This window comes from Nocardioides sp. R-C-SC26 (genome assembly GCF_021246465.1).
In the GTDB taxonomy this organism is placed as follows: domain Bacteria; phylum Actinomycetota; class Actinomycetes; order Propionibacteriales; family Nocardioidaceae; genus Nocardioides.
Genome location: NZ_JAHRHK010000004.1, coordinates 164,907 through 217,000, shown reverse-complemented (window position 1 = coordinate 217,000; position 52,094 = coordinate 164,907). Strand labels below are relative to the sequence as shown.

Below are 52,094 nucleotides of genomic sequence, written 5' to 3'. Positions count from 1 at the left end.
GCGTGGCCTGACGATCTACTCGCAGCCCCAACCGTCGCCGTCGGCGTCGAGGCGGTACGGGTCGCTGCCGGTGACGCGCACCGGGTGGTAGACGTACTTCGGCCCGTTGCCCGAGCCGCCGGCGCAGTCGTAGTCGGAGGCGGGCGGCAGGCAGGGGGAGTAGCCGGGGGTGCAGCTCTGCTGCGGTGCCGGCGCGGGCTGAGGCTTGGGCTTCGGCTTGACCAGCTTGGCGATCGTGAGGTCGATGCGCTTCCCCGGCTCGACGCGCGAGCGACCACGCGGCGACTGCTGGAGCACGACGCCGTCGCGTCCGCTGCGCACGACCTTGGTCCAGATCCGGACGGTGTAGCCGGCGCGGTCCAGAGCCCGGACGGCGGCGGCCTTCGTCATGCCGACGACGGAGGGTATCCGCGGGAACGGCTTGGCGATGGCGAGGGCGACCTTGGATCCGGGCTCCACGCGGACGCCGGGGCGAGGCGCCTGCTGGATGACGCTCCCCTTGGGGCGGTTCGATCCGACCTTGACGATCATCCCGACGACGAGTCCGGCGCGCTCGATGGCCCGCTTTGCTGACGCGAGACTGTCGCCGCGCAGCGAGGGGACCTTGACGGGGACGGGCGGTGCCACGGTCGGCGTCGGCGTGGTGGGCGTCGTCGGGGTGGTGGTCGGTGTCGCGGTGGGGGTGGACGACGGTGTCGCGGTCGTCGTCTGGGTCGGGCTCTCCGACGCCGACTCCGTGGCGATGGCGGCGCCCGCGGCGTCGGCCCGTCCGGCGGACTGCCCGACGACGGCGACCAGCAACGCCACGACGATCGCGATCGCCGCCGTCGCCGCGACGGCGCGCAGGGCGATCGTCGCCGGGCTGGGGAGCGCTCGGGCGCCCGTCGTCTGATCTTGCGGATTCGGTCCGAACCTGAGTGCACCCATGGGTGGTCCATCCTTCGTTGCGTCAACGTGGGGGAGTGGCACCCGAGTGCTGGGCTCGTTCCTAACAGGAACGCCTTCTCGATGTGACCGTTTGCACAGAATCGGCGTCCGGCTGACACCTCTCCCTTCGGCGCAATCGAGCTCATCCGCCGTGGGTAGCGTCGAAGCCATGGCGATCCGCACAGGCACCGAGGTCACGTGGTCATGGGGCAACGGCGCGGCGACCGGCAAGGTCACCGAGGTCCACCGCAGCAAGGTCACCCGCACCACCAAGGGCGAACAGATCACCCGCGACGGCTCCGACGACAACCCGGCCTACGTCATCGAGCAGGAGGACGGGACGGTCGTGCTGAAGCTGCGGAGTGAGGTTGACCGGGCATAGCGTTGCTCGGATGGTGTTGGTCCCTTGAGTGTGGCGGCACTAGCGGCGGAACGATGTGCTGGGGCACGTGGAGAGTTGCCGGGGAAATGACTGTGGCCCCGGGGAACCCCCGGGGCCACAGTCACTTGACTTCTCTACGACTCAGATGTCGTAGTACTGACTGACTGACCCACGATGACCTGCGCAAACGTCGAGATTCCCCGGACATTTGTACCGGGCTTGTAACAGCGTAGCTCTTCTTGGCAGCGATCCTGGGAGCGAACAGACCGCCGAGATTGACCTAGAGAGCGACGGTTTTATAGGTGGATGGCTGCGATCCGGTGACGGGGAAGAGGGCACTGAAACCGACGGGTCGAGTGTCCGATGATGCCGAAACCGGTGCCCGTGCATACGGACGCATCTAAGCGAAATGGGTCGCCGGCGGGTTTCGCCCGCTCAGCGCTGGCGCAGCTTCTGGGTGAGGTACGTCTCTGTCGCCGAGGTGACCGCTGTTGCCGCGAGGAATCGGCTTCGGCATGGTGCCCATCCTTCCAGTGCCGACACGCATTGACGCAGATTAGACGTCACCGATCCGTGAAGCACGCCCCTGATCGAGTTCGCGTCGGCCGAGAGCGCTCGCGCTGCCCAGGACTACTAGGCTGCGCCGGCAGCTCTCGACCGTGGCGCCGTGCGGGACATTCGCCTCATGCCCGCTATGGAGAGACGGTCGGACGCCGACGGCGCGGAGCTGCTGTTCACTCCGCTCAGGGGGAGCAGCACACGACGCTCGGTCGGAACCGCACAACTGCGACGGCCAGTACCGTCAGGACGGTCGACGATTGATTCAGGGGCACAACGACTGGAGCATGCCGGACCAGTAGGGCGCCGGCGGCCGCGCAAACGACCAGTCCAAATAGGATCCAGAGCGAGTGGCTGACATCAGCCAGGCGCTTTCCGCTGGGGCAATCAAATGACCACCGTGGTGAGCATGCCAGTGAGGTAGGTCGCCTTCTGCGCGGAGATCGACCGCGGCGATCGCCGCTCTGCGGCGGGCTAGCCCGAGGGCAACCTCGCGGCCAAAGCCTCCACGGCTCCTGTGATGACGGCATCGCGACCGTGCAAGGTGCGCATGCAGGCATCCTTCGTTTGTCCGTTCATGAGTGCTGGTCCAGCGAGGCCGCACTCGGAGTCGTGCGCGCGTGAGGCGAAGTCGACATCAATCGATCTGGAGCACCTCGACGCATCGGGTGCGGTTGTCGCCGATCTTGTCGGAGGTGGCGGCAGCCTTGGTCATGCAGAGGTTGCAGTGGCTACAGGATCCGCGGGTTGTCTCTCCGGTCTGCATCCGGTTGATCAGGTCGGGTTCGCGCAGGAGTGCGCGAGCCATGGCCACGAACTCGAACCCCTCGGCCATGGCGCGATCCATCGTGGACTTGTCGTTGATGCCACCCAGCATGATCAGTGGCATCGAGACAGCCTCACGGAAGGCCAGGGCCTTGTCGCGGAGGAAGGCTTCCTCGAACGGGTAAGACTTGAAGAACCGCTTGCCGACCGGAGACTTCATGCCCACCCGCATGACGGGCGGCATCGTTGCCGCGAACTCCTTGAGTGGGACGTCCCCGCGGAACAAATACATCGGGTTCAGCAGCGAGCTACCGGCGCTGAGCTCAAGGGCATCCAGGGTGCCGTCGGACTCGAGCATCTGCGCGAACTCGATGCTCTCCGGCATCGTGAACCCCACCGGGGAGCCGTCGCTCATCCCGATCTTCGCTGTGACCGCAACCGTGTCGCCGACCTCTTCGCGCACCGCGCGGGCAACCTGGCGGGCGAACCGCGCTCGGTTCTGCAACGACCCGTTCCACCGGTCCTTGCGTCGGTTCTGGCCCTTGGCGAGGAAAGACGACAGCAGGTAGCTGTGGGCCATGTGGATCTCGAGGACGTCGAACCCGGCGGCCTTCATGATCCGCGCGGTGCGGGCGTAGTCCTTCGTGATCCGCGTGATGTCGGCCTCGCTGCACGAACGAATCATCTGCATGCTCAGTGGAGACGGCATCCGCGAAGCGGCCAGGGCGTGTGCACCATTGGAGCGACCGTTGGCGACGGGTCCGGCGTGGCCGAGCTGGCCGGAGATTTTCGCCCCGGTCTCGTGGATCGCCTCAGTCAGCCGTGCCAGGCCCGGAGCCGACTCGTCACTGACAAGGATGACCTCGCGGTGGGTTCGCCCCTCGGGCGCCACGGCCAGGTACGCCACGGTGACTAGACCGACGCCCCCGCGGGCGGGAGCCAGGTGATAGTCGATCAGTTCGTCGGTCACCAGGCCACGAGGGGTGCGACCCTCGAAGGTTGCGGCCTTGATCGTACGGTTGCGAAGCTGCACCGGCCCGAGCGTCGCGGGAGCGAAGACGTCAGGAATCATGCCCAGACCTTAACAGCAAGCGAGACGGTCCGTCTCGTCTCGTCAGCGGTATTGTGCTTCCCGTGAACACAGCCGCATCCCTTCCCGAGGACGCCCGTCCGCGGCGGCGCAGCGAGCGGGCCCGACTGGCCATCTTGCGGGCCGCCAACGAGCTGCTCCACGAGAACGGGCTCGACCAGTTCAGCATTGAGGGCGTTGCCGCCCGCGCCGGCGTTGGTAAGCAGACGATCTACCGCTGGTGGCCCACCCGCGCGGTCCTGGTCGCAGATGCCCTGCTCGACCGGGATGACCTGGTGCCGACGTCGCCGCCCCAAACGGGTGACGTCAGCGCAGATGTCAGCGCATGGGCGGGCGACCTCGCCGCCGCGCTTGGCTCGGCCCGCGGTGCAGCCACCCTGCGCATGCTCACGGCCGCCGCAACGGACAATCCAGAGATCTCGCGCAAGCTGCACGAGAAGTTCAGCGGTCCCATTCAGGACGGGGCGTTAGCCCGACTGGCCGGTGCGCCCGGTCTGACGCTGGACTCGGCCGAACGACGCATCACGGTCGACGCAATCATAGGTTTGATCGTGTTCCGCGTCCTGGCCCACCAGGAGGTGCGAAGCTCTGACGCCGTTGCCTTGGCGCGCGGGCTCCTCACGGGTCTGTCGCTGGAAGACCCTTTGCGCGCTACACGTGGCTGAGCTGAGCCGCGCGAGTCGGCTCGCTCAGGGCGCCGGCCGCGAACTAGTGGCGCATGGCGCGGGTTTGTGAACAGCTGAGTGTCTGAAATTATGGGGTGACGGCTAACCGTCCTGATGGGCGTGCTCGTGTGATGGGTAAGCGCGAACTGTCGGCGATGTCCGCCTCGATTTGGTCATCTTGTTCGTCATCGGTGACCTGATCGCTGAACCGGTGGTGTCGGAGGACACCTCGTTCAGCGGCGAGCGCCTCCACCGCCGTCGCGACCCTTATATGCTGCTGATCATCGCGAGGTCCTGGGTTTCGTTCCAATTCCTCTGACTCAGAATGCCTTCGATGGCTCTCCTGCCGTGATCGTCCACGACAAAGTTCGGGACGAGGAACCCATCCGACGCGATCATCACGGTCCACGACCTCCACGAGGCCGCGCGGGGCAACGGCATTACCGACGTGCAGGAGATCGAACTGGCGATGCTTGAGCCCGACGGCTCTTCTCGTTCTTGACGCGACCGAGCAAGAGCGACTAGAACGCTGCACCGCTGAACCGCGACGCCACAATCGGTTCCAGTGCCATTCGCCGGGGAGGAATCGTGCTGGCGAGGGCGACCAAGTGAGACGCAGTCAGCAACCACGCGGAGGCACACGCTCCCGGGATGTGGCGCACTCGCCACGACAAGGTCGAGGGCGTCGAGTCCCACGACCGAGCGCATCCGCCCCGCCCCCTTACCCGGGGGCCGGGGCGGTTTGTCACGCACCGGTGGGCATTGATCTCACTCGTGTGCCGCGAAAGCCGACACACGCAGTTGTTGATCTGGTGCCCGGACGGCCTACGTTACGGCCCGGTCTCGACCACTAACTGGCCGTGCGGATCGAATCGCTCGCCAGGTGCGGTGCGTGAAGTCTCGGCGTGCGCGAACATTCCGCGGCGACGGGCCACGAGGTCGAACACCGCGGTCATGCACGGCGGTATCGAGGCGGCCAGCGCGAGCAGCGTGGTCCACACGATCGGCCACCGTTGGCGTCGGGCGACCAACACGGTCAATACCACGTAGGCGATGAAGGCGGCGCCGTGCAGGCTGCCGAAGATGCGGACGCCGAGTTCGGTGGTCTGGGTGACGTACTTCAGGTACATCCCGGCCAGCAGACCGATCCAGGTGCATGCTTCGATGATCGCCACCCACGAGAAGGCACGAAGCAGGGTGGGTGTCACCGTGTGCTTGGCAAGTGTGTGGGTCATGAAGGCTCCCTTGAGGTAGCGGTCGAGGTCGAGGTCGAGCTGGAGGTGGTAGCGACGGGGAGGCCGGCCGCGGTGGCGGTCTCGGGGTGGGGCAACGTGGTCGGCCAGAGCGCGCGGTTGCCGAGGAGGCGGACGATGGCGGGCACGAGGAGCGGTCGGATCAGGAAGGTGTCGAGCAGGATTCCGAACGCCATCGCGAAGCCGAATTGGAACAGCTCGCGAATGGGCTGGGTCATGAGCACTGAGAACGTCGCGGCGAGGATCAGGCCGGCTGAGGAGACCACTCCGCCGGTTCGGAGCAGTGCCGTGCGCAACGCGGTCGATGGCATCGCTCCGCGGATCTCGCGCCGGAACCTGCTCATGATGAAGATGTTGTAGTCAACCCCCAGGGCGACCAGGAAGATGAAGACATACGCGGTTACCCGGTTTCCGATGCCCTCATCGCCGAGCACCGTGATGGTGAAGAAAACGGTTGCTCCCATCGTGGCCAGGAAGGACAGCACCAGCGTCGCGACGAGGTAAAGCGGCGCCAGCAGTGACCGCAGGAGCAGGATCAGGACGGCGGTGACGATGAGCAGGACCAGGACAACGATGTAGATCGTGTCCCGGTTGAGTGCGTCGCGGATGTCGGCTGTCTCGGCTGTCTCCCCGCCTACCAGCACGGTGACGTTCTTAATTCCCGCGTCGGCGGCTGCGGTGCGTGCGGTGCTCTCCAGGGGCTCCATAGCATCGAGAGCAGCGGCGCTATAAGGGTCCTTGTCGAGGACGACGTCGAAGAATGCGGTCTGTCCGTCCTCGCTGAAGGTCGGGGGACCGGCCAGGTGATCCACGTCAGTCTCGTTGGCCAGTGCGCTTTCGATGTCCTTTGTTGCTGGGTCGTTGCGGAGGTCCTTGTCTGTCCCTACGACGACCGTTGCGGGGGCGAGTCGTCCGGGACCGAACTGGTCAGCGATCAACGCCTGGCCTCGGGCCGACTCGGTGTCGGTGCGGAATCCGCTGAGGGAGTTGAACGTCTCCTGGTAGTTGAGCAGTCCGGCGCTCATCACCACCAGCAGGAGGAGCAACCCGGCGGCGACCTTGGCCGGTGCTTGGTGAACCACCGAGGCGACGCGTTGCCAGATCACGCCCCCTTGGCTGCGGTCGGCGGCCTTGCGCTCGCTGCTGGGCCAGAAGACCGCACGGCCGAAGATGAGGACCAGGGCCGGGATGAACGTGAAGGCGACCAGCGCCATCACTGCTACGCCGAGCGCCAGGTAGGGGCCGAAGCCGCGCAGCGAGGGGGACACCGCCACCAACAGCGCCATCATGGCGAGCACGACGGTGGAGGCGCTGGCCACGATCGTCTCGCCTACCTCGCGCAGTGCGGTCTGCATGGCGTGCGGCCGGTCAGACTCCTCGCGGAGGGCTTCGCGGTAGCGGGCGGTGATGATCAGGGCGTAGTCGGTGCCCACCCCGAACAGCAGAACCGTCATGATCGACGCCGTTTGGGAGCTGACGGTGATCAGGCCCGCGTCGGCCAGCATGGCACCGAGTGCCTCTGCGACCCGCATGGCGATCCCCGCGGCCAGCAGGGGGACCAGCGCCATCAACGGCGAGCGGTAGATCAGCAGCAGCAGCACCAGGACGAGAAGCACGGTGGCCAGCAGCAGTGTCATGTCGCCGCTGCTGAATACCTTGACGGTGTCGGTGGCGATGCCGGCAGGTCCGGTAACGGCGACCTTCGTCTGCCCGGCTTGGTCGGCTGCAAGCCGGCGCACGTCATCCACTGCGGCTCGGAAGTTCTCGTCCGACGGGTTCCCGGTGATGGGCACGATGATCAGCTGCGTGCTGCCATCAGGCGAGACCAGCTGGTCCGCGGCCTGCGGCACGGTCGCTGTCGACACGATGCCCTCAGCGGGCACCCGGGCGGGACGGTCAGGACCGGCAAGCGTCTCGGTGATGCGCGAGACCGCCGAGGTGATCTCCATCTGCGGGGTGTCATCCTGTCCGTGGACCACGACGATCGCCGGGAGGGCTCCCGGCGTGGGCGAAGCCTGGCGGATCAGGTCGCGTGCCCTCATCGAGTCAGACGCCGCCGGTGGCAGGTTGGCCGACTCGTTGTCCTCCACCGACGCCAGCGTTGGCGCGAGCTGAGTCAGCACCCCCACGATCAGCAGCCACAGGACGACGATCCCGACGGCGCGCTTCTTCGACCGGAACAGAAAGTGGATGATGCGAGTCGTCACGGAAGCCTCACCAGATAGCGACAGGGGTGTCTCCAACCGGGGAGACGGTAGCACCCATGCATCTTCGACTAGCGCTGGGCTAGATTGACTGCCGAAATCCCGGTGAGTGAGGCGGATCGATGCCCAAGATCGAGGCGGCCACCGTACGCGCCCACCGCGCACAACGCCTGGAAAGCTTGATCGACGCCGCCGAGTCGATCCTCGCCGAGCAGGGTGTGGAGGCAGTGACCGCAGGCGCGGTCGCGGCACGCGCCGGAATCGCCCGCAACAGCATCTACCGCTACTTCAGCTCCATCGACGATCTGTTGGAGCTGGTCGTCACCCGCGAGTTCCCCTCTTGGGTCGCTGGCGTGGAAGCCGCGATCGACACCGAGTCCGTCCCCGAGGAGCGCGTCGTCGCCTATGTCCGGGCCAACCTGGAGCAAGCGGCGTCAAGCACGCACGGGTGGCGGACATCGCTGTCCCGCGGATCTCTGTCCGAGTCGGCCAGAGAACGCGTGCGCTCGCTGCACGTGTCGCTCAACGAGGCACTCGTCGACGCGGTTGCCGATCTCGGGGTCGAACAGCCGGAGCTCACCGTCTCGGTGATCCAAGCACTCGTGGACTCCTCGATCCGCCAGATCGACTCCGGGGCGTCGGCCGGGGAAGTGTCGAGGTTCGCCGTGAATGCCACCCGACGTCTGGTGCACACCGAGACGACCTGAGCCCGGCTGGGCGCCTCCCTACCTAGAGGCTCTTGAGACCAACGCAGCTCACGTCCAGAACGAGTCCGATCTCTACGTGCACAAGTGACTAGATGTCGTAGTACAGCTCGAACTCGTGCGGGTGCGGACGCAGCTGCACGGGTGCGATCTCATGGGTGCGCTTGTAGTCGATCCACGTCTCGATCAGGTCCGGCGTGAAGACGTCGCCCTGGGTCAGGTAGTCGTGGTCGTCCTCGAGAGCCTCGAGGACGGCGCCCAGCGAGGTCGGCACCTGGGCGATCTCGGCCATCTCGTCCGGCGGGAGCTCGTAGATGTCCTTGTCGATCGGCGCGGCCGGCTCGATCTTGTTCTTGACGCCGTCGAGGCCGGCGAGCATCAGGGCCGAGAAGGCCAGGTAGGGGTTCGCCGACGGGTCGGGGAAGCGGGTCTCGATGCGCTTGGCCTTCGGGTTCGCGCCCGTGATCGGGATACGCACCGACGCCGAGCGGTTGCGCGAGGAGTACACCAGCGAGATCGGGGCCTCGTAGCCCGGCACCAGACGGTGGAAGGAGTTCACCGTCGGGTTGGTGAAGGCCAGCAGCGACGGCGCGTGCTTGAGGATGCCGCCGATGTACCAGCGCGCCATGTCGGAGAGGCCGCCGTAGCCGGACTCGTCGTAGAACAGCGGCGAGCCGTCCTTCCACAGCGACTGGTGCACGTGCATGCCCGAGCCGTTGTCACCGAAGATGGGCTTCGGCATGAAGGTGACCGACTTGCCCTGCTCCCAGGCGGTGTTCTTGATGATGTACTTGAACTTCATCACGTCGTCGGCCGCGCGCAGCAGCGTGTCGAAGCGGTAGTTGATCTCCGCCTGGCCCGCGGTGCCGACCTCGTGGTGGGCGCGCTCGACCTGCAGGCCCACGGCCTCCAGGTTCTTGACCATGTCGGCGCGCAGGTCGCTGTAGTGGTCGTAGGGCTCGACGGGGAAGTAGCCGCCCTTGAGGCGGGTCTTGTAGCCGAGGTTGACGTCGTCGTCCTTGCCCGAGTTCCACCAGCCCTCGACCGAGTCGATGTGGTAGTAGCCCTCGTTGACGCCGGTGGAGTACCGCACCTTGTCGAAGATGTAGAACTCCGCCTCGGGCGCGAAGAACGCGGTGTCCGCGATGCCGGTGGTGCCCAGGTAGGCCAGCGCCTTCTTCGCGATGTTGCGCGGGTCGCGCGAGTACGGCTCGCCCGTGATCGGGTCGTGGATGAAGAAGTTGATGTTGAGCGTCTTGGCCTTGCGGAACGGGTCGATGTAGGCCGTCGTCGGGTCCGGGAACAGCGACATGTCCGACTCGTTGATCGCCTGGAAGCCGCGGATCGAGGAGCCGTCGAAGCCGAGGCCGTCCTCGAAGACGGACTCGTCGAAGGACGAGACCGGAACGGTGAAGTGCTGCATGATGCCGGGCAGGTCACAGAAGCGGACGTCGACCATCTCGACGCCCTCGTTCTTGATGTAGGCGAGCAGCTCATCGCTGTTCTGGAACATTCGTCCTCCTTGGCTTCCGCCAGACGGCGGAGCCGTCACAACTCGGGTAGGAAACGGCGGCACGAGGTGCACCACCGGTCGCTCGAACGTACGAACGGGCAGTTTCTCGACCGTATCGGGTTTGTTTCAGGCGTGTAACAGCTGGTCCGAGGTCCGAGCTGTGCAGCGGCTCGTTACGCTCGCCCCCGTGAGTGACGCGCGCCACGGCCCCGCCCTCCGCGACGCCCTGCCCTTCGAGACGGCGTCGTGGTTCCGCCGCATCGCCGCGCTCTTCATCGACTGGGCCGCCTCGACCTTCGTCGTGGTCGTCTTCGTCGGCTGGGCCGACTACTCCGCGCCGGGCAGCACCTCCCAGTTCGCCGTGCTCCCGGTCTTCGTGCTCGAGTCGGCCCTGTTCACCTGGCTGCTCGCCGGCTCCTTCGGCAAGCTCGTCGTCGGCCTGCGCACCATCCCCGCCGACGGGCGGCTCCGCCCGCTCAACCCGCTGACGCTGCTGGGCCGCCAGGTGCTCGTCGCCCTGGTGATTCCGCCGCTGGTGTTCCGTCCCGACGGCCGGGGCCTGCACGACCTCATGATCGGCACGGCGACCGTGCGGGTCGCCACCTTCCGCGCGCTGCTCGGGCGCTGACCGCTCCCTCGAAAGGCTCCCTCCATGCGTACTGCCCGACGTTCCCCCCTCGCCCGCGTCCGCGCGGCGGCGATCGCCGGCACCCTGGCCGCCGCCCTGGTGCTCACCGGCTGCAGCGGTGACGACGAGGACGGCGGCAAGGGCGACAGCGCCGCCGACCTCGGGGGCGACCCGATCAGCACCGCGGACTTCGTCGACGTCTACGGCGCCGCGCTGGAGAACGCCACCACCGCACGCTTCACGATGACCGCCGAAGGCGGCGCGGGGACGTCGGCAGAGGGCGTCATGGACTTCAGCACCGAGCCGCCGGCCACCGACCTCACCCTCACCGACGACAACACCGGTCAGTCGCAGGAGCTGGTCATGATCGACCAGACCCTGTTCGTGAAGACGCCCAAGGGCGGCTACCTCAGCACCCCGCTCGGCGAGAGCGGGCTGAGCAGCGGCGGGCTCGACCCGGCGGGCCTGCTCGACGCGTTCGGCGACGCCGTCATCGAGGCCAGCGACCTCGGCCTCGACGAGGTCGACGGCGAGACGTTCGAGCACTACCGCGTGCTGCTCGACGGCCCCAAGATCACCAACTCCGAGGGCAGCGACGGCGCCAGCGACGAGGCATCCCCGGAGGTGCCCAGCACGATCCTGCTCGACGTCTACCTGGGCGACGGCCTGCTGCGCCAGGTCTCGCTCGACCTCGGCGAGGAGAGCGGCAAGGTCACGGTGAAGTACTTCGACTGGGGCAAGCCGAGCGCGGTGAAGGCGCCGTCGAAGAACCAGATCGAGAAGAGCCCCGGCGCGAAGAACTGACTCCGTCGCGCGGTCTCGTGACCGTCGCTGGCGCGACCTCCTCGACCACCGGTGGTGGCGCGGTGGTTGAGGAGGCCGAGGGACGAGGCCGTCTCGAAACCCCGGTCGGCCGGGGTGGGCGTTCGGGTCGCGGGGTCTCGTGACGGTCGCTGGCGCGACCTCCTCGACCACCGGTGGGGCATCTCGACAAGCTCGATGACCGGGGCGCTCGATGACCGGGGCGCTCGATGACCGGGGCGCTCGATGACCGGGGCGCTCGATGACCGGGGCGCTCGATGACCGGGGCGCTCGATGACCGGGGCGCTCGATGACCGGGGCGCTCGATGACCGGGCCGCTCGATGACCGGGCCGCTCGATGACCGGGCCGCTCGATGACCGGGCCGCTCGATGACCGGGGCGCTCGATGACCGCGCCGCTCGATGACCGGGCGGTGGGTGTGGGTCAGCGGCCCTTCATGTTCTGGCGCATGCCCTTCATCGACGTCGGCACCGGGCCGCGGGGGAGCGGCACCTTGGGGCGCTGGGCGTCGAGCGCCTTGAGGCGCTGGAGGACGTCGGTGATCTCGGCGGGCTTCACCTGGCGGCCGAGCTTCTGCACGTGGCGCACCAGCTTGGGCAGCGGCACCTGACCCTCGTCGTTGCCGACGAAGATCTCGTGGATGGGCGTCTCGGAGGCGACGCGCTCGTGCTTCTTGCGCTCGCTGGTCATCAGCGGGCGGAGACGGTGCGGGTTGCCCTCGCCGACGAGCACGATGCCCGGAGGGCCGACCACGCGGTGCACCATGTCCTGCTGCTTGGTGAAGCCGACGACCTCGTCGAGCTTCCAGCCGCGGCGCAGCATCGTGAGGGCGCGGGCGCCCGCGCCGACCTGGCCCTCGAGCCGGTTGTACGCCGCGCGCTGGGCACGGCGTCCGAACACGATCATCGCGCCGAGCGAGCCGAACAGCAGGGCGCCGATGATCGACATGATCAGCGAGAACGTGCCACCGCTGGGCGGCAGCGCCCAGAAGAGTGCGAAGCCGATGCCGCCGAAGATCAGGAACGAGCCGAGCAGCCAGAGGCCGAGTGTCCGGTCGACCTCCCTCGACATCTTGTAGGTCTCGATGATCTGCCGGCGGCGGCTCATCTTCGCGGGGTCAAGCGGCGCGTTCTGCGACATGGGGTGGTGCGTGCCCTTTGTTCGGGAGGGTGATCTCGGGAGTGCGGCGCGTCCTGCCGTCGAGGACGGCGAGACGTCAGGCCGGAGCGCCCTGGCGGGCGTCCATCGCCTGACGGTACAGGCGACCGGCGCGGTAGGACGAACGAACCAGCGGGCCGGACAGGACGCCGGCGAAGCCGATCTCCTCCGCCTCCGCGGCCAGCTCGACGAACTCCTCCGGCTTGACCCACCGCTCGACGGGGTGGTGGCGCACCGAGGGCCGCAGGTACTGGGTGATCGTGACGAGCTCGCACCCGGCCTCGTGCAGGTCGCGCAGCGCCTGCGAGACCTCCTCGCGGGTCTCGCCCATCCCCAGGATCAGGTTCGACTTGGTGACCAGCCCGAACTCCCGTGCCGCCGTCAGGACGCCGAGCGAACGGTCGTAGCGGAAGGCCGGGCGGATCCGCTTGAAGATCCGCGGCACCGTCTCCACGTTGTGCGCCAGCACCTCCGGGCGCGACTCGAAGACCTCGGCGAGTAGCTCGGGGCGGCCGTTGAAGTCGGGGATCAGGTTCTCCACGCCCGTGTCGGGATTGAGCTCGTGGATGGCGCGCACGGTCTCGGCGTAGAGCCACGCCCCGCCGTCGGGCAGGTCGTCGCGGGCGACGCCGGTGATCGTGGCGTAACGCAGCTGCATGGTCTGCACGGATTCGGCGACCCGGCGCGGCTCGTCGCGGTCGAGGTCGGCGGGCTTGCCGGTGTCGATCTGGCAGAAGTCGCACCGTCGGGTGCACTGGTCGCCGCCGATGAGGAACGTGGCCTCGCGGTCCTCCCAGCACTCGAAGATGTTGGGGCAGCCGGCCTCCTGGCACACGGTGTGGAGGCCCTCGGACTTCACCAGCGACTGCAGCGCGGTGTACTCCGGTCCCATCTTCGCCCGCGTCTTGATCCACGACGGTTTGCGCTCGATCGGGGTCTCGGCGTTGCGGACCTCGAGCCGGAGGAGCTTGCGGCCCTCCGAGGTCGGTGTGGCGGGGGACTCGGGGGTGGTGCTCACTTCGTCGAGTCTACGCCGCGGTCATGGCAGGTCACGACGCCGGAAGGAGACCACGGACGCCGCCCCGACCACGGCGAGCACGACGCCGTAGTAGATCGCCCCGTCGTCGCCGTCGCGGGTGCGCTCGGTGAAGCAGATGCTGCCGCTCGGGTCGCCCTCGCACGGCGCCTCGACGTAGTAGGAGGCCTCCCCGATGGCGGCCGCCCGCGCGTTGATGATCGGGTCGACAGGCCCGACGTCGGACGGCCCGACGGTGGCGAGCAGCACGCCGCCGGCGACCGAGACACCGAAGAGGACGCCGAGCGTGAACACCGTGCTGCGGGTCAGCATCGTGAACAGGTAGCCGCCGGCCGCCGCCGCAGCGCCCATCGCCGAGGTGCGCAGCCCCTGTCCGAGCGCGTCGCCCAGGACGCCGTCGCCCTGATCGAACCCACGGGCGTGGCGCGCGAGGTCCATCAGCAGCCAGAACGACGTCGTGATCACCAGGCACGCGAGCAGCGCCACCGCCGCGACGGCGACGAGCTTGGCCGCCCAGACGCGCAGTCGTCGCGTCTCGAAGAGCAGCTGGTTGCTCATCGACCCGGTGTTCCAGTCGTGGCCCACGAAGGTGGTGCCGATCAGGAACATCACGACGCCGAGCATCGCCGCGACGGCGACGCCCGATCGCTCGAGCCGCTCGTAGGCCAGGTCGATGCGCTCGACGTAGATGTACTCCTCCACGCTGGTGGGGAAGTAGAAGATGTCGCGGCAGCGCTGGGCGAGATCGTCGGCCGACGGATCGATGTCGTAGCGCTCCGGCTTGCGCTCGCACTTGGCGGACTCGCGTTCGGAGTAGGCGAGCTCCGACTCGAAGTTCTGCTGGGCGACCGCGTAGTCCTCCGCCGTCGGCTTGGACGTCGTCAGGTAGCGCTCGCCGACGAGCAGGAGCGGGATGACGGCGGCGGCCAGCAGCAGGACGACGATCGCGCGCCGCCAGCGCAGCCGGTTCAGCTCGACCACGAGCAGACGCCTCATCGCGCACCCGCCTCGGGTGCGTCGTCGGCATGGCCGGTGCCCGGATGCGAGGTGCCCAGGGTGTCCGCCGCGGTGAGCTGCAGGAACACCGTCTCCAGGTCGCGCCGCTCGGCGCTCAGGCCGGTCAGCCAGATCCGCGACTCCGCGAGGGCGCGGCTGATCGCCGCGGCGTCCTCGGTGACGACGCGGACGCCGTCGTCGTGCCGGGTGGCGGTCAGCCCCGCCGCGGTGAGGACGGCGAGCGCGGCGTCGACGTCGGGCACCTGCACGACATGTGCCGCCGGGCCGTCGTCGAGCAGCTGGTCGACCCGGCCCGAGGCCAGCAGGCGGCCGTTGCCGATGATCGTGGCGGAGGTGCAGACCTGCTGCACCTCGGCGAGGATGTGGGAGCTGAGCAGCACGGTCGTGCCCTGCTCGCCGAGGCCGCGGATGGTCTCGCGGATCTCGCGGATGCCGGCAGGGTCGAGGCCGTTGGTGGGTTCGTCGAGGATCAGCAGGTCGGGGTCCTTGAGCAGCGTGGCCGCGATCGCCACGCGCTGCTTCATGCCCAGCGAATAGCCGCGGTAGCGCTCACGGTCGCGGCCGGTGAGGCCCACAGTCTCGAGTGCGGCGTCCACCCGCGCCTTCGGCACGCCGATGGAGTCGCCGAGCAGCTGCAGGTTGCGGCGTCCGGTGAGGTGAGGGGAGAACTTCGGCGACTCCACGACCGCGCCGACACGATCGATCACCCGCGGCAGCTCGTCCGGCACGGACTGGCCGAACAGCCGCATCTGGCCCCGCGTCGCACGGGCCAGGCCGAGCAACATCCTGATCGTGGTGGTCTTGCCCGACCCGTTCGGGCCGAGGAAGCCGTGCACGCCGCCGGCCGGCACGGACAGGTCGAGGTTCGAGACGGCCAGGCGGGTTCCGCGACGTCCGCGGAACTCCTTGCACAGGCCGCTGGTCTCGATGACGAGGTCGCTCATCGCTGACTGCTCCGATCCGAGAATGGCACCGGAGCAGGGAATCACGGAGCGACGAGGGTGATCCTCGGGACACGCCCGGGCTCGGGCTTGGGGTCGAAGTCGGGCGTGGCGTCGTACGGCGTCCACGCCAGGTAGGTGTCGAGATGGTGCTGCACCAACGGCAACACCTCCGCGACGCCCACGCGCCGGTCGAGCTCGGTCGAGAGCGTCGTGACGCCGGCGTCGGCGATGCCGCAGGGCACGAACCGGTCGTACCAGGCGAGGTCGACGTCGCAGTTGATCGCGAAACCGTGCATCGTCACGCCGCGGCTGACGCGGATGCCGAGCGCCGCGATCTTCCGCTCGGGGCCGCGGTCGTCCTCGCGCAGCCAGACGCCGCTGCGTCCGGGCACGCGCGCGGTCTTCACGCCGAGATCGGCGCAGACGGCGATGAGGGCCTCCTCGACCCGGCGCACGTAGTCGACGACCTTCACGTGGTCGGGCAGGCGCACGATGGGGTAGCCCACGAGCTGACCCGGGCCGTGGAAGGTGATCTTGCCGCCGCGGTCGACGTCGATCACGGCCGCGCCGCCGGGATCCGCGGGCCGCTCGTGCGGGTCGGTCCGCTTGCCGGCGGTGTAGACCGGCGGGTGCTCCAGCAGGAGCACCGTGCCGGGGCGCTCGCCCGCGACGACGTCGGCGTGCACCCGGCGCTGGTGCTCCCAGGCCGCCAAGTAGTCGACGGCGTCTGCACCGAGACCGGCGATCTCGTAGACCGGAGCCGGCCGCGGCGCGCTCGGGTCGAGTTCAGGCGACGACGTCACCGTTTCAGGCTACTCCTGGCCTGCGACGGTCGATTCACGAGCGAGCGGCCAGGTGCGTGCCGAGGAACGCCAGCTCGGCCGGCAGGAGGCGCAGCGAGTAGCCGAGCGTGTGCGTGCCGGGCTCGAAGCTCGCGGTGAGGTCGGCGCCGTCGGCGAAACCATCGACGTAGGCGCGCACTGCGGGCGCGAACGGATCGCTCGACCCGACGTCGATGCGCACGCTCACGCCGTCGAGGTCGCGCTGGCGCTCCATGATCGAGTAGCGCCGGTACTCGGCAGGGTCGGCGAAGCCGTCGGGATGCGCCTGCGCGGGATCGAGGTAGAGGCCGGGGCTGTTCGCCACCACGGCGGCGACCCGGTCGGCGCCGAGCAGGCCCGCGATGCGCAGCGCCCCGTACCCGCCCATCGACCAGCCGAGCAGGCCGATCGGTGCACCCCGCAGGTCCCGCGTACGGCCACCCAGCATGGGCAGGAACTCGCGCGTCACCATCGCGCCGGCGTCCTCGCCGGACGGGCGGCGGTGCCAGAAGGTGTCGCCGCCGTTGACCGCCGCGATGGCGAAGGGCGGGACGCCGTCGGCGACGGCGGCGGCGAGGAACCGGGGGAGATCCCAGCGCGGTTCGAGCAGCTGGGCGACCGTGCCGCCGTGACCGTGGAGCGCGACCACCAGGGGGAGGCGTCGATGGCGGCCCGGTGGCCTGATCAGCACCCACGGCACCGTCGCTCCGAGCCTGGCGGTCGAGCGGAACCTGCCGTGCTCGACCGGGCCGGGGCGGACGTCGGGCACGGCGCCCGGCTGCCCTAGCACCCGGTCGAGGAACGCCTCGGGGTCGGCGACGTCGGGCTCACGACGTCGCGCGACGCCGATCGCGACCAGCCCCGCCGACACCCCGGCGAAGCCCGCTGCGCCGGCGAGGACGGTGCGGCGGTCGACGCCTGCGCCGCGCACGCCTGGTCGCCCCGAGCCCCCCGTCGTCACCTCGCCAGGATGCCAGGTTGTGGGGGCGCTGGTCGGGTCGCGGGGTTTCGTGACGCTCGCTGGCGCTCGCTCCTCAACCACCGGTGGTTGAGGAGGCCCGGGGGACGAGGGCCGTCTCGAAACCCGGTGAGACGGGTCGCGGCCTGTGGAGAGACGGCGGCGCGGATCGCCAGGGTGGCGTAGACCGGACTCATGGCCGCGCACCGCGCAGATCCGATCCGCCACGCACCTCGTCGCGCGCTCTGGTGGCTCGCTCCGGTGGGGGTGCTCGGCCTGCTGATCGTGGCCGCAGTCGCCCTGGCGGCGACGTCCGCCGAGCAGGGACGATCCGATCCGCCACGAGCCCACGACGTCGCGCTGACCACGCCGTCCGGGCTGGTGCGCGCCGATGCCCGCGCGCGCGACGTGCTGCGACGGTGGGACGCCCACCGCCAGCGCGCCTGGGCCGACGGCGATCCGACCGCGCTGATCCGCCTCTACCTGCCGGGCTCCACGGCGGGGGAGCGCGACGTCGCGATGCTGCGTGCCTGGCTGGCAGCCGACGTCGCGCCGCCGCGGTGGCAGACGCAGATGCTGGACCTGCGGGTCCGCAAGCGCTTCCACGATCGCCTGGTGCTGCGCGTCACCGATCGGGTGGTGGCCACCTCTGACGGCGTTGCGCTCGCCTCGGACGCGGTGTCCACCCGTCGGCTGGACCTGCGCCTGGTCGACGGCCGGTGGAGGCTCGCCTCGTCGTTCGAGGTGCGGCGGTCTACGAGGTCGCCCGCAGGCCGGTAGCCAGCATCGTCTCGACGTCGGGATCGCGGAACTCGTATCCGACGTCCTCCAACGCCGCGGGCCGGACGTTCACCGAGCCGAGCAGCTCAGGTCCCATCGCCCCCGCGGCGAGACGGAGCGCCGGGCCCGGCACGGGCACGATCGCCGGTCGGTGCACCGCGCGCGCCAGCGCGGCGGTGAACTCGGCGTTGGTGGGTGCCACGGGAAGACAGATGTTGAACGCTCCCGCGGCGTCGGGGTGCTCGGCGAGGTGGACGACCGCCCCCACCCAGTCGCGCAACGACGACATCGGCATGTACTGGCGGCCGTTTCCCAGGCGTCCTCCCAGGCCGGCCTTGAACAGCAGCCGCAGCTGCTGCAGCGGTGCCGAACGCCGGTCCATCACCGGTGAGGTACGGAGGACGCACACCCGCGCGCCGGCCTCGACGGCGGGGTCGGCGGCCGCCTGCCAGACCCGGGTGACCTCGGTCAGCAACGCGTGGCCGCGGCTGTCCGAGGCCTCGGTCAGCATGGTCTCTCCGTGGTCTCCGTAGTAGGAGATCCCGTTGCCCGCGAGGAAGGCAGGCTTCCTCGTCGACGCGGCGACGCGCTCCGCGATCAGCGACGTGGTGCGCACCCGGCTCTCCTCCAGCTCGCGGGCCCATCGCCGCGAGTGCGGGTTGCCGACGGTTGGGGAGCCGGCCAGGTTCACCACGACGTCGGCGGCCTCGACGACGGTCGCGTCGAGCACACCGGCCTCGGGATCCCAACGCACCTCGGCACCCGTCCGCGGCGGCCGACGCACCAGCGAGGTGACGACGTGCCCGCGCGCCGAGAGCTCCGAGCGGAGGTGGGTGCCCAGGAAGCCGGAGCCGCCGGCGACGAGTACGGAGAGCGTCATGGGTCGAGCCTGCCGACGTGTCGACGCGACCGCCACCCCCGGACCGCGGGTTGTGGCACATGCTTCCGTCGGCTCGTCGATGATCCCTAGATGTGGGGGTTACATCGTTGTCATTCACCAGATATGGTGCCACCGCAGCTGGTTCGCACTCGTCATCCAGACGAGTCGAGCAGGAGACGTCCGTCTTCGAAGAGGGAACCCGGTGAGATTCCGGGACTGCCCCGCAGCGGTGAGTGGGAACGACCGCCGTCACCACGCACTGGGTCTCGCGCGAGACCTGGGAAGCGACGGCCAGTAGGAGCTCGCACGACGCCCACGAGTCCGAAGACCTGCCAGCGCATCGCGTCCGTCGGACGCGATGGTCCGAGGCCCCGTGGGAGGGCCGACGGCTGGCTGTGACGTGCGCGCCCCCGGGCGCCGTCGTCTCGCACCGTCGCCCCCTCGCAGGACCCGGATCCGATCAGGACCTGAGTCTCGCGAGGAGAGAGCAATGACGGTCACCGTCTCCACCACCACCGGCGAACGCCGGTCATCCATGCAGGTGCTCAAGCGCAACGGCGACAGCGAGCCCGTCGACGTCAACAAGATCGTGCGCGCCGTCGACCGCGTCAGCGGCGACCTGGCCGACGTCGACCCGATGCGGGTCGCCACCCGCACCATCAGCGGCCTCTACGACGGCGCCACCACCGCCGAGCTGGACCGTCTCTCGATCCAGACCTCCGCGGAGATGATCGGCGAGGAGCCGCAGTACTCGCGGCTGGCCGCACGGCTGCTGTCGGGCTACATCGACAAGGAGGTGCGCAACCAGGGCGTCGCCTCGTTCAGCCAGTCGATCGGCCTCGGGCACGCCGAGGGCCTGATCGGCGAGGAGACCGCGCGCTTCGTCAAGGACAACGCCCGCAAGCTCGACTTCGCGATCGACGCCGACGGCGACCGCCGGTTCGAGTACTTCGGTCTGCGCACCGTCTACGACCGCTACCTGCTGCGACACCCGATCAGCCGCCTCGTGATCGAGACCCCGCAGTACTTCATGCTGCGGGTCGCCTGCGGCCTCGCGCGCACGCCGTCCGAGGCGATCGAGTTCTACCGGCTGATGTCCTCGCTGGCCTACCTGCCCAGCTCGCCGACGCTGTTCAACTCCGGCACGCAGCACACGCAGATGAGCTCGTGCTACCTCGTCGACTCACCGCGTGACGACCTCGACTCGATCTACAGCCGCTACGCCCAGGTGGCCAAGCTGTCGAAGTTCGCCGGCGGCATCGGCATCTCCTTCTCCCGCGTCCGGTCCCGCGGCGCTCTCATCCGCGGAACGAACGGGCAGTCGAACGGCATCGTGCCGTTCCTGCGCACGCTGGACTCCTCGGTCGCCGCCGTCAACCAGGGTGGACGACGTAAGGGCGCCGCCTGCGTCTACCTCGAACCGTGGCACCCCGACGTCGAGGAGTTCCTCGAGCTGCGGGACAACACCGGCGAGGACGCACGCCGCACCCACAACCTCAACCTGGCCAACTGGATCCCCGACGAGTTCATGCGCCGGGTCGAGGCCGACGAGCCGTGGTCGTTGATCGACCCGAACGAGGCCCCCGAGCTCGTCGACCTGTGGGGCGCCCGGTTCGACGCCGCCTACCGACGGGCCGAGGAGGAGGGGCGGTACGTGCGGCAGGTGCCCGCGCGGGACCTCTACGCCAAGATGATGCGCACCCTCGCGCAGACCGGCAACGGCTGGATGACCTTCAAGGACGCCAGCAACCGCACCTGCAATCAGACCACCGACGAGCCAGGCGGCCCGGTGGTCCACCTCTCGAACCTGTGCACCGAGATCATCGAGGTCTCCTCCGACGGCGAGACGGCGGTCTGCAACCTGGGCTCGATCAACCTCGCGCAGCACCTGACGGCGGTGCTGGCGGACACGGTCAGTCCCACGGGCACGACCGGAGTCGGCGTGGACTGGGAGAAGCTGCGCCAGACCGTGCGCACCGCCGTCCCGCTGCTCGACCGCGTCATCGACATCAACTTCTACCCCAGCGCCGAGGCGGCGCGGTCCAACCCGCGGTGGCGACCTGTCGGGCTGGGGCTGATGGGCCTGCAGGACGTCTTCTTCGCCCTGGGCCTGCCCTTCGACTCCGCCGAGGCCGGCGAGCTGTCGACGCGGATCTCGGAGGAGATCTACCTGACTGCGCTGGAGGTGTCCTGCGAACTGGCACGGGAGCACGGTCCGCACCCGGCGTTCGCGGAGACCCGGGCCGCCAGCGGTGTGCTGCAGCCCGACCACTGGGATGTCGCGGTGACCCAGACCGAGCGCTGGGCCGGCATCCGCGCCTCTATCGCGGAGCACGGTCTGCGCAACTCGCTCCTGGTGGCGATCGCGCCGACCGCCACCATCGCCTCGATCGCCGGTTGCTACGAGTGCATCGAGCCGCAGGTGTCCAACCTGTTCAAGCGCGAGACGCTGTCGGGGGAGTTCCTGCAGATCAACACCGCGCTCGTCCGCGAGCTGAAGGCACGCGATCTCTGGACACCGGCCATCCGCGACGCCATCAAGAAGGCCGAGGGATCGGTCCAGGGCATCGCCGAACTGCCGGACGACGTCCGTGCGCTGTTCCGGACGGCATGGGAGCTGCCGCAGCGTGCCCTCATCGACATGGGTGCCCAGCGGCAGGCCTTCATCGATCAGAGCCAGTCGCTCAACCTGTTCATCGCCGGGCCGTCGATCGGCAAGCTCTCCTCGATGTACCTGCACGCCTGGAAGTCGGGCCTGAAGACGACCTACTACCTCCGCTCACGCCCGGCCACGCGGATCCAGCAGACGACCACCATCGGCGCCTCGACCGCGACGGCGATGCCGGTCGCCGTCGGAGCCGTCGACACGGCGCCGCCGACGCCCGCGGACGCCGTCGTGGTGCCCGCACCGACCACCTACACCGACGAGGAAGCGCTCGCCTGCTCCCTCGAGAACCCCGAGAGCTGCGAGGCCTGCCAGTGACCACCGACATGACCCCCTCCGCTGCGACCGACACCAGCGTCACCAAGATGCTGCTCGACCCCGGCATGTACCTCACGCTGCGGCCGATGCGGTACCCGCACTTCTACGACATGTACCGCGACGCCATCAAGAACACCTGGACCGTCGAGGAGGTCGACCTCCACTCCGACCTGAAGGACCTCCAGCGGCTCTCGGACGCCGAGCGGCACCTGGTCTCCAGACTGGTGGCGTTCTTCGCCACCGGCGACACCATCGTCGCCAACAACCTGGTGCTCAACCTCTACCAGCACATCAACTCTCCGGAGGGCCGCCTGTACCTGAGCCGGCAGCTCTTCGAGGAGGCGGTCCACGTGCAGTTCTACCTGACGTTGCTCGACACCTACGTCCCCGACGAGAAGGAGCGGCACGAGGCCTTCGCCGCGATCGACAACATCCCCTCGATCAAGCACAAGGCGGACTTCTGCTTCAGGTGGATCGACTCGGTCTTCGACCTCCAGGAGCTGCGAACAGCGGACGATCGGCGAGCCTTCCTGCTCAACCTGATCTGCTTCGCCGCCGTGATCGAGGGTCTTTTCTTCTACGGCGCCTTCGCCTACGTCTACTTCCTGCGCTCGCGCGGCCTGCTCAACGGGCTCGCCTCGGGCACCAACTGGGTGTTCCGCGACGAGTCGATGCACATGGCCTTCGCCTTCGAGGTCGTCGACACGGTCCGCGCCGAGGAGCCGGAGCTCTTCGACGACCAGATGAAGGAGCAGGTCCGGCAGATGCTCATCGACGGCGTCGAGGCCGAGGCCCAGTTCGCCGACGACCTGCTCGAAGGCGGTGTCGCGGGGCTCTCGACGGCGGACATGCGTGCCTACCTGGAGTACGTCGCCGACCGCCGCATGGAACGACTCGGCCTCCCGATCATCTTCGGCTCGGCCAACCCGCTCGCGTTCATGGAGCTGCAGGACGTGCAGGAGCTCTCCAATTTCTTCGAGCGCAAGGTCTCCGCCTACCAGGTCGGCGTCAGCGGAGCCGTCGGGTTCGACGAGGACTTCTGACCGGCGGGTCGCGTTTCCTGCCGGCGCCGAAGGAACGAGGGCGGGGTTTCGAGACGCCCGCCCTCGTTCCTCGGGCGGGCTCCTCAACCACCGGTGGGCCGGCGGCTCCTCGACCACCGGCGGCGGTTGGTGGTCGGGGAGGTCGCTCTGCGACCGTCACGAGACCTGACCCGTGGCGCTAGCCTCGCGCGCTATGAAGACGTTGCGCATCTCACGCGGAGTCATCGCGGTCTGCTCCTTGGCTCTCGTCGTCACCGCATGCGGTGCGGACGGCGAGCCGGACGACGAGACGTCGCCGTCGGCGTCGTCCGCCGCCCCCCCCCGCCCGCCCGTCGCCGACGCCGAGCGCCACTGATGAGCCGCAGCCGGCACCCGCTCCGGTGGTCACCGTGCTGGACGTCGGCGCCGGCAAGCGTGGCGAACTCCGGTTCAGCGCGGAGGAGGGTCAGGTCACGACGTTCAGCGGTCGCCAGACCTCGGTCGTGAAGGTCGCCGGCGGTGCGCCGATCACCATCGCGCTCGAGCTGTCCCAGACCTCCACGGTGATCGACGTCCAGAGCGACACGTTCACCGTCGAGCAGGTCATCGACGAGATCCGACCCGTGGCAGGCGAGATGGATCCTGCGCAGGTCCAGCAGATCGAGGCGGAGGTCGGCGCGATGTCGGGTCTGCGCAGCACCCTGGTGCTCTCGACCCGTGGCGAGCTGGTGAGCAACGAGGTCGACATCCCCGAGGGCATGGACGACGGGTCGCGTCAGTTCGTCGACCAGCTCACCAGCCAGGCCGCGCAGGTCACGATCCCGCTGCCGGAGGAGGCCATCGGCATCGGTGGTCGTTGGGACGCCGAGAGCAGCTTCACCGTGAGCGGCGTCGAGACCTCGCAGCGCACGATCTACGAGCTGCGCTCGCGCCGCGGCAACGTGGTCGAGATCGTCAGCACGACCGAGATCGAGCAGACGTCGTCGGTCGCCGGCGTCTCCGTGTCCGGTCAGGGAACCGGAACCGGGCAGATCACGCTCGACCTGGGCATGCCGACACCCCGTCGCACGCGCGTCACCCTCACCAACACCTCCAGCCTGGAGGGCGAGGGGCAGGCCGTGGAGACCAGCACCGAGAACACCACCGAGTTCAGCACCGAGCGCGTCGCGGACTGAGCACGCGCCTCACAGGGTCTCGACAAGCTCGACCACCGAACCGGTGGTCGAGGAGGTCGCTCTGCGACCGTCACTGGTCTCGACAAGCTTGACCACCGAACCGGTGGTCGAGCTTGTCGAGACCCGGTGAGCCGAGTACCCGACAGCGCGCTCAGACCTCGAAGGCTCCGGCCTCGAGGCGCTGCTTGACCTCGGTGAGGAACCGGCCGGCGTCGGCACCGTCGACGAGCTGGTGGTCGTAGGTCAGCGCGAGGTAGACCATGTGACGCACCGCGATCGTCTCGCCGAGGTTCGGGTCGTCGATCACGACCGCGCGCTTCACGACCGCGCCCGGACCGAGGATCGCGACCTGCGGCTTGTTGATGATCGGCGTGTCCCACAGGGCGCCGACGCTGCCGAGGTTGGTGATCGTGAACGTTCCGCCCGACAGCTCGTCGGGGCCGATCTTGTTGGTGCGGGTGCGCTCGGCGACGTCCGCGATCTTCTTGGCTAGGCCCGAGATCGACAGGTCGCCGGCGTCCTTGACCACCGGCGTGATCAGACCCTTCTCGGTGTCGACGGCGAGCGCGAGGTTCTCACGGTCGAAGTAGGTGATCTCGCCCTTCTCGGTGTCGATCGCCGCGTTCAGCTTCGGGTGCTGCTTGAGCGCGTCGATCGCAGCCTTGGCGAAGAACGGCAGGTAGGTCAGCTTGACGCCCTCACGGGCCAGGAAGTCCGCCTTCACCGACTCCCGCAGGCGCGCGATGTTGGTGACATCGACCTCGACCACCTGGGTCAGCTGCGCCGAGGTGTCGAGCGAGTCGATCATCCGCTCGGCGATGATCTTGCGCAGGCGGCTGATCTTCTCCGTCGTGCCGCGCAGCGGCGACGGGGTGATGCTCGGTGCGGCCGGGCGCCCGGCCGCAGGCGCGGCGGGAGCCGCTGCGCCCGAGGCGGCGGGAGCGGCGGGAGCGGCCTTGGCCGCGGCGGCGGCGTCGAGCACGTCCTGCTTGCGGACCCGGCCACCGACACCGCTGCCGGCGACCGAGGCCAGGTCGACGCCGTGCTGCGAGGCGAGCTTGCGCACGAGCGGGGTGACGTAGCCGGTGCCGTCGCCGCCACCGGACGACGCGGCCGGCGCTGCTAGGGTCTCGGCCGGCTTCGACTCTGCCTGCTGAGGCTCCGCGGGCTCGGACTCGGCCTGTGCGGGCTGCTGGGTCTCCTCGGGCTCCCGCTTCCTCCTCCGGCCCCGGCTCCGGCTCGGGCTCGGCGGCCGGCTTCTCCGGCGCCGCGGGCGTGGCCGAGCCGTCGCCGACGACGGCGAGCTCGGCGCCGACCTCGACGGTCTCGTCCTCGGAGACCTTGATCTCCAGCAGCGTGCCGGCCACCGGTGAGGGGATCTCGGTGTCGACCTTGTCGGTGGAGACCTCCAGCAGCGGCTCGTCGACCGCGACCTCGTCGCCGACCTGCTTCAGCCAGCGGGTGACGGTGCCCTCGGTGACCGACTCACCCAGGGCAGGCAGGGTGACGGGCGTGCCGGAGCCGCCGGAGCTGCCGGAGCCGCTGTCGTTCGACGCAGCCACGGGCTCCGACGAGGTCTCCTCCTCGGCCGGCTCGTCCTGGGCAGGCTCGGGCTCGGCAGGAGTCTCGGCCTGGGCCGGCTCGGCAGGCTGCTCCGGCTCGGAGTCACCACCGGAGGGTGCCTCGTCCTCCTCGCCGATCAGCGCGAGCACGGCACCGACCTCGACGGTCTCGTCCTCGCTCGCCTTGATCTCCAGCAGCGTGCCGGCGACAGGAGAGGGGATCTCGGTGTCGACCTTGTCGGTGGAGACCTCCAGCAACGGCTCGTCGACCGCCACGGTGTCGCCGACCTGCTTCAGCCATTGCGTGACGGTGCCCTCGGTGACGGATTCGCCGAGGGCGGGGAGGGTGACTTCAGTGGCCATGGCTGCTGATCTGTCCTTCGGGTTGCGGGGTGTGGTGATGCGTCGGTCGGGTCGTACGAGCGATTCTTCGCCGGTCAGCCGTGCGCGTGCAACGGCTTGCCGGCCAGCGCCAGGTGGGCCTCGCCCAGCGCCTCGTTCTGGGTGGGGTGCGCGTGCACCAGCGGTGCGACGTCCTCGGCGTGGGCGTCCCAGCCGTAGATGAGCTGGGCCTCGCCGATCAACTCGCCGACGCGCTCGCCGACGAGGTGGAGACCGACGACGGCGCCTCCCGGCGCCTGGACGAGCTTGATCGAGCCCTGCGTGCGCAGGATCTGGCTCTTGCCGTTGCCGGCGAGGTCGTAGACGAGCGTGCGGCCCCCGCCCCCGTAGCGACCGCGAGCGGCAGCCTCCGTCAGGCCGACGGAGGCGACCTCGGGGCGGCTGTAGGTGACGCGCGGGATGCCGGCCTCGTCGATCGGCTGAGGCGCGAGGCCGGCGATGTGCTCGGCCACGAGGATGCCCTGCGCGAATCCACGATGCGCCAACTGGGGCCCGGCGACGATGTCGCCGACGGCGTAGGTGCCCTCCGCGCTGGTTCGGCAGAACTCGTCGACCACGACCAGGCCGTGCTCGAGCGTGACGTCGGCCTTCTCCAGGCCGATGCCGTCGGTGAGCGGCCCCCGGCCCACGGCGACCAGCACGACGTCGGCCTCGATCACCGAGCCGTCAGCCACCGTCAGGGCGACGCCGTCTCCGGTGTGCGCGATCGAGGCGAAAGCCGTCGCGGTGCGGACCGTGATGCCGCGCTTGCCGAACGCGCGAGCCAGGGCGGCCGAGCTCGCCTCGTCCTCGGAGGGCAGAAGTCGGTCGGCGGCCTCGACGATGGTGACCTCGCTCCCGAAGCTGCGCCAGGCACTGGCGAACTCGCAGCCGATCACCCCGCCCCCGACCACGACGGCACGCGAGGGCACACGGTCGAGGCGGACGGCATGGTCGGAGGTCAGCACCCGCTCGCCGTCGACGCCGAGACCGGGCAGTGTGCGCGAGGCGGAGCCGGTCGCGACGACGACGTGCCGGCCGCGGTGGATCGCCCCGTCGACCTCGATCTCGCGGGGGCCGACGAACTCGCCGCGGCCCTCGATCAGGGTGATGCCGCGACCCTTGACCAGGCCGGTGAGACCGCGGAACAACCGGTCGACGACACCCTGCTGGTACTCCAGGACACGGGGGACGTCGATGCCCTCCAGGGTGGCGCGGACTCCGAACCGATCGGCCTCGCGCGCGGAGTCGGCGACCTCGGCGGCGTGCAGCAGCGCCTTGGTCGGGATGCAGCCCTGGTGCAGGCAGGTGCCGCCGAGCCGGGACTCCTCGATCAGACCGACGTCGAGACCGAGCTGCGCGGCCCGCAGGGCACACGCGTATCCGCCCGAACCCGCGCCCAGGACGAGCACGTCGTAGTCGGTGCGGACCACCGGTATCACTGTCCTCTCCGCCACGATCGCCGGCGGTCCGTGCCCGCAGACGATGCGACACCTCCATCCTTGCACTCCGCAGGAACGACAGTTCACCCGCCGCGCTACCCGTGAGTCAGGACCGTCGCGCCGGTCGGACCGAGCCCGACCTCCGCCTTCCGCGACGCGGCATTCGCGTGGTCGGGCAGAATGTCTCCATGGCGTTCTTGGATCGATTCCGCCGCTCGGGCACGAAGATGAGCGGTCCTGCGCGCGACGCCGCGCGCACCGGCTCCACCCGGGTTCGCGCCAGCGACAGGACCGACGAGAAGCACCTGCAGGAGTGGGTCGGCGCCCGACGCGGCGTCGAGGGGTTCGTCGAGCCGCGTACCGCCGTCAGCGAGATCACGCTGCTGCTCGTCGCGCACGACGGCGAGTGGACGAGGCGCCGGGTGCCGTCGTCGAAGTGGGCCCACGACTTCGCGAACCGCCACCAGATCCCGTCCTACGACGCCGCCGTCGTCGGCATCCCGCAGCGGATGCGGGACTACAACTCCCGGATCAAGCAGCAGCGCCGCGAGCAGGGCCTCTCCTGACCCGGACGGCCTGTCAGGCGCGTTCGCTCAGGAGCCGGCGGCCAGGCCGCGCGCGACCTCGACCAGCGTGGTCACCGCGACGCCGGTGCCGCCGCTGGTGACGTGCCCGCTCGGGCCTCCGGAGTTGAACGCGGGGCCGGCGATGTCCAGGTGCGCCCAGGGCAGTCCGCCGACGAACTCGCGGAGGAACGCCGCCGCGTAGAGCCCGCCACCCCAGCGCACCCAGTCGTGCTGCTGGAGGTCGGCGATGCGGCTGGAGGTGACCCGCTCGCGCATCACCTCGGGGATCGGCATGTGCCACATCTCCTCGCCCGCGCGCTCGGCCGCCGACAGCACGGCGCGTACGGGCTCGTCGTCGCCCAGCACGCCCGAGACCTTGTCGCCCAGTGCCACCACCATGTGACCGGTCAGCGTGGCGACGTCGAGCAGCAGGTCCGGTGCGTCGTCGACGGCCATCACGAGCGCGTCCGCGAGGACGAGGCGACCCTCGGCGTCGGTGTTCCAGACCTCGACCGTGGTGCCGCCGTGGATGGTCACGACGTCACCGGGCCGCATCGCTCCGGCCCCGACCATGTTCTCGGCGAGCGCGGCGTAGGCCGTGACCCGCACGGGCAGACCGAGGTCGGCGATCGCGAGCGTGGCTCGAACGACGGCCGCGGCGCCGGCCATGTCCGACTTCATCTCCTGCATCCCCGAGGCCGGCTTGATGCTCAGGCCTCCGGTGTCGAACGTGATGCCCTTGCCCACCAGGGCCAGGTGGTGCCCGGCGTCGCGCGGCTCGTAGGTCAGCTTCACCAGGCGCGGGGGCGCATCCGACCCGGCGCCGACGCCGAGTAGCCCGCCGCAGCCCTCACGGGCCAGGGCGGTCTCGTCGAGCACCGTGCAGGTGACCTTCGCGGCGCTCCGTGGTCGGTTCGCCACGAGGTCGGCGATCTGATCGGCGAACGCCGGCGGACGCAGATCGTTCGGTGCCGTGTTGACCCAGTCGCGCGTGCCGCACACGGCGTCGGCGAGCACGCCTGCCGTCTCGAACCGGGCGACCGTCTCCTTCTGGCGCGCGACCGGGCTGAGCACGACGACCTCGGCGGGGCTCTTGCCCGGGCCACTCGCCTTGTACGCGGTGAAGGTGTAGCCGCCGAGCCGGTAGCCCTCGAGGACGGCTCCGGCCAACGCGGCGGAGTCGGCCGGCAGGGCCAGCGCGACCGAGGCCGCGTTGGTGACGGCGCGGGCAGCGGCGCCGGCGGCGCGTCGCACCGAGGACGGCGAGGCGAGCTCGCCGAGACCCACGAGCACCAGGAGCGGAGAGCCGATCGTCTTCGACGTCGGCACCTTGGTGACCTCGCCGATCCGGCCGGTGACGCCGAGGGTCGCCAGCAGGGGAGCGAAAGCGCGGCCATAGGCGTGCTCGACGTCCTCGCCCCCGGGGGCCACGCGAGCCGGCTGGTCGCCCGGACCGGCGAGCACCCCGACCACGACCGCATCGGCCTTCGACTTGGCCGGACTGGCGTTGCGCAGGGCGTAGGACGTCACGTCGCGAGGATAGGAGATCGGCGCGCCGTCGCCACCCGGGCGTGCGCGCCCACCGTCGCCGTCTGAGCGTCGGCGGGCTGGGATACGTTCGGCGCATGTCGTCCCCGGAGTCCCTGCTGACCTCTCCGCTCCACGACCGGCACCACGCGCTCGGCGCCAAGTTCGCCGAGTTCGGCGGATGGTCGATGCCGTTGCAGTACGCCGGCGTGGTCGAGGAGCACCACGCCGTGCGTGATGCCGTCGGGCTGTTCGACGTCAGCCACCTCGGCAAGGTGAAGATCACCGGCCCCGGCGCGGCGGCGTTCGTCAACGCCACGCTGAGCAACGACCTGGCCAAGATCGCACCGGGCAAGGCCCAGTACACGCTGTGCTGCGACGAGGAGACCGGCGGCATCGTCGACGACCTCATCGTCTACTTCCACGGCGAGGACGACGTCCTGCTGGTGCCCAACGCCGCCAACACCCCCGAGGTGGTGCGTCGGCTCGGCGCCGCGGCGACGGAGGAGCTGACGATCACCGACCTGCATCGCGAGCTCGCCGTCCTCGCCGTGCAGGGGTCGTCGGCAGACGACGTGCTCGCCGCCGTCGGGCTGCCGGTGGGTCACGAGTACATGTCGTTCGCGGTGGCGACGTTCGAGGGCGCCGACGTCGTCGTGTGCCGCACCGGGTACACCGGGGAGCGCGGTTACGAGCTGATCGCGCCGAACGCCGTTGCCGGCGCACTGTGGGACGCCGTGCTCGCAGCCGGCGAGCCGTTCGGCATCGCCCCCTGCGGGCTCGGCGCGCGCGACACGCTGCGTACCGAGATGGGGTATCCGCTGCACGGGCAGGACATCAGCCTCGACGTCACTCCCAACGAGGCTCGGCTGGGTTGGGCCGTCGGCTGGGCGAAGCCGGCCTTCTGGGGCCGCGAGGTGCTGCTCGCCGAACGCGAGCGCGGCCCGCGCCGTCGGCTCTGTGCACTCGTCTCGACGGGTCGGGCGATCCCGCGCCCGGGCATGAGCGTCTCGCTCACTCCCGACGTGCTGCTGGGCGAGATCACCTCCGGCACGTTCTCGCCGACGCTGCGCACGGGCATCGCGCTCGCCCTGCTCTCCAGCACCGTCGGCCCCGACGCCCAGGTCGGCGTCGACGTCCGCGGTCGCCGGGAGACCTTCCAGGTCACCACGCTCCCGTTCGTCGACACCTCGGTGCGGGGGTGAACCGCCGATGACCCTCCCCGACCTGCCGCCCACCTTCCGCCGTCCGGCCGAGGCCGAGCGGCCGTGGGCCTGGACCTTCAGCGACGCCGCGGGCGAACCCGTCGTGGTCGAGGGCGAGCTCGCCGAGCAGCGGTTCACCCACCAGGGGGACGCCGAGAGCTGGATCGGTGAGATCTGGCGCGATCTCGTCGACGCCGGCGTGGCCCAGGTGCATCTCGTCGAGCACGAGCGCGTCGTCTACGGGCCGATGTCGCTGTCGGTCTAGCCTGAGGTCGTGCAGGCCTACCACGACCTCCTCCAGCGCATCCTCGACGAGGGCGTGGAGAAGGGTGATCGCACCGGCACCGGGACCCTGAGCGTCTTCGGCCACCAGATGCGCTTCGACCTCGGCGAGGGCTTCCCGCTCGTCACGACCAAGAAGGTGCACACGCGCTCGGTCTTCGGCGAGCTGCTGTGGTTCCTCCGCGGCGACACGAACGTCCGCTGGCTCCAGGAGCGCGGCATCAGCATTTGGGACGAGTGGGCCGACGACCAGGGTGATCTCGGGCCCGTCTACGGCTACCAGTGGCGGTCGTGGCCGACGCCGTCCGGCGAGCACGTCGATCAGATCGCCGGCGTCGTCGAACAGCTGCGCCGCGATCCGGACTCCCGCCGTCACATCGTCTCGGCGTGGAACGTCGCCGACATCCCGCAGATGGCGCTCGCCCCGTGCCACACGCTGTTCCAGTTCTACGTCGACCCGCGCGACGGTGGCCGGCTCTCCTGCCAGCTGTACCAGCGCTCGGCCGACGTCTTCCTCGGCGTGCCGTTCAACATCGCCTCCTACGCGCTGCTGACCCACATGGTCGCCCAGGTGGTCGGCCTCAAGGTTGGCGACTTCGTGCACACCTTCGGCGACGCCCACCTCTACCTCAACCACCTCGACCAGGCCCGCCTGCAGCTCGGCCGTGAGGCGCGAGCGCTGCCGCGGCTGGAGCTCGATCCGAGCGTCACCGCGCTCGATCGGTTCGAGCTCGAGCACATCTCGGTCGTCGGCTACGACCCCCACCCCGGCATCGCAGCGCCGATCGCCGTCTGAGCCGCAGGTCGACGCGATGAAGCGGATCATCATGGTCGCCGCCGTGGCGCAGAACGGCGTGATCGGCGACGGCCCGGACATCCCCTGGTCGGTGTCGGGGGAGCAGCGCCTCTTCAAGGAGGTGACGACGGGCCACGTCCTGGTGATGGGCCGCACGACCTACGAGTCGATCGGACGCCCCTTGCCGGGCCGGACCACGATCGTGTTGACCCGCGATCGGACGTGGAGGCCCGCCGAGGTGCCGGGCAGCGACGGCGTCCTGGTCGCGCACTCCTTCATCGACGCTCTCGCCCGCGCGGCGACCCTCGAGGGAGAGGTGATCGTCGCCGGGGGCGCCCAGGTCTACGCCGAGGCGCTGCCGATGGCGACCGAGCAGATCCTCAGCCTGATCCCGCTCGAGCCCGCCGGCGACGTCCGCTACCCCGAGTTCCGCGAGAGCGAGTGGGTCGAGACCGACCGCGAGCGTTTCGAGGGCTTCGACCGGGTCTGGCTCGAGAGGGTCCAGCACCCACGCTGACTGCGTCCGGCGCCCCCGGGTGGAGCGGCTGCATCCCACGGCCTGCCAGGCTGGGGGCATGGAACTCCGCATCTTCACCGAGCCCCAGCAGGGGGCCGTCTACGACGACCTGCTCGCCGTCGCACTGCGGGCCGAGAGCCTGGGATTCGGCGCGTTCTTCCGCTCCGACCACTACCTCGGCATGGGTACCGACGGCCTGCCGGGCCCCAGCGACGCCTGGATCACCCTCGCGGGCCTCGCCCGCGACACGACGTCGATCAGGCTCGGCACGATGATGACCAGCGCGACCTTCCGGCTGCCCGGGCCGCTGGCCATCAGCGTCGCCAACGTCGACCAGATGTCCAACGGCCGCGTCGAGCTCGGCATCGGTGCGGGTTGGTTCGAGGCCGAGCACACCAAGTACGCGATCCCGTTCCCGTCCACCGGCGAGCGCTTCGACCGCTTCGAGGAGCAGTTGGCGATCATCACCGGGCTGTGGGCGACTCCGTTGGACGGCGGCGGCTTCTCCTTCGACGGCGAGCACTACCAGGTGGCCGACAGTCCGGGGCTCCCCAAGCCGGTGCAGGCCAAGCCGCCCGTGCTGATCGGCGGACTGGGTGCGAAGCGCACACCAGCGCTCGCCGCCCGGTACGCCGACGAGTTCAACCTGCCGTTCGTCGACGAGGAGACCACGGCCCGTCAGTTCGCCCGCGTGCGGACGGCGTGCGAGGCCGTCGAGCGCGACCCCGCCACCATGACGTGGTCGAACGCGCTGGTGGTGTGCGTCGGTGCCGACGAGTCCGAGATCGACCGCCGCGCGGCGGCGATCGGGCGTGATAAGGACGAGCTGCGCGCCAACGGACTTGCCGGAACGCCGTCGGAGGTGGTCGACAAGATCGGTCGTTACGCCGAGCTGGGTGCCGAGCGGATCTACCTCCAGATGCTCGACCTGGCCGACCTCGAACATCTCGAACTGATCGCCGCCGAGGTCATGCCGCACCTCTGAGAAGTGCCGGGAGTCCCCTCCCCAGGGTTAGGCCGGGGGCCAACCGCGTCGTTCGCAGAGCCACTGCCACGTCACCTCGCCCTGCCAGCGCTGGTGGTCGCGGATGTGGGGGGAGTTCCCCGGCACCGGCTGGGCGGCGGAGTGCAGGAAGTAGCCGGTGATCAGCGCCAGCAGCGAGTCGAACGCCTCCGCGGGAACCTCCGCGAAGACCGGACGCCGCGCCAGCACGTCGTCGACGTCCAGGCCGTCCCCGCGCGGTCCGATCAGCGCGAGGAACGAGTCCAGCCAGGCGGCGCCGCGGCTCGGCCAGTTCCAGTCGCACAGCAGTGCCGCGCCGTCGGGACGCAGCAGCAGATTGTCGTCGCGCACATCGGTGTGCACGACCGTCTCTCCGTGGCAGTGCCCCGCGAACAGGTCCGCGAGTTCGCGCGTCGCAGCCGTGTGGGGGAGCCCGTAGCGCGGACCGACCGCGTCCCACAGCTGGGGCCAGTCGGCCAACTCGTCCTCGAAGCGGTCGAGGACGAGTCCGTCGGGGCACGGCGTCAGCAACCTCGCGGTCTCCTCGAGCGCATCGAGGCAGGCCTCGAGCTGGTCCGTCCGCCAGGGGCGCTCCGGAGCGGCGCCCTCGACGAACTCGGTGCTGAGCACCACCCAGTCGTACTCCTCGAACGACCACAGCAGCCGCGGGGCGGGCACGCCGTCGGGCAGGAGGGAGAGCTTGCGGATCTCCTCGCGGTAGGACGCCGCGAACATCGGTTGCGCGGTCGCCGATGCGGCCTTGACGAAGTGGCGCGATCCGTCGACGCCGTCGAGCACGGAGGCGAAACCCGGGGTGAAGCCGGAGTCTCGGGAAGCGGCGGTGCTCACCGCGGTGCCGAGGCGAGCCTCCACCGCCCGACGCACCATCGGCGGCAGGTGCTCCCACGCCAGACGTCGGGCCGTGCGGCCGACCGGTGCCGGATAGGGGCCGACGGGTCCAGACACAGGCGTCATCGTGGCGCACCGGACGCCTGCCTGCGGGGCATCCACGCCCGCCCGGGCGTGTTGGCCGTTCCGCTGGTCGAGGAGGTCGCTCTGCGACCGTCGAGAGCCGGGTAGCCGCTGAACGTGCACGCCGCGATTCCGCAACGGGATCGGGCTTTGGGAGAATGCGGCCACCATGCCGCAAGCCACCACCGTGCCCCAGCCCGGACAGACCGACCCGTCGATCATCCGGAACTTCTGCATCATCGCCCACATCGACCACGGGAAGTCGACGCTGGCCGACCGGATGCTCCAACTGACGGGCGTGGTCGACGCGCGCGCAGCCCGTGCCCAGTACCTGGACCGCATGGACATCGAGCGCGAGCGCGGCATCACCATCAAGAGCCAGGCGGTGCGGATGCCGTGGCAGGTGGACGCCGGCAACGCGGCGGACACCGAACCCGGCACCTACGTGCTGAACATGATCGACACACCCGGTCACGTCGACTTCACCTACGAGGTCTCGCGGTCGTTGGAGGCCTGCGAGGCCGCGATCCTGCTCGTCGACGCGGCTCAGGGCATCGAGGCGCAGACGCTGGCGAACCTCTACCTCGCGATGGGCGCGGACCTCCACATCATCCCCGTGCTCAACAAGATCGACCTGCCGAGCGCGAACCCGGAGAAGTTCGCCGCCGAGCTCGCCGGCCTGGTGGGCTGTGAGCCCGAGGACGTGCTCCGGGTCAGCGCGAAGACCGGCGTGGGCGTCGAGGAGCTGCTCGACGAGATCGTCAAGCAGACCCCCGCCCCGGTCGGCGTCCAGGACGCACCGGCACGGGCCCTGATCTTCGACTCGGTCTACGACACCTACCGCGGCGTGGTCACCTACGTACGCGTCGTCGACGGGAAGCTGAGCCACCGCGACCGGATCAAGATGATGTCGACCGGCGCCACCCACGAGATGCTCGAGATCGGCATGATCAGCCCCGAGCAGGTCAAGGCGGGCGAGCTCGGCGTGGGTGAGGTGGGGTACCTCATCACCGGTGTGAAGGACGTGCGGCAGTCGCGCGTCGGCGACACGGTGACGACCCAGCACGGCAGCGCCACCGACGCGCTCGGGGGCTACAAGCACCCGAACCCGATGGTCTACGCGGGGTTGTACCCCATCGACGGCGACCAGTTCGGCGATCTGCGCGAAGCGCTGGAGAAGCTCCAGCTCAACGACGCCGCCCTGACCTTCGAGCCCGAGACCTCCGGTGCCTTGGGGTTCGGCTTCCGGCTCGGCTTCCTCGGCCTGCTGCACATGGAGATCACCCGTGACCGGCTCGAGCGCGAGTTCAACCTCGACCTGATCTCCACCGCACCCAACGTCGTCTACGAGGTGTTGATGGAGGACGGCTCGCAGGTCGAGGTCACGAACCCGAGCGAGTTCCCCGACGGCAAGATCGCCGAGGTACGCGAGCCGGTCGTCCGTGCCACGATCCTGAGCCCGAGCGACTTCATCGGCACGATCATGGAGCTGTGCCAGACCAAGCGGGGCAGCCTGCAGGGCATGGACTACCTCTCCGAGGATCGTGTCGAGATGCGTTACACCCTGCCGATGGGCGAGATCGTCTTCGACTTCTTCGACCAGCTGAAGTCGCGCACCAAGGGCTACGCCTCCCTCGACTACGAGCGCTCCGGCGAGCAGGCCGCCGACCTGGTCAAGGTCGACATCCTGCTGCAGGGTGAGGCCGTCGACGCGTTCTCGGCCATCGTGCACAAGGACGCCGCCTACTCCTACGGCGTGATGATGGCCGGCAAGCTGAAGGAACTGATCCCGCGCCAGCAGTTCGAGGTGCCCATCCAGGCTGCGATCGGTGCGCGGGTCATCGCCCGCGAGAACATCCGCGCGATCCGCAAGGACGTGCTCGCCAAGTGCTATGGCGGCGACATCAGCCGCAAGCGCAAGCTGCTGGAGAAGCAGAAGGCCGGCAAGAAGCGGATGAAGAACATCGGCACCGTCGAGGTGCCGCCGGAGGCGTTCGTGGCGGCCCTCTCGAACGACGGCTCGGGTTCCACGGACAAGGGCAAGAAGTAGCGGGTGCGGATCCCGCCTGCACGGCTGGACCGCCACGACCCGCAGGGCCCGTGGCAGACCTGGGTCGCCGGGCTGCCCAGGCTCGCACGCGACGTCATGGCGCAGTGGGAGCTCGTCGAGGACGGCGAGCAGCGTCACGGTCACGTCGCGAACGTCGTGATGGTGCGGACGGCGGACGGCGACCCGGCCGTACTGAAGCTGGGACTCCCGCACGCCGAAGCCACCCACGAGCACCTGGCGCTGCAGCACTGGCACGGGCGGGGCGCCGTGCGACTGGTGCGTGCGGATCCGGGTCGCGGCGCACTGCTCCTGGAGCGTCTGCAGACCCGTGACCTCAGTGAGGCGTGGGACGTGGAGGCCTGCGAGATCGTGGGTGGCCTCTACGGCCGTCTGCACGTCCCGGCGCCACCGCAGCTGAGCGATCTCACGACCTCGGTCGCGGGTTGGACCGACGATCTCGCGAGCCTTCCGCGGGACGCACCGGTGCCGCGCCGGTTCGTCGAACAGGCCGTGTCGCTGGGCCGTTCGTTCCTCGCCGACGAGGCCAGCACCGGCACGATGATCCACGGCGACCTGCACTACGAGAACGTGCTGGCCGCCGATCGCGCGGCCTGGCTCGCCATCGATCCGAAGCCGGTGAGCGGCGACCCGCACTACGAAATCGCGCCGCTGCTGTGGAACCGATGGGACGAACTCGCCGGCGACGTCCGCGGGGGAGTGCGGCGCCGCTTCCACGCCGTCCTCGACGCCGCCGGGCTGGAGGAGGAGCGCGCCCGGGACTGGGTGGTGGTCCGGATGCTCCACCTCGTGATGTGGGAGCTCGACGGGCGCAGCCCCGACAACGACCGGATCACCCGCCATCTGACGATCGCGAAGGCTGTCCAGGACTGAAGTCTCTGCGTTCGGCCGACCTCGCGGACGTGTGCGGCAGATGCCGGGTGCAGCCGGACCTCCGTGCCTCGGCGAGTCGAGGCGCTGGGTGACGTCCACGCCGCGGAGGCCTCACTACCCGCGAGTAGTCGCAGTGATCTAGGTTACGGGCAGCAGGACCGCCGCAGTCACGGCACTTTTCCCAGACGACCCAGACGACCAGAGACGCCGAGGGAGCCCGATGCCCGTCAACAACGACACCACCTTCATCGACCGGATGCCGAAGAACTGCGCAGTGCAGTTCCTCGACCGGGTGGCGACGTCGGGCCCGCGTGAGGCGTTCCGATTCCCGCGTGGTGAGTCCTGGGAGTCGATGACCTGGAGTCAGGCCGGCGAGCTCGTCGAGCGTCTGGCTGCAGGCCTGCTGGCGATCGGGCTCGAGTCCGAGCAGCGCGTCGGCATCGCCTCGGGCACGCGCTACGAGTGGATCCTCGCCGACCTCGCCGTGATGTGTGCTGGTGGCGCGACCACCACCGTCTACCCGACGACGAACGCCGACGACACCGGCTACATCCTCGGCGATGCCGAGTGCCGTGTCGTCTTCGCCGAGGACGACGAGCAGATCGCCAAGCTCGTCGAGCAGGAGGCCAACCTCCCGCTCATCACCAAGATCGTGACCTTCGACGGCACGGCCGACGGCGACAAGGTCATCGACCTCGACGCGCTCGCCGCGCTCGGCGACGAGTACCTGGCCTCCAACCCCGACGCCGTCCGTGCGACTGCCGAGGCCATCAGCGGCGACCAGCTCGCCACCCTGATCTACACCTCCGGCACCACGGGGCGCCCCAAGGGCGTGCGCACGCTGCACAAGGCCTGGGTCTACGAGGGTGAGGCCATCAAGTCCCAGGGCATCCTCGACGAGAGCGATCTGCAGTTCCTCTGGCTGCCGATGGCGCACTCGTTCGGGAAGGTGCTGCTGTCCACGCAGTTGGCCTGCGGCTTCGCGACCGCGATCGACGGCCGGGTCGAGAAGATCGTCGACAACCTGGGCATCGTGAAGCCCACGTTCATGGGCGCCGCCCCGCGCATCTTCGAGAAGGCGCATGCGCGCATCGTCACGATGCAGGCGGCCGAGGGCGGGCTGAAGGAGAAGCTCTTCCTGCAGGCGTTCAAGGTCGGCATCGCGGTGGACAAGCTGAAGGCCGCGGGCAAGTCGGTGCCGCTGCCCCTGCGTCTGCAGCACGGCCTGTTCGACAAGCTGGTCTTCAGCAAGGTCCGCGACCGCTTCGGTGGCCGGGTGAAGTTCTTCATCTCCGGCTCCGCCGCGCTCAACGCCGAGATCGCCGAGTGGTTCCACGCCGCGGGCATCCTCATCCTCGAGGGCTACGGCATGACCGAGAACGCCGCCGGTGCGACCGTGAACCACCCCGACGCCTACAAGATGGGCACCGTCGGCCAGGCGTTCCCGGGAGCCGAGGTGAAGATCGGCGAGGGCGACGAGGTCCTCCTGCGCGGCCCGCACATCATGGCCGGTTACCACAACAACGAGGAGGAGACCGCCAAGGCGATCGACGCCGACGGTTGGCTCCACACGGGCGACAAGGGCTCGCTCGACGCGGACGGCTTCCTCACGATCACCGGCCGCATCAAGGACCTCTTCAAGACCTCCGGCGGCAAGTACATCGCCCCGTCCTCGATCGAGGCCAAGTTCAAGGCGCTGTGCCCGTACGCGAGCCAGTTCATGGTCTTCGGCAACGACCGCAACTTCGTGGTGGCGCTGATCACTCTCGACCCCGACGCGATGGCCGGCTGGGCCGAGGAGAACGGCATGGCGGGCGCGGACTATGCCGACGTCGTGGCCTCGGCCAAGGTGCAGGCGATGGTCGGCGAGTACGTCGAGGAGCTCAACGGGCGCCTGAACCGCTGGGAGACCATCAAGAAGTGGGAGATCCTGCCCGCCGACCTGACGATCGAGTCCGGTGAGCTGACGCCGTCGATGAAGGTGAAGCGCAACGTCGTCGAGGCCAACAACAAGGGCCGGATCGACGCGTTCTACTCCTGACGGTCTCTCCGTTCGGTCACACCGCTCTCACAGGAACCGCACAGAGCACCGGCTCACGCTGGTGTCATGTCCAGTGAGCGAATCCACGACCATGACGACCACCGCGAGGGCCTGAGCTTCGACCTGCCCGCGATGCAGGACAAGGGCATGGTCCGGCGGACCTGGGGGCGGCGCGGGGTCTTCGGGCTCATGGGGGGCCTCGGCGCAGCCGCCCTGGTCGCCTGCCGCGCGGACGACACGACGTCGGCGGTGTCCGACACCGGGCCTGGCGGCACACCGCCTGCCGGTGGCCCGGGCGGTGGGGGCGGTGGTGGGATGTCGCCCTCCCAGGACGGCCTCGACGAGGGCGACATCCCCGAGGAGACCAACGGCCCCTACCCGGCGGACGGCACCAACGGGGTGAACGTCCTCACCGAGTCCGGCATCGTCCGCAGCGACATCCGCTCCAGCTTCGGTGACTCCAGCGGCGTCGCAGCGGGTGTGCCGGTGACGATCGCGCTGAAGATCTTCGACAACAACGCCGACGGCATCACCCCCTACCCGGGTGCCGCGGTCTACCTGTGGCAGTGCGACCGTGACGGGTTGTACTCGCTGTACTCCGCGGGCGCGGAGGACGAGAACTATCTGCGGGGCGTCCAGGAAGCGGCCGACGACGGCTCACTGACCTTCACGAGCATCTTCCCGGCCTGCTACGAGGGCCGCTGGCCGCATCTGCACTTCGAGGTCTACGGATCCCTCGACGACGCGACGAGCGCCTCGAACAAGTTGCGGACCTCCCAGATCGCGTTCCCCGCCGACATCTGCAGCACCGTGTACGACACCGCCGAGGGCTACGAGAGCTCACAGACGACGTTCTCACGGGTGAGCCTGGACACCGACGGGATCTTCAGCGACGGCTACTCCCTCCAGATGGGCAACCTGACCGGCTCGGTCGAGGAGGGCTACACCCTCACGCTCAACGTGCCGGTCTGACCTGGGACGGCCCGCGTTCGGGTGGCGGATGGGAGGATGAGCGGGTGCCGTCCACGTTCCCGCCCGGCGACGCCGCACCTCTGGACGGGTCGTTGCCCGCGGAGGCGCTGGCCGAGGTGGGCGACCGGACGTTCTCCTTCTACCTGCACGTGCCGTTCTGCGCGGTGCGGTGCGGCTACTGCGACTTCAACACCTACACCGCCGACGAGCTCGGCCCCGGTGTCTCGCGGGCGAGCTTCGCGGCCACGGCAGCGCGCGAGGTGCGTCTGGCACGCGGCGTGCTCGGCGATGTCGAGCTGCCGGTGTCCACGGTCTTCGTCGGCGGCGGGACGCCGACGTTGCTGCCGTCGGCGGACCTCGGGGCGCTCCTGTGCGCCGTCCGTACCGAGGTTCGGGCTCGACGATGACGCGGAGGTCACCACCGAGGCCAACCCGGACTCGGTCACCCGCGAGTCGCTGGCCGCCCTCCGCGAGGCGGGGTTCACGCGCGTCTCGCTGGGAATGCAGTCCGACGTCGGCCACGTGCTCCGCGTGCTCGACCGCACCCACGACCCCGAACGGGTGCCGCGCGCCGTCGAGTGGGCGCGTCAGGCCGGGTTCGACCAGGTGAGTCTCGACCTGATCTACGGCACGCCGGGAGAGTCGCTCGCCGACTGGGAGCGCTCCCTGCGCGCTGCACTCGACTGCGCGCCCGACCACGTCTCGGCCTACGCCCTGATCGTGGAGGACGGCACCGCACTCGCCCGGCAGGTGCGCCGGGGGGAGATCGCGGCGCCGGACGACGACGACCACGCCGACAAGTACCTGCTCGCCGACGACCTGCTCGCAGCCGCGGGCCTGGAGTGGTACGAGGTGTCGAACTGGGCGCGTGACGATCGCGCCCGGTGCCGTCACAACCTGGCCTACTGGCGCGGGGGCGACTGGTGGGGCGTCGGGCCGGGAGCGCACTCCCACGTCGGCGGAGTCCGGTGGTGGAACGTCAAGCACCCCGCCGCGTACACCGAACGCCTCGACGCCGGGCACGCGCCGGTGCACGCCCGCGAGATGCTCGACGGCGAGACCCGACGCGTCGAGCGGGTGCTGCTCGAGATCCGGTTGCGTGACGGCCTCCCGCTCGGCGTCCTCGACGACGAGGGGAGTGCCGCGGTCGGGTCGCTGGTCGACGACGACCTCGTCGCGATCGAGCGCGACCGGCTCGTGCTCACCACGCGCGGCCGGCTGCTGGCCGACGCCGTCGTGCGCGCGCTGGTCTGACGTACGCATCACAGCCAGGCGGACGGCGCGCCTGACCGGGTACGTCGGGGTGCAGGCCCTACGGTCGGCGCGTGGACCGTTACGGGAGGGACGTCCTCGACACCGACTGGCGCGCACCCAAACGCGGGCGCGCCGTCGAGACGCCGGCAGAGCTCGGCGCCGTCGTGGAAGAGGTGAGCACGGACTGGTGCGGTGAGATCGTCGCGATCGATCGCGACCTCCACACGCTCACCCTGGAGGACCGGCGCGGTCGTCGGCGTACGTTCCCGCTCGGTGCGGGCTTCCTGCTGGAGGGCCGCCCGGTCATCCTCACCCGGCCGGTACGCACGAGCGCGCCGGCCAAACCCTCGCGGACGGCGTCCGGCTCGGTCGCCGTCCACGATGCCAAGGCCCGGGTCGCCCGAGCCTCGCGCATCTTCGTCGAGGGCCGCCACGACGCCGAGCTGGTCGAGAAGGTGTGGGGTGACGACCTGCGCATCGAGGGGGTCGTCGTCGAGCTGCTGGAGGGCGTCGACCACCTGCCCGAGGTGATCGCCGAGTTCGCTCCCGGTCCGCAACGCCGCGTCGGGGTGCTCGTCGACCACCTCGTACCGGGGTCGAAGGAGAAGCGGATCGCCGATCGCGTCGTCGGCCCGGACGTCCTCGTCGTCGGGCACCCGTTCATCGACATCTGGGCCGCCGTGAAGCCCGAGCGGCTCGGCTTGGAGCAGTGGCCGCAGATCCCGCGCGACATCGAGTGGAAGCGAGGCATCTGCGCGGCCCTCGGATGGCCGCACGAGACCCAGGCGGACATCGCCCGTGCCTGGAAGCACATCCTCTCGCGGGTGGACTCCTTCGCCGATTGCGATCCGGCCCTGCTCGGCCGTGTCGAGGAGCTGATCGACTTCGTCACCACCACCGGGTGAGGGTCTCGACAGGCTCGACCACCGGTGGTGCGGTCATCGAGCTTGTCGAGATGCGGTGAGGGTCTCGACAAGCTCGACCACCGGTGGGGGGGGGCTCGACAGGCTCGACCACCGGTGTGACTCAGAGCAGAGGCAGCCGCTTCTGGCTCCGCGGCAACGTCTCGTAGATGCGGCGCACGGCGTGCTGGAGGTGATCCGCAGGCCACGGCCACTCGACGCCGGGCGTGGCGAGCGCGCCATCGACCGGGACGCCGCGGCCGGCCAGGTCGCGCACGATCTCGGCGAACACCCCGATCTCGGCACGCTGGTCGCGCATGAACTCGGTGTCCACCACGGCGCCGTGGCCAGGCACCACGGTCGTCGCCGACGTCGTCAGACCGAGCACGACGTCGAGCGCGAGCGGCCATTCCAGCGGATGCGAGTCCGGTCCGAAGTCGGGAGGCCCTGACTCCTCGACGAGATCCCCGGCGAAGATCACGTCGGCGTCGGGCACGAACACCACGGCGTCGCCGTCGGTGTGGGCGCGGCCGGGATGGACCAACTCCACGTGACGGTCGTCCAGGTCGATCACCGCTGCCGAAGAGAAGGTCGTGTCGGGCGCTGTCACCGTGCTGCGGGCGACCTCGGGCCAGCGTGGATGCGCGCGACCATGGTCGGTCTCTCCGGGATCGAGCGACGCCGGATCCATCTCTGCGATCGCTGCAGCCGCAGCCTCGTGCGCCCGGATGGGCACGGGGCCGAACTCCTCGCGCATCGTGGCGTTGCCGAGGCAGTGATCGAGGTGAGCGTGGGTGTTGACGACCTCGACGACCGCGCCGAGCCCGAGTGCGCGCACGTCGTCGAGCACGGTGCGGGCAGCCTCCGCCGAGGCGTGGGTGTCGATCAGCACGAGCCCGCGCGACCCGGCCACCACGCCCACGTTGACGTCGAACCACGGGTAACGGGCCGCGAAGACCCGGTCGGCGACCTCGACGAACGGCATTCGCGCACCCTAGTGGTGTGCTGTCACCCCGCCATCGCTCGGGGAGAGGTGAGCCGAGTCAGCAGAGACCGGCGTGCAAGCGCTCGCGCAGCAGGTCGCCGAGCTCGTCCGTCGAGCGCGCGGTGTGAGCGAAGTCGAGCGAGGTGGCGTGCGCACCGCTGGTGTCGACCCACTGGATCTGCACCGAGCGCGGGTTGAGGTCTCGGAGCGAGACGCCGATGACCTCGGCCAGCCGGGTGCCCGTGATGGTCGAGACGGCGCGCCGCAACTCGTCCTGATGGCAGGAGTTCGCGTGCTCGGTGGAGCGCTGCAGGAAACCGCGGTTGAGCGCGTGGGCGGGGGAGGCGAACTCGTCCAGCGACACTCGGACGCCGAGCCCGCGCTCGTCGACGTCGAGCAGGAAGGACGTCGTGGTGTCGCGCTCGGCGGTCCTGGTGAGCATGACCATGTCGACCTCGAGCTCGACACGCTCGCGCACGTCCTCGCAGCAGTCGCATCGGTCATCGCCGCGATGCACCAGGAACCCGCCGAGGCTGAGGGTGGCACCACGATCAGAGGAGCCGACCGGGCCGAGCCCGCTCTCCAGCACGAGGAGGGCTCGGCGCCGGTCGGCTGCGGCACGGCCCAGCGCCGTGCCGGGGGCACACGAGAACACCGGCACCCCGCCGAGGTCCTGCATGCCCAGATCGTCGGCGTCGGCGAGCACGTCGTCCACGCCCTCGACCACCAGGTTCACCCCGGCCGGGCAGGCCAGGATGCTGCGGGCCGCAGCCGCGAGCCGGGTCGGGTCCGAAGTGGTGCGAGTGGGGTGGTGCAAGGACGTCATCGCGTGAACTCCTCCGCGTTAGTAAGGCAAGCCTAACCTATCACGATCTCCGCGGACGTCCAGTGCCGCGTGATGTGGATGACGTCGCCCTCGTGACTCGTCGACGGCGACCTGGGATCTCCGGATCCGGGCGGTAGGCTTGGCACTCGTTGTTGGTGAGTGCCAACCAGCCCCGGGCGGGGCGATCGACGACGGCGAGGAGGCGGCGATGCAGGAGGACAGGCGGTTGGCCGTGCTCCGCGCGATCATCGAGGACTACGTCGCCACCGAGGAGCCGGTCGGCTCCAAGACGCTGGTGGAGCGGCACGGCCTGAACGTCTCGCCGGCCACGGTGCGCAACGACATGGCCGCCCTCGAGGAGGAGGGGTATCTCGCGCAGCCGCACACCAGCGCCGGCCGGGTCCCGACCGACAAGGGCTATCGCCTCTTCGTGGATCAGCTGGCCACCGTGAAGCCGCTCAGCGCCGCGGAGAAGCGTGCGATCCAGACGTTCCTCGACGGCGCGATCGATCTCGACGACGTGGTGCAGCGGTCGGTGCGGCTGCTCTCGCAGCTGACCCGGCAGGTCGCCGTCGTGCAGTACCCCACGCTGTCGCGGTCGACAGTGCGGCACGTCGAGCTGGTCGCGCTCGCCCCCAACCGTCTGCTCGTGGTGCTGATCCTCAGCACGGGCCGTGTCGAGCAGCGTGTCGTCGAGCTCGGCCAGGACCTTCCCGAATCCGACCTCGCCGAGCTCCGGTCCCGATTGCTGCTGACCTGTGTCGGCCAGGGGGTCGGCACCGCCGTCGACGCCTTGGCGGCGGTCTCGGAGTTCAGCCGTCCCGAGGCGAGACCGGCAGCCGAGGGCGTGGTGGCAGCGCTGGCCGACGCGATCCTCGACGAGCGCTCGACCGAGCGGATCGCCGTGGGTGGAACGGCGAACCTCGCGCGCTACGGCGACTCCTTCGACTCTGCCGTGCGCCCTCTCCTGGAGGCCCTGGAGGAGCACGTCGTCCTGCTCCGGCTGCTGGGCGAAGCCACGACGGGCGGCGCGGTCACGGTGCGGATCGGAGCCGAGGGCCCGATCCAGGAGCTCGCCTCCACCAGCGTGGTCGCGACCGGGTACGGGCCAGGCGCCCAGTCGCTGGCCACGCTCGGCGTCGTCGGACCGACCCGGATGGACTACCCGAGCACGATGGCGGCGGTGCGCGCCGTCGCCCGCTACGTCTCGCGGATCCTCGACGAGGGTTGATCCACGCCGGCGGCCCCGACCGCCACCAGACACTGCATCGAGTGAAGACGAAGGACGCAATCTCGTGAGTCAAGACCTGTACGACCTGCTCGGCGTGGACCGTGACGCGGACGCCGACAGCATCAAGAAGGCCTACCGCCGGCTCGCACGGCAGCTGCACCCCGACGTGAACCCCGACCCGGAGAGCCAGGAGAAGTTCAAGGCCGTCTCCCAGGCCTACGAGGTGCTGAGCGACCCCCAGAAGCGGGCTTCCTACGACCGCGGCGGCGACCCGTTCGGCCAGGGCGGTTTCGGTCAGGGCGCGGGCTTCTCGTTCACCGACATCATGGACGCGTTCTTCGGCGGCGCTGCCGGCGGCAACGGGCGGGGCCCGCGTTCGCGCGTGCGGCGCGGCCAGGACGCCCTGATCCGGATCGAGATCGATCTGGCCGAGGCGGCCTTCGGCGTCGCACGGGAACTCAACGTCGACACCGCGGTCACCTGCACGACGTGCACCGGTTCCGGTGCGGCGTCCGGCTCCCACCCGGTGCCGTGCGAGACGTGCCGTGGCCAGGGCGAGGTCGCGCACGTCCAGCGGTCCTTCCTCGGCGAGGTCCGCACGCTGCGGCCATGTGCGGCGTGCCGGGGCTTCGGATCGATCATTCCCGAGCCCTGCCGCGAGTGCGCCGGCGACGGCCGGGTGCGCGCGCGCCGTTCGCTCACCGTGAAGATCCCGGCAGGGGTCGACACCGGCACGCGCGTCCAGTTGGCCGAGCAGGGCGAGGTCGGGCCCGGCGGTGGGCCTGCCGGCGACCTCTACGTCGAGATCCAGGTGCTGCCGCACGAGACCTTCACCCGTCACGGCAGCGACCTTCACACCACGGTGACCCTGCCGATGACGGCGGCGGCCCTCGGCACGACCGTGACCCTGCCGCTGCTCGAGGCCGATGTCGCCGATGCCGCCGAGAGCGAGCTCGAGACCGACTTCGATCTGGAGGTCCGTCCCGGCACGCAGTCGGGCACCGAACAGGTGCTCCGCGGGTTCGGTGTGCCCGGGCTCCGCGGCGGCCGCGGGGACCTGATCGTCACGGTCGTCGTCGAGACGCCCACGCGCCTGGACCCGCGGCAGGAGGAGCTGCTGCGCGAGCTCGCCGCGATCCGCGAGGAGGAGCGTCCCGACGGGCAGGTCAAGGCGCAGCAGAAGTCGGTGTTCGGCCGACTCTTCGGTCACTGATCGCCAGGTCGATCACCAGCGATGTCGCTCCCGACCCACCTCGTCCCCGATCTCGACGGCGTCCGAATCGGCGACCTCGTCACGGTCGACGGCGAGGAGGCCCACCATGCCGTGGCGGTGCGACGTCTCCGGGTGGGGGAGCAGGTCCTGCTGACCGACGGCGTCGGCCACGTCGTCGTCGCCGAGATCACCCACACCGCGAAGCGCACGTTCGACGCTCGCGCCCTGCAGGTGCGCCAGGACGCCGCTCCGCTGCCGGCGGTGACGGTGGTGCAGGCGCTTCCGAAGGGCGACCGCGGTGAGCTCGCCGTCGAGGTGCTGACCGAGATCGGCGTCGGCCGGATCATTCCCTGGGCCGCGGATCGATCGGTGGCCGTCTGGCGCGGCGAGCGGGCAGAGAAGTCGCACGCGAAGTGGCGTTCGACCGCGCGCGAGGCCGCCAAGCAGGCACGCCGCAGCTGGCATCCGGTGGTCGACGCACTCGCGACCACGACCGAGGTGGCGGCCGTGATCGCCGAGGCACCCACGGCCGTCGTCCTCCACGAGAGCGGCACCGCCCGCCTGGCCGACGTCGGGCTCGGCCACGGCCCCTTCGTGGTCGTGGTGGGTCCCGAGGGCGGACTGACCGCCGGCGAACTCGAGACCTTCGCCGAGGCCGGTGCGGTCACGGTGCGTCTGGGCACGGAGGTGCTGCGCACCTCGACCGCCGGCGTCGCGGCGGTCGCCGCGCTGCTGAGCCGTACGAACCGGTGGGCCTGAGCCTGACGTCAGTCGGTGATGCGAGGCTCAGGCCAGACGAGAACGCGCGGCACGCGCTCGGCACGGGTGCGTCAGGAGACCGTGAAGACCTTGGTGTCCTCGAAGGGTCCGGGACCTTCGCCGTCCGACGGGTCGTCGGTGCGTGCGATGAAGGTGTACTCGCCCGGCGCCAACGTGGAGACGTCGACCTCGCTCGTCCAGGGGTAGAGACCGTCCATCCAACCCTCGGCGGTCGAGAAGCCGTCGAGGACGACGGCGTCGTCGGCGTCGCGGATCTCCCACGGCACCGTGGCCTCGAACGAGCTGGCCAGACCCTCGGCGGTGAAGGTGCCCGACAGCGTGGCTCCTGACTCGGGCACCGTGATGTTGACCAGGCTCAGCACGTCGAGCTGGTCCGCGGCCTGGACGCCGGTGTCGGTCGGCTGCTCGAAGAGCCGCACCGGGGTTCCGTCGACGGTGACCAGCACGGGGTCGCGTTCCTGGTCGGTGCCCTGCAGCGTGTAGACCAGCGACTGGACGGCGAGCGCCGCGTCTCCCGGACTCATCGCCTTGTCCGAGGTCATGGAGTCCTCGTCGAGCTCGACGACGAAGCCGGCGTCGGTGTGCTCGATGGAGTCGATCGAGATGCCGCCGAGCAGCGTGCGGTAGTCGGGGTCCAGCGCGTCGCCGTCGACCAGGAGCTCGGCGGCCTCCTCCAACGGGTCGTCGGCGTCGACGCGGCGGAACTCACGCGCCAGGCGCGCGCCCATCGGGGTGTCGGTGACGAAGTACACCGGTGCCACCACGGTGCTGTCGCCACCGCCGGTCGCGTTCTCCGACGCGGACGGCGTCGGCGAGCCTGACGCGCTGTTCGACGGCGACGTGGTGCCGCCGTCGGTGGCGGTGGGCTCGGTGTCGTCGCCGCACGCGGTCAGGACGGCGAGAGCGAGCGGCAGGCTGAGCGCCGCCGTGGCGGTGCGAATGGAGGTACGCATGGCTCCATAGTCACAGCCCGGCGGGCAGGAGTCCGCGACGACGCGGTGCGTGTCGGGCAGCTGTCGTCTCGATCGTCCCGGGCCCGCCGCCCTTCGGACCGCGCCGGGCGTGCACGACACCGATCGCCGTCCACCTCGCGCCGGTCCAGCGGCTGCGCGGCTGCGACGGTCCGAGGCCGGTTGCAACCTTCGCGGGCGGCGGTGCGTCTGGGGGGTGTTCGCGACCGCGACCACACCCGGCTCAGACCAGAGGAAACACCATGACCGCCGTTCACCCGCCCGCCACCGTGCTCCGTCGTGCCGCGGCCCGCACCGGATCGCTCGGCGCGATCGCCGTACTGGGCTTCGGGCTCGGCGCCGGCGCCGCCATCGCCGCGCCGCCGTCCGGTGTGCCGGTCAACGAGCAGGTCGCCCTGGTCAACGGCAGCGACGCCCAGCACGGTGGCAAGAGCCGGGCGAGCTCGTCGGCGTCGGTCACCTCCTACGACGGTCGCTGGGTCGCGTTCTCCACCGACGCCGCGCTGGTGCCGTGGGACCGCAACGGCACCGACGACGTCTACCTGCGCGACACCCAGGACCGCATCACCATCCTCGTCAGCGCTCGTGGCCGGACCGTCGGCAACGACGCGAGCTTCGAGCCGACCGTGTCCGGTGACGGCCGCTTCGTGGCCTTCACGACCATGGCGACGAACCTCGTCGAGGGCACGGGCTCGAAGTACCTGGACGTCGTCGTGCGCGACATGTACGCCGCGCGTGGCGGGATCACCCTCGCCTCCGTCGACCAGCGTGGTCGAGTGCCGGGCGGCAAGGCGGGCGGCAACAGCTTCGCTCCCGTGATCTCGGGCAACGGCCGCTTCGTCTCGATCCAGACCTTCGCTCGGCTCGCGCCGACCGACCGCGACCGCACCGAGGACGTCTACGTCCGCGACCTGCGGCGTGGGCGGACACAGCAGGCCTCTCTCGCGCCGAAGACCGGCAAGGACATCGTCGGCAACATGCTCAACGGCGACATCAGCGACGATGGTCGCCTCGTCACCTTCGGCCAGGACCGGCAGCTCTGGGTCCGGGACCTGGTGGCGGGCACGACGCGGGAGGTCCATCGTGAGCCGGGCCGGGCGCCGTGCCAGCCGGTACCCGCCGGCAGCGCCGGTCGTCCGACCATCTCGGGCAACGGCCGCTACGTCGCCTTCAGCTCGTGTGCGGCCTACCTGCCGGGCGACCACGCGATCCCGCAGATCTACCGTCTCGACCTGCGCACCCAGCGGGTCGTCCAGGTCACCGACGGCGAGTCGGAGAGCTACCTGCCGAGCCTGTCGCGCTCGGGTCGCCACCTCGGGTTCGGGTCCGCCGCAGGCGACCTCGTGGCCGGTGACGACGAGGGACAGCCGGACGCCTTCGTGAAGGACCTCGCGACCGGAGTGGTGCAGCGGGCATCGCAGGGGCCCACCGGTGCGGGCGGGACGACGTGGAGCGCGACGTCGTCGGTGGCGATCAGCGGCGACGGCCACACGCTGGTCTACGAGTCGTACGCCCAGAACTTGGTGCCGGGCGACGCCTCCGACCAGATGGAGGTCTTCGCCTGGCGGGACGGCACGCAGCCGACCCCCGATCGCGACTGAACGGGCTGCTGCCGTGGTTGGCGGGTCGACCAGGGCTACGGTGGCGGACGTGAGTGACTCCGACTGCCTGTTCTGCAAGATCGTCGCGGGTGCGATCCCGGCGGAGGTGGTGCACAGCACCGAGCGCACGGTGGCCTTCCGCGACATCAACCCGCAGGCGCCCCTGCACGTGCTCGTCGTTCCCCGTGACCACTACGCGAACGCGGCAGAGACGGGGGGGGCGGGGCCCGGCCCCCCCCCCGAGCCGCGCCGCCCCCCCAGCTGACCCGCGCCGCCGACGCCATCGCGACCGACGCGGGGTACGCGGGTGCGTACCGCCTGGTCTTCAACACCGGCGCCGAGGCCGGCCAGACCGTCTTCCACGCCCACCTCCACGTGGTCGCCGGACGCGACCTGACCTGGCCGCCGGGCTGAGGCCGCGCGCAGGAACTCGGTAGGCCCCGTCGGCGGTGCCGCGTAGCATGGAGACCTCATCTCCGCACGGAAGGCCGCCCCGGCCGGGGCATCCATGAACCAGAGCAGCACCGGTACTCCAGACTCCGCCTCGACGGGGGATCTCCAGACTCGTCACACGGTCGTCGTCCCGAGCAGCATCGACATGGTCAGCCTCCTGGGCGCGGGCGACGAGCACCTCGCGCTCATCGAGAGGAGCTTCGACGCCGAGGTCCACGTGCGTGGCAACCGCGTGACCCTGCGCGGCGAGCCCAGCGAGATCGCGCTCGTCGAGCGGCTGCTCGACGAGCTCGTCACCATCATCCGCACGGGGCAGGGGGTCTCGCCCGAGACCGTCGAACGAGTACTGCAGATGCTCCGCGCCGAGACCACCGAGCGACCTGCCGACGTGCTCTCCCTCAACATCTTGAGCAACCGCGGCCGATCGATCCGCCCCAAGACGCTCAACCAGAAGCGCTACGTCGACTCGATCGACAAGCACACCATCACGTTCGGCATCGGCCCCGCCGGCACGGGGAAGACCTATCTGGCGATGGCCAAGGCCGTGCAGGCGCTGCAGGGCAAGCAGGTGAACCGCATCATCCTGACCCGCCCGGCCGTGGAGGCCGGAGAGCGACTCGGGTTCCTGCCCGGAACGCTGGGGGAGAAGATCGACCCCTACCTGCGCCCGCTCTACGACGCGCTGCACGACATGATCGACCCGGAGACGATCCCCAAGCTGATGGCCGCCGGCACCATCGAGGTCGCGCCGCTGGCGTTCATGCGTGGACGCACGCTCAACGACGCGTTCGTCATCCTCGACGAGGCGCAGAACACCACGCCCGAGCAGATGAAGATGTTCCTGACCCGCCTCGGCTTCGGCTCGAAGATCGTGGTGACCGGCGACGCCACCCAGACCGACCTGCCGAATGGCCAGAAGTCCGGCCTGCGCGTCATCCAGGACATCCTCGACGGCATCGAGGACATCTCCTTCCAGCGCCTGACCACCCACGACGTCGTCCGCCACCGGCTGGTCGGGCGGATCGTCGCGGCCTACGACGAGTACGAGGACGGCTCGGCGCAGGCCGAGCAGGGCCGGGGCGGCGCCCGCGAGGACCAGCGCCGCGGGGCGAGCGGGACGATGCGTTCATGAGCATCGAGATCCTCGACGAGTCCGGCCACGGGCTCGACGTCCGGCATCTGTCCGACCTCAGCCGCTTCGTGATGGAGCGGATGCGCGTCCACCCGGGTGCGGAGCTGTGCATCAAGGCCGTCGACGAGGCGACCATCGCCGAGCTCAACGAGCAGTGGATGGAGAAGGAGGGCCCGACCGACGTCCTCGCCTTCCCGATGGACGAGTTGCGGCCCGGGTTGCTCGACGAGGAGCCCGAGGAGGGCGTGCTCGGC

General features: G+C 69.9%; 49 protein-coding genes, 2 pseudogenes and 1 riboswitch (1 of these 52 only partly in view). Of the genes and pseudogenes, 32 read left to right on the top strand and 19 right to left on the bottom strand.

Annotation, left to right across the window (positions count from 1 at the left end):
• Nucleotides 1-15: 15 nt before the first annotated feature.
• Nucleotides 16-927 (bottom strand): PASTA domain-containing protein, encoded by a 912-nt coding sequence (locus KSO97_RS05760; RefSeq protein ID WP_232677067.1) that lies wholly within the window; start codon nucleotides 925-927, stop codon nucleotides 16-18.
• A gap of 169 nt (nucleotides 928-1,096) precedes the next feature.
• Between KSO97_RS05760 and KSO97_RS05755 the strand changes: the two genes are divergently transcribed.
• Entirely contained in the window at nucleotides 1,097-1,309 is a 213-nt protein-coding gene (locus KSO97_RS05755; RefSeq protein WP_232677066.1) for a DUF2945 domain-containing protein, read from the top strand.
• A gap of 1,195 nt (nucleotides 1,310-2,504) precedes the next feature.
• Here KSO97_RS05755 and KSO97_RS05750 read toward each other — a convergent pair.
• Complete coding sequence (locus KSO97_RS05750) at nucleotides 2,505-3,704, bottom strand: NADH:flavin oxidoreductase (protein WP_232677064.1); 1,200 nt, start codon at nucleotides 3,702-3,704, stop codon at nucleotides 2,505-2,507.
• 62 nt (nucleotides 3,705-3,766) lie between these two features.
• On the opposite strand from KSO97_RS05750, the gene KSO97_RS05745 reads away from it, so the two are divergent.
• Complete coding sequence (locus tag KSO97_RS05745) at nucleotides 3,767-4,387, top strand: TetR/AcrR family transcriptional regulator (RefSeq protein ID WP_232677062.1); 621 nt, start codon at nucleotides 3,767-3,769, stop codon at nucleotides 4,385-4,387.
• A gap of 391 nt (nucleotides 4,388-4,778) precedes the next feature.
• Nucleotides 4,779-4,889: pseudogene (locus tag KSO97_RS18440) on the top strand (YetF domain-containing protein); the annotation flags it as partial.
• Between the two features lie 328 nt (nucleotides 4,890-5,217).
• On the opposite strand, the gene KSO97_RS05740 reads toward KSO97_RS18440, so the two are convergent.
• Both KSO97_RS05740 and KSO97_RS05735 read right to left on the bottom strand, forming a co-directional pair.
• On the bottom strand, nucleotides 5,218-5,622 hold the full coding sequence (locus tag KSO97_RS05740) for a DUF3817 domain-containing protein (RefSeq protein WP_232677061.1): 405 nt from the start codon (nucleotides 5,620-5,622) through the stop codon (nucleotides 5,218-5,220).
• Nucleotides 5,619-7,883, bottom strand: a complete 2,265-nt coding sequence (locus KSO97_RS05735) for an MMPL family transporter (RefSeq protein WP_232677059.1) — start codon at nucleotides 7,881-7,883, stop codon at nucleotides 5,619-5,621. Before KSO97_RS05735 ends, KSO97_RS05740 begins: the two co-directional genes overlap by 4 nt.
• Nucleotides 7,884-7,966: 83 nt before the next feature.
• Between KSO97_RS05735 and KSO97_RS05730 the strand changes: the two genes are divergently transcribed.
• Nucleotides 7,967-8,551 carry a TetR/AcrR family transcriptional regulator gene (locus tag KSO97_RS05730; RefSeq protein ID WP_232677058.1) on the top strand — a complete coding sequence of 195 codons (585 nt, stop codon included), beginning with the start codon at nucleotides 7,967-7,969 and terminating at the stop codon, nucleotides 8,549-8,551.
• 88 nt (nucleotides 8,552-8,639) lie between these two features.
• Here KSO97_RS05730 and glnA read toward each other — a convergent pair whose 3' ends face one another.
• Complete coding sequence (gene glnA / locus KSO97_RS05725) at nucleotides 8,640-10,061, bottom strand: type I glutamate--ammonia ligase (RefSeq protein WP_232677056.1); 1,422 nt, start codon at nucleotides 10,059-10,061, stop codon at nucleotides 8,640-8,642.
• A gap of 187 nt (nucleotides 10,062-10,248) precedes the next feature.
• On the opposite strand from glnA, the gene KSO97_RS05720 reads away from it, so the two are divergent.
• Entirely contained in the window at nucleotides 10,249-10,689 is a 441-nt protein-coding gene (locus KSO97_RS05720; protein WP_232677054.1) for an RDD family protein, read from the top strand.
• Nucleotides 10,690-10,713: 24 nt separating this feature from the next.
• Nucleotides 10,714-11,493, top strand: a complete 780-nt coding sequence (locus tag KSO97_RS05715) for a hypothetical protein (RefSeq protein ID WP_232677053.1) — start codon at nucleotides 10,714-10,716, stop codon at nucleotides 11,491-11,493.
• A 441-nt stretch (nucleotides 11,494-11,934) separates the two neighbouring features.
• Here the strand turns inward: KSO97_RS05715 and KSO97_RS05710 are convergent, their stop codons facing one another.
• From KSO97_RS05710 to KSO97_RS05685, 6 genes are all read right to left on the bottom strand, one after another.
• Nucleotides 11,935-12,618, bottom strand: a complete 684-nt coding sequence (locus KSO97_RS05710) for a DUF4191 domain-containing protein (protein ID WP_232677052.1) — start codon at nucleotides 12,616-12,618, stop codon at nucleotides 11,935-11,937.
• Between the two features lie 109 nt (nucleotides 12,619-12,727).
• On the bottom strand, nucleotides 12,728-13,687 hold the full coding sequence (gene lipA, locus KSO97_RS05705) for a lipoyl synthase (RefSeq protein WP_232677051.1): 960 nt from the start codon (nucleotides 13,685-13,687) through the stop codon (nucleotides 12,728-12,730).
• Between the two features lie 21 nt (nucleotides 13,688-13,708).
• Nucleotides 13,709-14,701: an ABC transporter permease subunit gene (locus tag KSO97_RS05700; RefSeq protein WP_232677050.1), complete on the bottom strand. Its 993-nt coding sequence runs from the start codon at nucleotides 14,699-14,701 to the stop codon at nucleotides 13,709-13,711.
• Complete coding sequence (locus KSO97_RS05695) at nucleotides 14,698-15,666, bottom strand: ABC transporter ATP-binding protein (RefSeq protein WP_232677049.1); 969 nt, start codon at nucleotides 15,664-15,666, stop codon at nucleotides 14,698-14,700. Before KSO97_RS05695 ends, KSO97_RS05700 begins: the two co-directional genes overlap by 4 nt.
• Before the next feature lie 41 nt (nucleotides 15,667-15,707).
• On the bottom strand, nucleotides 15,708-16,469 hold the full coding sequence (gene lipB, locus KSO97_RS05690) for a lipoyl(octanoyl) transferase LipB (protein WP_374198463.1): 762 nt from the start codon (nucleotides 16,467-16,469) through the stop codon (nucleotides 15,708-15,710).
• A gap of 34 nt (nucleotides 16,470-16,503) precedes the next feature.
• Nucleotides 16,504-17,448 carry an esterase family protein gene (locus KSO97_RS05685; protein ID WP_232677048.1) on the bottom strand — a complete coding sequence of 315 codons (945 nt, stop codon included), beginning with the start codon at nucleotides 17,446-17,448 and terminating at the stop codon, nucleotides 16,504-16,506.
• A 192-nt stretch (nucleotides 17,449-17,640) separates the two neighbouring features.
• Between KSO97_RS05685 and KSO97_RS05680 the strand changes: the two genes are divergently transcribed.
• On the top strand, nucleotides 17,641-18,225 hold the full coding sequence (locus KSO97_RS05680) for a hypothetical protein (protein WP_232677047.1): 585 nt from the start codon (nucleotides 17,641-17,643) through the stop codon (nucleotides 18,223-18,225).
• On the opposite strand, the gene KSO97_RS05675 is transcribed toward KSO97_RS05680, so the two are convergent.
• The gene (locus tag KSO97_RS05675; RefSeq protein WP_232677045.1) at nucleotides 18,200-19,105 is read right to left on the bottom strand and encodes a TIGR01777 family oxidoreductase; all 906 of its coding nucleotides are present in this window, start codon (nucleotides 19,103-19,105) and stop codon (nucleotides 18,200-18,202) included. The two genes, KSO97_RS05680 and KSO97_RS05675, sit on opposite strands and share 26 nt — an antisense overlap.
• 122 nt (nucleotides 19,106-19,227) lie before the next feature.
• Nucleotides 19,228-19,457, top strand: a riboswitch (cobalamin riboswitch).
• Nucleotides 19,458-19,595: 138 nt separating this feature from the next.
• Here KSO97_RS05675 and KSO97_RS05670 point away from each other — a divergent pair.
• From KSO97_RS05670 to KSO97_RS05655, 4 genes are all read left to right on the top strand, one after another.
• Nucleotides 19,596-22,088 carry a ribonucleoside-diphosphate reductase subunit alpha gene (locus KSO97_RS05670; RefSeq protein WP_232677043.1) on the top strand — a complete coding sequence of 831 codons (2,493 nt, stop codon included), beginning with the start codon at nucleotides 19,596-19,598 and terminating at the stop codon, nucleotides 22,086-22,088.
• A gap of 8 nt (nucleotides 22,089-22,096) precedes the next feature.
• A complete protein-coding gene (locus KSO97_RS05665) occupies nucleotides 22,097-23,131 on the top strand; it encodes a ribonucleotide-diphosphate reductase subunit beta (RefSeq protein ID WP_232677040.1) in 1,035 nt (344 codons plus the stop codon).
• A gap of 193 nt (nucleotides 23,132-23,324) precedes the next feature.
• Complete coding sequence (locus KSO97_RS05660) at nucleotides 23,325-23,486, top strand: hypothetical protein (protein WP_232677037.1); 162 nt, start codon at nucleotides 23,325-23,327, stop codon at nucleotides 23,484-23,486.
• 34 nt (nucleotides 23,487-23,520) lie between these two features.
• Nucleotides 23,521-24,285 (top strand): DUF6263 family protein, encoded by a 765-nt coding sequence (locus KSO97_RS05655; protein ID WP_232677036.1) that lies wholly within the window; start codon nucleotides 23,521-23,523, stop codon nucleotides 24,283-24,285.
• A gap of 151 nt (nucleotides 24,286-24,436) precedes the next feature.
• On the opposite strand, the pseudogene sucB reads toward KSO97_RS05655, so the two are convergent.
• Both sucB and lpdA read right to left on the bottom strand, forming a co-directional pair.
• Nucleotides 24,437-26,210, bottom strand: a pseudogene (gene sucB, locus KSO97_RS05650) (2-oxoglutarate dehydrogenase, E2 component, dihydrolipoamide succinyltransferase).
• Between the two features lie 74 nt (nucleotides 26,211-26,284).
• Nucleotides 26,285-27,661, bottom strand: coding sequence for a dihydrolipoyl dehydrogenase (gene lpdA / locus KSO97_RS05645; RefSeq protein ID WP_232677035.1), 1,377 nt, complete (start codon nucleotides 27,659-27,661; stop codon nucleotides 26,285-26,287).
• A gap of 197 nt (nucleotides 27,662-27,858) precedes the next feature.
• Here lpdA and KSO97_RS05640 point away from each other — a divergent pair, with 197 nt between their 5' ends.
• On the top strand, nucleotides 27,859-28,236 hold the full coding sequence (locus KSO97_RS05640) for a hypothetical protein (protein ID WP_232677034.1): 378 nt from the start codon (nucleotides 27,859-27,861) through the stop codon (nucleotides 28,234-28,236).
• 27 nt (nucleotides 28,237-28,263) lie between these two features.
• Here the strand turns inward: KSO97_RS05640 and KSO97_RS05635 are convergent, their stop codons facing one another.
• Nucleotides 28,264-29,766: a leucyl aminopeptidase gene (locus tag KSO97_RS05635; RefSeq protein ID WP_232677033.1), complete on the bottom strand. Its 1,503-nt coding sequence runs from the start codon at nucleotides 29,764-29,766 to the stop codon at nucleotides 28,264-28,266.
• Nucleotides 29,767-29,861: 95 nt separating this feature from the next.
• On the opposite strand from KSO97_RS05635, the gene gcvT reads away from it, so the two are divergent.
• The 5 genes from gcvT to KSO97_RS05610 are packed head-to-tail and all read left to right on the top strand — an operon-like array spanning nucleotide 29,862 to nucleotide 33,548.
• Nucleotides 29,862-30,968: a glycine cleavage system aminomethyltransferase GcvT gene (gcvT, locus tag KSO97_RS05630; RefSeq protein WP_232677032.1), complete on the top strand. Its 1,107-nt coding sequence runs from the start codon at nucleotides 29,862-29,864 to the stop codon at nucleotides 30,966-30,968.
• Nucleotides 30,969-30,975: 7 nt separating this feature from the next.
• Nucleotides 30,976-31,233 (top strand): hypothetical protein, encoded by a 258-nt coding sequence (locus KSO97_RS05625; RefSeq protein WP_232677031.1) that lies wholly within the window; start codon nucleotides 30,976-30,978, stop codon nucleotides 31,231-31,233.
• A 9-nt stretch (nucleotides 31,234-31,242) separates the two neighbouring features.
• The gene (locus tag KSO97_RS05620) at nucleotides 31,243-32,046 is read left to right on the top strand and encodes a thymidylate synthase (protein ID WP_232677030.1); all 804 of its coding nucleotides are present in this window, start codon (nucleotides 31,243-31,245) and stop codon (nucleotides 32,044-32,046) included.
• Between the two features lie 16 nt (nucleotides 32,047-32,062).
• Complete coding sequence (locus KSO97_RS05615) at nucleotides 32,063-32,563, top strand: dihydrofolate reductase (protein ID WP_232677029.1); 501 nt, start codon at nucleotides 32,063-32,065, stop codon at nucleotides 32,561-32,563.
• Between the two features lie 58 nt (nucleotides 32,564-32,621).
• On the top strand, nucleotides 32,622-33,548 hold the full coding sequence (locus KSO97_RS05610) for an LLM class F420-dependent oxidoreductase (protein WP_232677027.1): 927 nt from the start codon (nucleotides 32,622-32,624) through the stop codon (nucleotides 33,546-33,548).
• A gap of 27 nt (nucleotides 33,549-33,575) precedes the next feature.
• On the opposite strand, the gene KSO97_RS05605 is transcribed toward KSO97_RS05610, so the two are convergent.
• On the bottom strand, nucleotides 33,576-34,532 hold the full coding sequence (locus tag KSO97_RS05605; protein ID WP_232677026.1) for a phosphotransferase: 957 nt from the start codon (nucleotides 34,530-34,532) through the stop codon (nucleotides 33,576-33,578).
• Between the two features lie 175 nt (nucleotides 34,533-34,707).
• On the opposite strand from KSO97_RS05605, the gene lepA reads away from it, so the two are divergent.
• From lepA to KSO97_RS05575, 7 genes are all read left to right on the top strand, one after another.
• Nucleotides 34,708-36,588 carry a translation elongation factor 4 gene (lepA, locus tag KSO97_RS05600; protein ID WP_232677024.1) on the top strand — a complete coding sequence of 627 codons (1,881 nt, stop codon included), beginning with the start codon at nucleotides 34,708-34,710 and terminating at the stop codon, nucleotides 36,586-36,588.
• 3 nt (nucleotides 36,589-36,591) lie between these two features.
• Nucleotides 36,592-37,479: an aminoglycoside phosphotransferase family protein gene (locus KSO97_RS05595; protein WP_232677023.1), complete on the top strand. Its 888-nt coding sequence runs from the start codon at nucleotides 36,592-36,594 to the stop codon at nucleotides 37,477-37,479.
• 220 nt (nucleotides 37,480-37,699) lie between these two features.
• Nucleotides 37,700-39,520, top strand: a complete 1,821-nt coding sequence (locus tag KSO97_RS05590; protein ID WP_232677022.1) for a long-chain fatty acid--CoA ligase — start codon at nucleotides 37,700-37,702, stop codon at nucleotides 39,518-39,520.
• A gap of 66 nt (nucleotides 39,521-39,586) precedes the next feature.
• On the top strand, nucleotides 39,587-40,492 hold the full coding sequence (locus KSO97_RS05585) for a 3,4-dioxygenase subunit beta (RefSeq protein WP_232677020.1): 906 nt from the start codon (nucleotides 39,587-39,589) through the stop codon (nucleotides 40,490-40,492).
• A 44-nt stretch (nucleotides 40,493-40,536) separates the two neighbouring features.
• Entirely contained in the window at nucleotides 40,537-40,899 is a 363-nt protein-coding gene (locus tag KSO97_RS18225; RefSeq protein ID WP_308188260.1) for a radical SAM protein, read from the top strand.
• Complete coding sequence (locus KSO97_RS05580; protein ID WP_308188259.1) at nucleotides 40,781-41,746, top strand: coproporphyrinogen-III oxidase family protein; 966 nt, start codon at nucleotides 40,781-40,783, stop codon at nucleotides 41,744-41,746. Before KSO97_RS18225 ends, KSO97_RS05580 begins: the two co-directional genes overlap by 119 nt.
• Before the next feature lie 71 nt (nucleotides 41,747-41,817).
• Nucleotides 41,818-42,651, top strand: coding sequence for a DUF3097 domain-containing protein (locus tag KSO97_RS05575; RefSeq protein WP_232677019.1), 834 nt, complete (start codon nucleotides 41,818-41,820; stop codon nucleotides 42,649-42,651).
• Between the two features lie 121 nt (nucleotides 42,652-42,772).
• On the opposite strand, the gene KSO97_RS05570 is transcribed toward KSO97_RS05575, so the two are convergent.
• Together KSO97_RS05570 and KSO97_RS05565 are read right to left on the bottom strand one after the other, a co-directional pair.
• Complete coding sequence (locus KSO97_RS05570) at nucleotides 42,773-43,633, bottom strand: MBL fold metallo-hydrolase (protein WP_232677018.1); 861 nt, start codon at nucleotides 43,631-43,633, stop codon at nucleotides 42,773-42,775.
• A 58-nt stretch (nucleotides 43,634-43,691) separates the two neighbouring features.
• Nucleotides 43,692-44,459 (bottom strand): hypothetical protein, encoded by a 768-nt coding sequence (locus KSO97_RS05565; RefSeq protein WP_232677017.1) that lies wholly within the window; start codon nucleotides 44,457-44,459, stop codon nucleotides 43,692-43,694.
• 208 nt (nucleotides 44,460-44,667) lie between these two features.
• On the opposite strand from KSO97_RS05565, the gene hrcA reads away from it, so the two are divergent.
• From hrcA to KSO97_RS05550, 3 genes are all read left to right on the top strand, one after another.
• A complete protein-coding gene (hrcA, locus tag KSO97_RS05560; RefSeq protein ID WP_232677016.1) occupies nucleotides 44,668-45,690 on the top strand; it encodes a heat-inducible transcriptional repressor HrcA in 1,023 nt (340 codons plus the stop codon).
• A gap of 64 nt (nucleotides 45,691-45,754) precedes the next feature.
• Nucleotides 45,755-46,903, top strand: coding sequence for a molecular chaperone DnaJ (gene dnaJ, locus KSO97_RS05555; RefSeq protein WP_232677014.1), 1,149 nt, complete (start codon nucleotides 45,755-45,757; stop codon nucleotides 46,901-46,903).
• 21 nt (nucleotides 46,904-46,924) lie between these two features.
• Complete coding sequence (locus KSO97_RS05550) at nucleotides 46,925-47,662, top strand: 16S rRNA (uracil(1498)-N(3))-methyltransferase (protein WP_232677012.1); 738 nt, start codon at nucleotides 46,925-46,927, stop codon at nucleotides 47,660-47,662.
• Between the two features lie 71 nt (nucleotides 47,663-47,733).
• Here KSO97_RS05550 and KSO97_RS05545 read toward each other — a convergent pair whose 3' ends face one another.
• On the bottom strand, nucleotides 47,734-48,636 hold the full coding sequence (locus KSO97_RS05545; RefSeq protein WP_232677010.1) for a Gmad2 immunoglobulin-like domain-containing protein: 903 nt from the start codon (nucleotides 48,634-48,636) through the stop codon (nucleotides 47,734-47,736).
• 260 nt (nucleotides 48,637-48,896) lie between these two features.
• Here KSO97_RS05545 and KSO97_RS05540 point away from each other — a divergent pair, with 260 nt between their 5' ends.
• The 5 genes from KSO97_RS05540 to ybeY form a co-directional block, all read left to right on the top strand.
• Nucleotides 48,897-50,255, top strand: a complete 1,359-nt coding sequence (locus KSO97_RS05540) for a hypothetical protein (RefSeq protein ID WP_232677009.1) — start codon at nucleotides 48,897-48,899, stop codon at nucleotides 50,253-50,255.
• Nucleotides 50,256-50,304: 49 nt separating this feature from the next.
• Entirely contained in the window at nucleotides 50,305-50,520 is a 216-nt protein-coding gene (locus KSO97_RS17815; protein WP_308188258.1) for an HIT domain-containing protein, read from the top strand.
• On the top strand, nucleotides 50,517-50,669 hold the full coding sequence (locus KSO97_RS18220) for an HIT domain-containing protein (protein WP_308188261.1): 153 nt from the start codon (nucleotides 50,517-50,519) through the stop codon (nucleotides 50,667-50,669). The genes KSO97_RS17815 and KSO97_RS18220 overlap by 4 nt, the downstream gene beginning before the upstream one ends.
• Nucleotides 50,670-50,853: 184 nt before the next feature.
• Nucleotides 50,854-51,840, top strand: a complete 987-nt coding sequence (locus KSO97_RS05530; RefSeq protein ID WP_374198462.1) for a PhoH family protein — start codon at nucleotides 50,854-50,856, stop codon at nucleotides 51,838-51,840.
• Nucleotides 51,837-52,094, top strand: partial view of an rRNA maturation RNase YbeY gene (ybeY, locus tag KSO97_RS05525; RefSeq protein WP_232677007.1) — the 5' portion only. 204 nt of this gene lie beyond the right edge of the window; only the first 258 of its 462 coding nucleotides appear in the window; it begins with the start codon at nucleotides 51,837-51,839; the stop codon falls past the right edge of the window. Before KSO97_RS05530 ends, ybeY begins: the two co-directional genes overlap by 4 nt.

Excerpts from the sequence above, each read along its gene's own strand:
- KSO97_RS05760 (WP_232677067.1), bottom strand. The coding sequence starts at position 927 with ATGGGTGCACTCAGGTTCGGACCGAATCCGCAAGATCAGACGACGGGC.
- KSO97_RS05755 (WP_232677066.1), top strand. The coding sequence starts at position 1,097 with ATGGCGATCCGCACAGGCACCGAGGTCACGTGGTCATGGGGCAACGGC.
- KSO97_RS05750 (WP_232677064.1), bottom strand. The coding sequence starts at position 3,704 with ATGATTCCTGACGTCTTCGCTCCCGCGACGCTCGGGCCGGTGCAGCTT.
- KSO97_RS05740 (WP_232677061.1), bottom strand. The coding sequence starts at position 5,622 with ATGACCCACACACTTGCCAAGCACACGGTGACACCCACCCTGCTTCGT.
- KSO97_RS05730 (WP_232677058.1), top strand. The coding sequence starts at position 7,967 with ATGCCCAAGATCGAGGCGGCCACCGTACGCGCCCACCGCGCACAACGC.
- glnA (WP_232677056.1), bottom strand. The coding sequence starts at position 10,061 with ATGTTCCAGAACAGCGATGAGCTGCTCGCCTACATCAAGAACGAGGGC.
- KSO97_RS05715 (WP_232677053.1), top strand. The coding sequence starts at position 10,714 with ATGCGTACTGCCCGACGTTCCCCCCTCGCCCGCGTCCGCGCGGCGGCG.
- KSO97_RS05710 (WP_232677052.1), bottom strand. The coding sequence starts at position 12,618 with ATGAGCCGCCGCCGGCAGATCATCGAGACCTACAAGATGTCGAGGGAG.
- KSO97_RS05700 (WP_232677050.1), bottom strand. The coding sequence starts at position 14,701 with ATGAGGCGTCTGCTCGTGGTCGAGCTGAACCGGCTGCGCTGGCGGCGC.
- KSO97_RS05695 (WP_232677049.1), bottom strand. The coding sequence starts at position 15,666 with ATGAGCGACCTCGTCATCGAGACCAGCGGCCTGTGCAAGGAGTTCCGC.
- KSO97_RS05680 (WP_232677047.1), top strand. The coding sequence starts at position 17,641 with ATGGCCGCGCACCGCGCAGATCCGATCCGCCACGCACCTCGTCGCGCG.
- KSO97_RS05675 (WP_232677045.1), bottom strand. The coding sequence starts at position 19,105 with ATGACGCTCTCCGTACTCGTCGCCGGCGGCTCCGGCTTCCTGGGCACC.
- KSO97_RS05670 (WP_232677043.1), top strand. The coding sequence starts at position 19,596 with ATGACGGTCACCGTCTCCACCACCACCGGCGAACGCCGGTCATCCATG.
- KSO97_RS05665 (WP_232677040.1), top strand. The coding sequence starts at position 22,097 with ATGACCCCCTCCGCTGCGACCGACACCAGCGTCACCAAGATGCTGCTC.
- KSO97_RS05660 (WP_232677037.1), top strand. The coding sequence starts at position 23,325 with ATGAAGACGTTGCGCATCTCACGCGGAGTCATCGCGGTCTGCTCCTTG.
- KSO97_RS05640 (WP_232677034.1), top strand. The coding sequence starts at position 27,859 with ATGGCGTTCTTGGATCGATTCCGCCGCTCGGGCACGAAGATGAGCGGT.
- gcvT (WP_232677032.1), top strand. The coding sequence starts at position 29,862 with ATGTCGTCCCCGGAGTCCCTGCTGACCTCTCCGCTCCACGACCGGCAC.
- KSO97_RS05625 (WP_232677031.1), top strand. The coding sequence starts at position 30,976 with ATGACCCTCCCCGACCTGCCGCCCACCTTCCGCCGTCCGGCCGAGGCC.
- KSO97_RS05615 (WP_232677029.1), top strand. The coding sequence starts at position 32,063 with ATGAAGCGGATCATCATGGTCGCCGCCGTGGCGCAGAACGGCGTGATC.
- KSO97_RS05610 (WP_232677027.1), top strand. The coding sequence starts at position 32,622 with ATGGAACTCCGCATCTTCACCGAGCCCCAGCAGGGGGCCGTCTACGAC.
- lepA (WP_232677024.1), top strand. The coding sequence starts at position 34,708 with ATGCCGCAAGCCACCACCGTGCCCCAGCCCGGACAGACCGACCCGTCG.
- KSO97_RS05590 (WP_232677022.1), top strand. The coding sequence starts at position 37,700 with ATGCCCGTCAACAACGACACCACCTTCATCGACCGGATGCCGAAGAAC.
- KSO97_RS05585 (WP_232677020.1), top strand. The coding sequence starts at position 39,587 with ATGTCCAGTGAGCGAATCCACGACCATGACGACCACCGCGAGGGCCTG.
- KSO97_RS05580 (WP_308188259.1), top strand. The coding sequence starts at position 40,781 with ATGTCGAGCTGCCGGTGTCCACGGTCTTCGTCGGCGGCGGGACGCCGA.
- KSO97_RS05570 (WP_232677018.1), bottom strand. The coding sequence starts at position 43,633 with ATGCCGTTCGTCGAGGTCGCCGACCGGGTCTTCGCGGCCCGTTACCCG.
- KSO97_RS05565 (WP_232677017.1), bottom strand. The coding sequence starts at position 44,459 with ATGACGTCCTTGCACCACCCCACTCGCACCACTTCGGACCCGACCCGG.
- hrcA (WP_232677016.1), top strand. The coding sequence starts at position 44,668 with ATGCAGGAGGACAGGCGGTTGGCCGTGCTCCGCGCGATCATCGAGGAC.
- KSO97_RS05550 (WP_232677012.1), top strand. The coding sequence starts at position 46,925 with ATGTCGCTCCCGACCCACCTCGTCCCCGATCTCGACGGCGTCCGAATC.
- KSO97_RS05545 (WP_232677010.1), bottom strand. The coding sequence starts at position 48,636 with ATGCGTACCTCCATTCGCACCGCCACGGCGGCGCTCAGCCTGCCGCTC.
- KSO97_RS05540 (WP_232677009.1), top strand. The coding sequence starts at position 48,897 with ATGACCGCCGTTCACCCGCCCGCCACCGTGCTCCGTCGTGCCGCGGCC.
- KSO97_RS05530 (WP_374198462.1), top strand. The coding sequence starts at position 50,854 with ATGGTCAGCCTCCTGGGCGCGGGCGACGAGCACCTCGCGCTCATCGAG.